Source organism: Terriglobales bacterium (assembly GCA_035543055.1).
GTDB lineage: Bacteria > Acidobacteriota > Terriglobia > Terriglobales > Acidobacteriaceae > JAIQFD01.
In genome coordinates this window covers 1-53,736 of record DATKKJ010000021.1, presented here as the reverse complement: position 1 = coordinate 53,736, position 53,736 = coordinate 1, and the positions used below count along the sequence as shown (strand labels likewise).

At 64.4% G+C, this 53,736-nt stretch carries 47 protein-coding genes; 21 read left to right on the top strand and 26 right to left on the bottom strand.

Going from position 1 to position 53,736, the window contains the following annotated elements; translation table 11 throughout:
* Both VMS96_01535 and VMS96_01530 read left to right on the top strand, forming a co-directional pair.
* Nucleotides 1-244 (top strand): hypothetical protein (locus VMS96_01535; GenBank protein HVP42080.1); only part of this gene is annotated, 244 nt, incomplete at its 5' end.
* A 131-nt stretch (nucleotides 245-375) separates the two neighbouring features.
* On the top strand, nucleotides 376-1,374 hold the full coding sequence (locus tag VMS96_01530; protein HVP42079.1) for a tagatose 1,6-diphosphate aldolase: 999 nt from the start codon (nucleotides 376-378) through the stop codon (nucleotides 1,372-1,374).
* A 775-nt stretch (nucleotides 1,375-2,149) separates the two neighbouring features.
* On the opposite strand, the gene guaA is transcribed toward VMS96_01530, so the two are convergent.
* Both guaA and VMS96_01520 read right to left on the bottom strand, forming a co-directional pair.
* The gene (gene guaA / locus VMS96_01525; GenBank protein ID HVP42078.1) at nucleotides 2,150-3,784 is read right to left on the bottom strand and encodes a glutamine-hydrolyzing GMP synthase; all 1,635 of its coding nucleotides are present in this window, start codon (nucleotides 3,782-3,784) and stop codon (nucleotides 2,150-2,152) included.
* Between the two features lie 48 nt (nucleotides 3,785-3,832).
* The gene (locus VMS96_01520; protein HVP42077.1) at nucleotides 3,833-4,843 is read right to left on the bottom strand and encodes a hypothetical protein; all 1,011 of its coding nucleotides are present in this window, start codon (nucleotides 4,841-4,843) and stop codon (nucleotides 3,833-3,835) included.
* Nucleotides 4,844-4,977: 134 nt separating this feature from the next.
* Between VMS96_01520 and VMS96_01515 the strand changes: the two genes are divergently transcribed.
* Together VMS96_01515 and glpX are read left to right on the top strand one after the other, a co-directional pair.
* Nucleotides 4,978-6,159: an acyl-CoA dehydrogenase family protein gene (locus VMS96_01515; protein HVP42076.1), complete on the top strand. Its 1,182-nt coding sequence runs from the start codon at nucleotides 4,978-4,980 to the stop codon at nucleotides 6,157-6,159.
* Nucleotides 6,160-6,279: 120 nt separating this feature from the next.
* Nucleotides 6,280-7,314 (top strand): class II fructose-bisphosphatase, encoded by a 1,035-nt coding sequence (glpX, locus tag VMS96_01510; protein ID HVP42075.1) that lies wholly within the window; start codon nucleotides 6,280-6,282, stop codon nucleotides 7,312-7,314.
* Nucleotides 7,315-7,409: 95 nt separating this feature from the next.
* On the opposite strand, the gene VMS96_01505 is transcribed toward glpX, so the two are convergent.
* From VMS96_01505 to VMS96_01460, 10 genes are all read right to left on the bottom strand, one after another.
* Nucleotides 7,410-8,636 carry a N(4)-(beta-N-acetylglucosaminyl)-L-asparaginase gene (locus VMS96_01505; GenBank protein ID HVP42074.1) on the bottom strand — a complete coding sequence of 409 codons (1,227 nt, stop codon included), beginning with the start codon at nucleotides 8,634-8,636 and terminating at the stop codon, nucleotides 7,410-7,412.
* Between the two features lie 122 nt (nucleotides 8,637-8,758).
* Nucleotides 8,759-9,922 (bottom strand): hypothetical protein, encoded by a 1,164-nt coding sequence (locus VMS96_01500; protein ID HVP42073.1) that lies wholly within the window; start codon nucleotides 9,920-9,922, stop codon nucleotides 8,759-8,761.
* Nucleotides 9,923-9,944: 22 nt separating this feature from the next.
* Nucleotides 9,945-10,988 (bottom strand): hypothetical protein, encoded by a 1,044-nt coding sequence (locus VMS96_01495; protein HVP42072.1) that lies wholly within the window; start codon nucleotides 10,986-10,988, stop codon nucleotides 9,945-9,947.
* Between the two features lie 205 nt (nucleotides 10,989-11,193).
* Nucleotides 11,194-12,318: an aminofutalosine synthase MqnE gene (gene mqnE / locus VMS96_01490; protein ID HVP42071.1), complete on the bottom strand. Its 1,125-nt coding sequence runs from the start codon at nucleotides 12,316-12,318 to the stop codon at nucleotides 11,194-11,196.
* A 94-nt stretch (nucleotides 12,319-12,412) separates the two neighbouring features.
* Nucleotides 12,413-12,619, bottom strand: a complete 207-nt coding sequence (locus VMS96_01485; protein ID HVP42070.1) for a cold shock domain-containing protein — start codon at nucleotides 12,617-12,619, stop codon at nucleotides 12,413-12,415.
* 207 nt (nucleotides 12,620-12,826) lie between these two features.
* Nucleotides 12,827-13,693, bottom strand: a complete 867-nt coding sequence (locus tag VMS96_01480; protein HVP42069.1) for a UbiA-like polyprenyltransferase — start codon at nucleotides 13,691-13,693, stop codon at nucleotides 12,827-12,829.
* Between the two features lie 28 nt (nucleotides 13,694-13,721).
* Entirely contained in the window at nucleotides 13,722-14,390 is a 669-nt protein-coding gene (locus tag VMS96_01475; protein ID HVP42068.1) for a protein-L-isoaspartate(D-aspartate) O-methyltransferase, read from the bottom strand.
* Nucleotides 14,391-14,392: 2 nt separating this feature from the next.
* The gene (locus VMS96_01470; protein HVP42067.1) at nucleotides 14,393-18,397 is read right to left on the bottom strand and encodes a translocation/assembly module TamB domain-containing protein; all 4,005 of its coding nucleotides are present in this window, start codon (nucleotides 18,395-18,397) and stop codon (nucleotides 14,393-14,395) included.
* Complete coding sequence (locus VMS96_01465) at nucleotides 18,394-19,044, bottom strand: SurA N-terminal domain-containing protein (protein ID HVP42066.1); 651 nt, start codon at nucleotides 19,042-19,044, stop codon at nucleotides 18,394-18,396. Before VMS96_01465 ends, VMS96_01470 begins: the two co-directional genes overlap by 4 nt.
* On the bottom strand, nucleotides 19,044-22,025 hold the full coding sequence (locus VMS96_01460; GenBank protein ID HVP42065.1) for a POTRA domain-containing protein: 2,982 nt from the start codon (nucleotides 22,023-22,025) through the stop codon (nucleotides 19,044-19,046). Before VMS96_01460 ends, VMS96_01465 begins: the two co-directional genes overlap by 1 nt.
* Nucleotides 22,026-22,270: 245 nt before the next feature.
* Here VMS96_01460 and VMS96_01455 point away from each other — a divergent pair, with 245 nt between their 5' ends.
* The 8 genes from VMS96_01455 (at nucleotide 22,271) to VMS96_01420 (ending at nucleotide 29,534) form a co-directional block, all read left to right on the top strand.
* Nucleotides 22,271-23,287: a ThiF family adenylyltransferase gene (locus tag VMS96_01455; protein ID HVP42064.1), complete on the top strand. Its 1,017-nt coding sequence runs from the start codon at nucleotides 22,271-22,273 to the stop codon at nucleotides 23,285-23,287.
* Nucleotides 23,288-23,426: 139 nt separating this feature from the next.
* Entirely contained in the window at nucleotides 23,427-24,761 is a 1,335-nt protein-coding gene (locus tag VMS96_01450) for an MFS transporter (protein HVP42063.1), read from the top strand.
* A 177-nt stretch (nucleotides 24,762-24,938) separates the two neighbouring features.
* Nucleotides 24,939-25,544, top strand: a complete 606-nt coding sequence (locus tag VMS96_01445) for a sigma-70 family RNA polymerase sigma factor (protein HVP42062.1) — start codon at nucleotides 24,939-24,941, stop codon at nucleotides 25,542-25,544.
* A gap of 46 nt (nucleotides 25,545-25,590) precedes the next feature.
* Nucleotides 25,591-26,232, top strand: coding sequence for a hypothetical protein (locus tag VMS96_01440; protein HVP42061.1), 642 nt, complete (start codon nucleotides 25,591-25,593; stop codon nucleotides 26,230-26,232).
* Between the two features lie 58 nt (nucleotides 26,233-26,290).
* On the top strand, nucleotides 26,291-27,145 hold the full coding sequence (locus VMS96_01435) for a DUF4097 family beta strand repeat-containing protein (GenBank protein HVP42060.1): 855 nt from the start codon (nucleotides 26,291-26,293) through the stop codon (nucleotides 27,143-27,145).
* A gap of 57 nt (nucleotides 27,146-27,202) precedes the next feature.
* Nucleotides 27,203-27,730, top strand: coding sequence for a shikimate kinase (locus VMS96_01430; protein HVP42059.1), 528 nt, complete (start codon nucleotides 27,203-27,205; stop codon nucleotides 27,728-27,730).
* 1 nt (nucleotide 27,731) lies between these two features.
* Nucleotides 27,732-28,484 carry a hypothetical protein gene (locus VMS96_01425; protein HVP42058.1) on the top strand — a complete coding sequence of 251 codons (753 nt, stop codon included), beginning with the start codon at nucleotides 27,732-27,734 and terminating at the stop codon, nucleotides 28,482-28,484.
* 24 nt (nucleotides 28,485-28,508) lie between these two features.
* Nucleotides 28,509-29,534 (top strand): AI-2E family transporter, encoded by a 1,026-nt coding sequence (locus VMS96_01420; GenBank protein ID HVP42057.1) that lies wholly within the window; start codon nucleotides 28,509-28,511, stop codon nucleotides 29,532-29,534.
* A gap of 4 nt (nucleotides 29,535-29,538) precedes the next feature.
* Here the strand turns inward: VMS96_01420 and VMS96_01415 are convergent, their stop codons facing one another.
* The gene (locus VMS96_01415) at nucleotides 29,539-30,420 is read right to left on the bottom strand and encodes a glycosyltransferase family 2 protein (protein HVP42056.1); all 882 of its coding nucleotides are present in this window, start codon (nucleotides 30,418-30,420) and stop codon (nucleotides 29,539-29,541) included.
* A 60-nt stretch (nucleotides 30,421-30,480) separates the two neighbouring features.
* Between VMS96_01415 and VMS96_01410 the strand changes: the two genes are divergently transcribed.
* Both VMS96_01410 and VMS96_01405 read left to right on the top strand, forming a co-directional pair.
* Nucleotides 30,481-31,302, top strand: coding sequence for an ABC transporter ATP-binding protein (locus VMS96_01410; GenBank protein HVP42055.1), 822 nt, complete (start codon nucleotides 30,481-30,483; stop codon nucleotides 31,300-31,302).
* Nucleotides 31,299-32,102, top strand: a complete 804-nt coding sequence (locus VMS96_01405) for an ABC transporter permease (GenBank protein HVP42054.1) — start codon at nucleotides 31,299-31,301, stop codon at nucleotides 32,100-32,102. Before VMS96_01410 ends, VMS96_01405 begins: the two co-directional genes overlap by 4 nt.
* A 342-nt stretch (nucleotides 32,103-32,444) precedes the next feature.
* Here the strand turns inward: VMS96_01405 and rho are convergent, their stop codons facing one another.
* The 3 genes from rho to VMS96_01390 form a co-directional block, all read right to left on the bottom strand.
* The gene (gene rho / locus VMS96_01400; protein HVP42053.1) at nucleotides 32,445-33,695 is read right to left on the bottom strand and encodes a transcription termination factor Rho; all 1,251 of its coding nucleotides are present in this window, start codon (nucleotides 33,693-33,695) and stop codon (nucleotides 32,445-32,447) included.
* A 112-nt stretch (nucleotides 33,696-33,807) separates the two neighbouring features.
* Nucleotides 33,808-34,035 carry a hypothetical protein gene (locus VMS96_01395; GenBank protein ID HVP42052.1) on the bottom strand — a complete coding sequence of 76 codons (228 nt, stop codon included), beginning with the start codon at nucleotides 34,033-34,035 and terminating at the stop codon, nucleotides 33,808-33,810.
* A 332-nt stretch (nucleotides 34,036-34,367) separates the two neighbouring features.
* Nucleotides 34,368-35,915, bottom strand: a complete 1,548-nt coding sequence (locus VMS96_01390; GenBank protein HVP42051.1) for a YifB family Mg chelatase-like AAA ATPase — start codon at nucleotides 35,913-35,915, stop codon at nucleotides 34,368-34,370.
* Between the two features lie 76 nt (nucleotides 35,916-35,991).
* Here VMS96_01390 and VMS96_01385 point away from each other — a divergent pair, with 76 nt between their 5' ends.
* The 3 genes from VMS96_01385 to VMS96_01375 are packed head-to-tail and all read left to right on the top strand — an operon-like array spanning nucleotide 35,992 to nucleotide 39,257.
* Entirely contained in the window at nucleotides 35,992-36,303 is a 312-nt protein-coding gene (locus VMS96_01385; protein HVP42050.1) for an acyl carrier protein, read from the top strand.
* A gap of 2 nt (nucleotides 36,304-36,305) precedes the next feature.
* Nucleotides 36,306-37,544 (top strand): beta-ketoacyl-[acyl-carrier-protein] synthase family protein, encoded by a 1,239-nt coding sequence (locus VMS96_01380; GenBank protein ID HVP42049.1) that lies wholly within the window; start codon nucleotides 36,306-36,308, stop codon nucleotides 37,542-37,544.
* Nucleotides 37,545-37,571: 27 nt separating this feature from the next.
* Nucleotides 37,572-39,257, top strand: a complete 1,686-nt coding sequence (locus VMS96_01375; protein HVP42048.1) for a hypothetical protein — start codon at nucleotides 37,572-37,574, stop codon at nucleotides 39,255-39,257.
* Nucleotides 39,258-39,547: 290 nt separating this feature from the next.
* On the opposite strand, the gene VMS96_01370 is transcribed toward VMS96_01375, so the two are convergent.
* The 9 genes from VMS96_01370 to VMS96_01330 all read right to left on the bottom strand — a co-directional run bounded on the left by VMS96_01370 (nucleotide 39,548) and on the right by VMS96_01330 (nucleotide 49,404).
* Entirely contained in the window at nucleotides 39,548-40,672 is a 1,125-nt protein-coding gene (locus tag VMS96_01370; GenBank protein HVP42047.1) for a DNA recombination protein RmuC, read from the bottom strand.
* Nucleotides 40,672-43,653: an ATP-dependent DNA helicase gene (locus VMS96_01365; GenBank protein HVP42046.1), complete on the bottom strand. Its 2,982-nt coding sequence runs from the start codon at nucleotides 43,651-43,653 to the stop codon at nucleotides 40,672-40,674. Before VMS96_01365 ends, VMS96_01370 begins: the two co-directional genes overlap by 1 nt.
* Nucleotides 43,654-43,741: 88 nt before the next feature.
* Nucleotides 43,742-44,458, bottom strand: a complete 717-nt coding sequence (locus VMS96_01360) for an RsmE family RNA methyltransferase (GenBank protein ID HVP42045.1) — start codon at nucleotides 44,456-44,458, stop codon at nucleotides 43,742-43,744.
* A gap of 91 nt (nucleotides 44,459-44,549) precedes the next feature.
* Nucleotides 44,550-45,680, bottom strand: a complete 1,131-nt coding sequence (gene dnaJ, locus VMS96_01355) for a molecular chaperone DnaJ (protein ID HVP42044.1) — start codon at nucleotides 45,678-45,680, stop codon at nucleotides 44,550-44,552.
* A 9-nt stretch (nucleotides 45,681-45,689) separates the two neighbouring features.
* A complete protein-coding gene (gene grpE / locus VMS96_01350) occupies nucleotides 45,690-46,277 on the bottom strand; it encodes a nucleotide exchange factor GrpE (protein ID HVP42043.1) in 588 nt (195 codons plus the stop codon).
* Nucleotides 46,278-46,289: 12 nt separating this feature from the next.
* Entirely contained in the window at nucleotides 46,290-47,339 is a 1,050-nt protein-coding gene (gene hrcA, locus VMS96_01345; protein ID HVP42042.1) for a heat-inducible transcriptional repressor HrcA, read from the bottom strand.
* A 134-nt stretch (nucleotides 47,340-47,473) separates the two neighbouring features.
* On the bottom strand, nucleotides 47,474-48,304 hold the full coding sequence (locus VMS96_01340; GenBank protein ID HVP42041.1) for an Mrp/NBP35 family ATP-binding protein: 831 nt from the start codon (nucleotides 48,302-48,304) through the stop codon (nucleotides 47,474-47,476).
* Between the two features lie 127 nt (nucleotides 48,305-48,431).
* Nucleotides 48,432-48,908 (bottom strand): acyl-CoA thioesterase, encoded by a 477-nt coding sequence (locus VMS96_01335; protein HVP42040.1) that lies wholly within the window; start codon nucleotides 48,906-48,908, stop codon nucleotides 48,432-48,434.
* Between the two features lie 79 nt (nucleotides 48,909-48,987).
* The gene (locus VMS96_01330) at nucleotides 48,988-49,404 is read right to left on the bottom strand and encodes a hypothetical protein (protein HVP42039.1); all 417 of its coding nucleotides are present in this window, start codon (nucleotides 49,402-49,404) and stop codon (nucleotides 48,988-48,990) included.
* A gap of 57 nt (nucleotides 49,405-49,461) precedes the next feature.
* Between VMS96_01330 and VMS96_01325 the strand changes: the two genes are divergently transcribed.
* Both VMS96_01325 and VMS96_01320 read left to right on the top strand, forming a co-directional pair.
* The gene (locus VMS96_01325; protein HVP42038.1) at nucleotides 49,462-49,776 is read left to right on the top strand and encodes a tetratricopeptide repeat protein; all 315 of its coding nucleotides are present in this window, start codon (nucleotides 49,462-49,464) and stop codon (nucleotides 49,774-49,776) included.
* Nucleotides 49,773-50,267, top strand: coding sequence for a DinB family protein (locus VMS96_01320; protein ID HVP42037.1), 495 nt, complete (start codon nucleotides 49,773-49,775; stop codon nucleotides 50,265-50,267). The genes VMS96_01325 and VMS96_01320 overlap by 4 nt, the downstream gene beginning before the upstream one ends.
* Nucleotides 50,268-50,386: 119 nt before the next feature.
* On the opposite strand, the gene VMS96_01315 is transcribed toward VMS96_01320, so the two are convergent.
* On the bottom strand, nucleotides 50,387-51,217 hold the full coding sequence (locus VMS96_01315) for an SDR family NAD(P)-dependent oxidoreductase (GenBank protein ID HVP42036.1): 831 nt from the start codon (nucleotides 51,215-51,217) through the stop codon (nucleotides 50,387-50,389).
* A gap of 101 nt (nucleotides 51,218-51,318) precedes the next feature.
* Between VMS96_01315 and VMS96_01310 the strand changes: the two genes are divergently transcribed.
* Both VMS96_01310 and VMS96_01305 read left to right on the top strand, forming a co-directional pair.
* Nucleotides 51,319-51,927, top strand: coding sequence for an LON peptidase substrate-binding domain-containing protein (locus VMS96_01310; GenBank protein HVP42035.1), 609 nt, complete (start codon nucleotides 51,319-51,321; stop codon nucleotides 51,925-51,927).
* 147 nt (nucleotides 51,928-52,074) lie between these two features.
* Nucleotides 52,075-53,571, top strand: coding sequence for a hypothetical protein (locus tag VMS96_01305; GenBank protein ID HVP42034.1), 1,497 nt, complete (start codon nucleotides 52,075-52,077; stop codon nucleotides 53,569-53,571).
* The last annotated feature ends 165 nt before the right edge of the window (nucleotides 53,572-53,736 follow it).

Genomic DNA, 53,736 nt, shown 5'->3' with positions numbered 1-53,736 from the left:
CGTGGGCATCGTGGACGGCGAGATCATGCTCGACCTCAGCTATGAGGAGGACTCTCGCGCCGAGGTGGACATGAACTTCGTCATGACCGGCGGCAAGAAGTTCGTCGAGATGCAGGCCACCGCCGAGCAGAAGCCCTTCGATGACGCCCAGCTCAAGAAGATGACCGACCTTGCGCGTAAGGGCGTGGAAAACTTGATCGCCAAGCAGCAGGCGGTGCTCAGTTCCCTCCTGTTGAGGCAGTAGTCTTTGTGCCGGCTCTTCCTGAGGGCTGACGGCTGAGGGCTGAGGGCTGTACAATGGTCGCCTGTTATCCCGCGCGCGGCCCATCAGGAGCTCCAGCCAATCATTTCCAGCGCGCTTAGGAGGAATCTCCCGTGAAACTGACCCCTGGAAAGCTTGCCGGTCTCAAGAAAGTATCGAACGAGCGGGGCGTGATCGCCGCCGCCGCCATGGACCAGCGCGGCTCGCTGAAAAAAGCGCTGGGCGCCAATGCCACCGAGAAGCAGCTTGAGGAATTCAAGTCGCTGGTCACCGAAGTGCTGACGCCGCACGCCTCGGCCATCCTGCTCGACCCCGAGTGGGGCCTGCCGGCGTCGAAGCGGCGCGCCAAGAACGCCGGCCTGCTGCTGGCCTACGAGAAGACCGGATACGACAAGACCGGTCCGGGCCGCCTGGGCGACCTTCTCAACCACTGGTCGGCGAAACGGCTGAAGGAAGCCGGGGCCGACGCGGTCAAGATCCTGCTCTACTACACCCCCGACGACCCCAAGGACGTCAACGACCAGAAGCATGCCTGGGTGGAGCGCATCGGCGACGAGTGCCGCGCCAACGATGTCCCCTTCTTCCTGGAGTTCGTTGGCTACGAAGAGGGCGCCGACGAGAAGGGCCTGGAGTACTCCAAGAAAAAGCCCCGCATCGTCACCGAGTCCATGCGCGAGTTCAGCAAGGACCGTTACGGCGTGGATGTGCTCAAGGTCGAAGTGCCCATCAACATGAAGTTCGTCGAGGGCGCCAAGGCCTACAAGGGCGAGAAGGCCTACACCAAGCAGGAAGCCATGAAGCTGTTCCGCGACGCTGCCGCGGTCGCCACCAGGCCCTTCATCTACCTGTCGGCGGGCGTGTCGAACGCCGAGTTCACCGAGTCGCTGGAGCTGGCGGCGGAGTCCGGGGTGAAGTTCAACGGCGTGCTCTGCGGCCGCGCCACTTGGAAAGACGGCATCCCGGTGTACGCCAACCAGGGCCCGCAGGCCTTCCGCCACTGGCTGGAGACCGAGGGCGTGAAGAACATCAACAACGTCAACGAGCGGCTGAAGGCCGCGACCTCGTGGTTCTCCAAGTACGAAGTCCCCGAGCCGGCCATGGCGGGAAGATAGTCCAGAGCACATAGGACATAGCGCATAGAGGCGGGCTTTCGGACCCGCCTTTATTTCTTGACCGCCGAGATCGCCGAGAAAAAGAGGGTGTCATCCCGAACGGCTTCAGCCGTGAGGGACCTGCTGTTCTTGTCACCCCGAGGGAGGGCTTCAGCCCGAGTCGAGGAAGCCCCACCCGGAATCCAGATCTCCACAAAGTAGCCCGCGCGTCCTCGCGCGGGCCGTCGCATCCGTCTAAGTTCAACAAAATACGTTTATCACGGAATCTCGATTTGTATAGCCAACAGCTATTGTCAAGAACTTTATTTTCAGCCCTGCAACTTATTGATTCGACGCCAGAACCGATTCTTCACCGCCAAGTCCACAACTTCCGATTTGCTACTCTGGATGTAGCGGGCCCACCGCTCGCGCCGAATTCGCTCTTTGACATATCCGACATACTTTCACCCCTAAGTCCTTTGGATCGACATATCGAGGGGGAGGGGGGAGGGGTGTGAATCTCGAGGCGCTTGGCGGGCGTGAGCGAAGCGGGAGCCCGACGCCGAGACCCTGAGGCTTCCGAAGGGTCCCTACTGATGCCATTGATATCAGTAGCTAAATCCTTTGTTTGAACTGATGACCCCGAGGGGTAGGGGGCCGGGCCGAGGTGCCTGTAGGCGGCATGCTGCGACCCGGTACCGGTAGGGGTCCTTCACTCGGGCGTTCGCCCTCGCTCAGGATGACAGAAGTGAGATTTCCCGGCGATCTCTGCGTTCTCGGCGGTGACAAGGGGTCTTTACTCCCACTCGATCGTTCCCGGCGGCTTGGAGGTCGTGTCGTACACCACGCGGTTGATGCCCTTCACCTCGTTCACGATGCGGGTGGAGATGCGTTTCAGCACCTCCCAGGGCAGCTCGACCACGTCGGCGGTCATGCCGTCCTCGGAGTGCACGGCGCGGATGGCGCAGGTGTAAGCGTAGGTGCGGGCGTCGCCCATCACCCCCACCGACATCACCGGCAGCAGCACGGCGAACGACTGCCAGATCTTGGTGTAGAGTCCCGCGCCCTTGATCTCGCTGACCACGATATCGTCGGCCTGCTGCAAGAGCGCAATACGCTCCGGCGTGACCTCGCCCAGGATGCGCACCGCCAGCCCCGGCCCTGGGAATGGCTGGCGGGCGAGCAATTCTTCCGGCACCCCCAGGTCGCGGCCGATGCGGCGGACTTCGTCCTTGAACAAGTCCTTGAGCGGCTCGATGAGCTTGAGCTTCATCTTCTTGGGCAGGCCGCCGACGTTGTGGTGGGTCTTGATGGTCTGCGAGGGACCGCGCACGGAGCGGGATTCGATCACGTCGGGGTAGAGAGTGCCTTGGACGAGGAAGTCGATGGTTTCGCGTTTCACGTTTCGCGTTTCACGCTTTCGACGGGCGGGGACGCCCGTCGCTACGTAATTCGCGTCAACCGTGGCGTTATGCGCGATGTCGCCCTTGAGCAGGTGTTTGACCGCGTCGTCGAATACGGCGATGAATTCGTTGCCGATGATCTTGCGCTTCTTCTCCGGCTCGGTGACGCCCTTCAGCTTCTTGAGGAAGCGCTCGCCGGCGTCCACGGCGACGACGTTGAGCCCCAGGCGCTGGCGCAGGTTCTGCTGCACCTTCTCGAACTCGTTGAGGCGCAGCACGCCGTTGTTGACGAACACGCAGGTCAGGCGGTCGCCGATGGCGCGGTGCACCAGCGTGGCGGCCACCGAGGAATCCACCCCGCCGGAGAGAGCGCAGATGGCGTGTCCGTCGCCGACCTGGCGCTTGATCTGCTCAACGGTGTCGTCGATAAAACGCTGCGGGGTCCAGTCCCCGCGCGCGCCACAGATCTTGAAGACGAAGTTCTTCAGGATCTCGGTGCCGAGCGGCGTATGCCGAACTTCAGGATGGAACTGGACGGCGTACATGCGGGTCTGCGGATTCTCGATGGCGGCGACCGCGTTCTCCGACTTGGCCACCAGGTGGAAGCCGGTGGGCAGCTGGGTGGCTTCGTCGCCGTGCGACATCCAGACCGAGATACGCTCGGGTAGCGAATCGAAGAGGGGAGACTTATCGGTGATGGCGATGTCGGCGTGGCCGAACTCGCGCTTCTTGCCGGCGTTGACCCGGCCGCCAAGCTTGTGCGCCATCACCTGGAGACCGTAGCAGATGCCGAGGATGGGCACGCCCAGGGAAAAGACGCGGTCGTCCATGGTGGGCGCGTCCTTGTCGTAGACCGAAGACGGGCCGCCGGAGAAGATGATGCCCGCGGGATTGTAGGCACGCACCTCGTCCACCGAGGCGGTGCAGGGGACCAGGACGGAGAAGACCTTTTGTTCGCGGATGCGGCGCGCGATGAGCTGGCTGTACTGCGCGCCGAAGTCGAGGATGACGATAGATCGGTGTTCCACGGTCGAGTGTGACAGATGTCAGAATAAGTGTAAAGGGGTGACCGAGAACTAGCTACTGGCCTCGAGCGCGGTCGTCGGCTCTCGGTCGTCGGTCGTCGGTCCCGAGGCCATGGGCTGCGGATCGTGGGTCGAGGCCAACACAGATTCCGGCGACGGCCGGGAAGGGGCCGGAACTGTGCTCGCCGGCTCGGGTTCCGGCTCGTCGCGCAGGATGTCGATGTAGGCGGCGAGGCGGGCGACGAACAGGAAGTCTGCGATCAGGAAATAAGCCAGCGTGATGAGGACCAGCAAGATGGCCAGCAGTTTCCAGGCCGAGCCGACTACTGAGACCGGCACCAGGCTGACGATGGTGACGCCGATCAGCAGGAAAAGGCGAATGCCGCCCATGGCAGCGGCGAGGGCAAGGAAGCGCGCACGGCGCCGGCGGTAGGTGTCGAAGGCGGCGGCGATGGCGGAGAAGGCGTCGGAGCCGTCGCGCACTGCCAGGATATTGGCCAGGAACAGGTACCAGCGGAGCCATCCGTGGAAGAACCCGACGACCGCGGCGAGCACAAAGAAAATGAGCAGAAAGAGACCAGGATGGTCTTCGGCGTCGCGGCTGGCGGCAAAGCCGGCGATGAGCAGCGCGCCCAGATATCCGATCCAGGCGGCGAGCCCGCCGGCGGCGCGCAGAAAATGCAGCCCAAGCACGGTGCGGAAGCGTCCGCGAGGTTGTTCGATCAGCGCGCGCAGGCTCGCCCAACGGGCAAACGACGCGGCGACGATCCACATCGCTGCCAGGGCAGGCAGCAGGATGGCGGCAGCGCGCAACAGGCGCGGCCCACTGCCGCTAAGGATGTGGCGCACGGCTTCGGCCATCAGCGGCGGGGCCTTGGTGCGCAGCAGGAGCCAGTCGGCGTCGGTGATGGTCAGGCTCTCGAGGTAAGCAAAGAGGGTGAGGAGCAGAAGGCCCCAGGCCGCAGCTCCGAAGGCCCAGCGCCAGGCGATCTCGCCGAAAAATACCGCCGGCCGGCGGATAGCGGTACGGAAGCCGGCGGCGATGGGAGAGGATTGGGGCACGTTACGGGCCCAGCATACGCGATTTGACCGCGGAGTACGCAGAGATCCGGTTTGACCCTCGGATTTGGCGTCTGGTAGGTTTGTGGGTTCCTTCCTGCGCTGCGCAATCATAAGGAAGACAAGCAAGGAGCCCCATGCCCGCGATCAAGTTCAAGGGAGTGGACTTCATCGAGTTCGACACGCTGCTCTCGGACGATGAGCGCCTGGTGCGCGACAACACGCGCAAGTTCATCGAAGAGAACCTCATCCCCATCATCGAGCCGTGTAACCGCGAAGGCCGCTTTCCCAAGGAACTGGTGAAGCCGATGGCGGAGCTGGGCTTCTTCGGCGCCAGCCTGCAAGGCTATGGCTGTGCGGGAATGTCGAATGTCGAATACGGCCTGATGACGCAGGAACTGGAGCGCGGCGACAGCGGCGTGCGCTCCTTCGTCAGCGTGCAGTCGGGCCTCTGCATGTATCCCATCCACGAGTTCGGCAGCGACGAGCAGAAGCAGAAGTGGCTGCCGGGGATGCAGAAGGGCGAGATCCTCGGCTGCTTCGGGCTGACCGAGCCGGGCTTCGGCTCCAATCCCGGCGGAATGACCACCCATGCGGTGAAGGACGGCAGCGATTACATCCTGAACGGCGAGAAGATGTGGATCACCTCGGGGACGATCGCCAATATCGCCATCATCTGGGCCAAGGTGAAGGACGAGGACAACAAGATCCGCGGGTTCATCGTGGAGACCGACCGCAAGGGCTTCAAGGCCGACGACGTGCACGGCAAGTGGTCGTTGCGGGCCTCGGTGACCAGCGGGCTGTCGCTGCAGGACGTGCGGGTGCCGGCCTCGAGCCTGCTGCCGAAGTCGGGCGGGCTGAAGTCGCCGCTGATGTGCTTGAACCAGGCGCGCTACGGGATCGCGTGGGGCGCGGTGGGTGCGGCCATGTCGTGCTACGACACCGCGCTGCAATACTCGCAGATCCGCAAGCAGTGGCGCGACCAGCCCATAGCCTCGCACCAGCTGGTGCAGGAGAAGCTGGTGTGGATGATCTCCGAGATCACCAAGGCGCAGTTGCTGGTGCTGCAGGTCGGACGGCTGAAGGACGCGCAGAAAGCCAAGCCGTACCACATCTCCATGGCCAAGCGGAACAACGTGTGGATGGCGCTGGAGTGCGCGCGGCTGGCTCGTGACGTGCTGGGCGCCAACGGCATCACCGACGATTACCCCATCATGCGCCACATGATGAACCTGGAATCGGTAAAGACCTACGAGGGCACGCACGACATCCACACCCTGATCATCGGGCAGGCGATCACGGGCGTGGACGCGATCTGAAGCACGTTTCGCGTTTCACGTTGCACGTTTCGCGTTGTTGACCGATGGCGCTGTGCGGGAGCATCATTCTCGTCCCCAAGAAACGCCGAGTGGGCGCGGCGCATGGAGGCAAATTCATCTATGGCGACTAGTCCGGAAGTGAAGGCGCTGGCCAAGAGTTTCGGCAAGAACATGGAGAGCGACCTGGCGCTGGAATTCCTGCGGGTGGTGGAGAACGCGGCTATCGCGGCGGCCAAGACCATGGGCCAGGGCGACCGCAAGTTCGCCGACCACGTGGCGGTGGAGGCCATGCGCAAGACCATGGACACGGTGCCGATGCGCGGGCGCATCGTGATCGGCGAGGGCGAGCGCGACGAGGCGCCCATGCTCTATATCGGCGAGAGGGTCGGCGCCGAGTTCCCCGACGGCACCCAGGTGCCGGAGATCGACATCGCGGTCGATCCGCTGGAGGGCACCAACCTGTGCGCGACTGGGTCGCCGGGCTCAATTACGGTGCTGGCGGCGTCGGAGAGCGGCGGCCTGCTGCACGCGCCGGACTGCTACATGGAGAAGATCGTGGTCGGGCCGTCGTGCAAAGGGGCCGTGGACCTGGATGCACCCGTGGCCCACAACCTGCGCCAGATCGCCAAGGCGCTCTCGCGCGACGTGGAAGACCTGGTGGTGGTGATCCTCGACCGGCCGCGCCATGAGAAATTGATCAACGACATTCGCGCCGCGGGCGCGCGCATCAAGCTGATCACCGACGGCGACCTGTCACCGGGCATCGCCGCGGCCGTCATCGGCACCGGCGTGCACGCGGTCATGGGCACGGGCGGGGCGCCGGAGGGCGTGCTGACCGCGGCCGCGATCCGCTGCCTCAACGGATACATGGTCGGCCGATTGGTGATGACCAAGCCGGGCCAAGAAGAGCGCATGGCGGCCATGGGCATCAAGGACGTCAAGCACATCTACACTGCGGACGACTTGGCGCCGGGCAAGCAGATCATTTTCGCCGCCACCGGCGTGACCGAGGGAGCGTTGCTCAAGCCGGTGCGCTTCTTCGGCGAAGGCATACGAACGTCGTCCATCATCCTGACGCTGCAGACCGGCAAGGTGCGGTTCATCGACAGCATCCACCTGGAGAAGAGGGACGATGTGAAGGTGAGGTTCGCGTAAGCAGTACCAAGTACCCAGTACCAAGTATCAAGCGAGAAGCGACAGAGGCCTCCTGTTGCTGGAGGCCTTTTACTTGGTACTCCTGGTACTTGGTACTACTTCCCCGCTGCAGGCGCGTGCGCCGGCGGCCAGGAGATGGCTTCGCCCTGGAAGAGGCCGACGCAGGGTTCCATGCGGCTGCCGGCACCGTCGTGGACGGCAAAGTTGTAGGGCTTGCCACGGACCTGGCTCCATAGACCGACACCGGCATAGGCGCCGTCCTTGCGCAGGACGAAAAAGAACATGTCCACGAAGCGCAGGCGGGTCATGTCGTTGTTGAAATTGCGTGCGATGCGCTTGAGCGCGTCCATGCCCGCCTCCTGCGGCGACATCCCGTGGCGCATGTTCTCGACGATGGCATGGGCGCCGGCGATGCGGATGTTCTCTTCCCCGCGGCCCACCGCGCCCGCTGAACCGATATCCTGATCGGTGTAGCAGCCGGCGCCGATGATAGGGGAATCGCCGACGCGGCCCGGGAGCTTCCAGGCCAGACCGCTGGTGCTGGTGGAACCCGACATCTCCCCCTTTTCGTTGACTACGGAGACGTGGACCGTCCCCTTGGGCGGATAAAGGCAGTCGTGGATCGCCTTCATGCGGTATTTGGGCTCGATGCCCAGGTCGGACGCGACCTGCTCCATGCGCTTGACCTTCAGCTCCAGCGACTGGGGCGTGCCCTGCGGCGGAGCTGGGACCGGCGCCGGCGGCTTCCATTCCGGAGACGAAAGTCCGGGCCCCCAGTCGTCCTGGTTGGACATGCTCTCCTTCCAGAGGAGCCAGGTCTTGCGGGCGCGCTCGGTGAGCAGGTTCTCGCGCTGAAAACCTTGGGCGACCGCGAAGCGTTCGGCGCCTTCGCCGACGAGGAAGATATGGTCGGTGCGCTCCATCACGACGCGGGCCAGTGCGGAGACGTTCTTGATGTTACGGACACCGCCGACGGCGCCGGCGCGGCGAGTGGGGCCATGCATCACGCAAGCGTCCAGCTCGACGACCCCTTCTTCGTTCGGCAGCCCACCAAGACCAACCGAGGTGTCGTTGGGATCGTCCTCCCTGCCCCTGGTGATGAACAGGCAGGCATCGAGCGTATCGTGGCCGCGCAAGAGCAGCTCATAGGCGCCATCGAGCTGCGCCATGCCGGTATTCTTGCAGACGATGACCGGCTTCTTGGGGGGAGCGAGCTTGCTGATGTCCTGCCCCTGGCCGGCGGGCTTGGTTTCCTGAGCCTGGAGTGCGAGCGAAGCGGCGCCCAAAGCGGCGCCGGCGATGAAATCACGACGAGTGGACATGAGGCCTCCGAAAACGGAGCAGGATAACACGCGGGTCGTGGGTCGTCGGTCGTGGGTCGTCGGCAAAACAAAGGCTGCCGAGGGTCTGGCAGCCAAGAGCTAAGAGCCAAGGACGACCGCGGTCAGACGGCGAGTTTCTTGGGTGTGCTCTGGTCGGCACGGAAGCGAAGTAGCGCGCCGATGTTGCCGGCCTTCTCGAACTCCGGCTCGTCGCGCACGTACACCACGGAGATGCCCTTGCGAATGGCGATGCCGATGAGGGCATCGGCGACATCGTCGATCTCCCGGGTCTTCTGGCCGCAGACGGCGCAGTGGCGGACCATGCGGATATCCATATGCCCGCAATGCTGGCAGCGGCTGGCGGCGGCGGAGAAGCGGTCGCTCAGCAAGAGGCTCTGCACTTCGCCTTTCTCCAGGGACATCAGGACGTGGCGCAGGCCGACTGCGCCGCGCCCGTTGCGATGAGCTTCGCCGAGCACCTCGCGCACCATCCCCTGGCGCTGTGACTGCTCATGCTCCCGGAGGCGCCGGCTGGCGTGCTCCAGCACCTGCTCCTTGGTGGCAAGTCCCGGGTCAACATTGAAGTGCCCGATGAGGCACTGGCGCACATAGGGATGCAAATGCGGTTCGATGTCAGGCCAGGTGTCCTCGCGACACCCGACCAGGAAGGAACCGCAGCCGGCGGACTGATGCAGGCCCTGCAGGCGGTCCGATACGGCTTTGAAGTGCTTCATCGCCTCGTTCTCGACGTGGCGCTCGGCGTGGCCGGCGTCGTAGCCGGCGAAGCCGTCGCTGCGCGCCTTGCGCGGCGTCTGGGTCCGGATCTCGCCCGCCTCCTGGATCTCGCCGGCGCGGATGGTGAAGAAGCGGGCGTGCTCCCGGTCGGTCAGCAGGACGCAGGCACGGGGAAACGCCTCGACCAGCCGCGCCAGCGGCTTGAGATGGAAGCGATCATTGACGACGAGTTGTGACTTCTGGAGGCGGGGTGGGACTTCGTATTCCCGCCAGATGCCGCGGGCGCCGCAGGCGAAGATCACCTTGGCCTTGGAGCCGCCCTTCCACTGCTCCGCCTTCTCCAGGATGCGGTGCAGATCCTTCTTCCTGTCGCCGTGCCCGGGGCTGCGCCCGGCATGGCGGAGCGCGTCGCGGACCATGTCCTTGAGCAGGATGGTCTCCTCGCGGTGCGAACGGTCCTTCGGAGTCTCGGGTTGGAAATAGAAGCTGATAGCGGAATCACCGGTGTTGTCGATCTCTGCCAGATAACGGAGTTCCTCACGCGTGATCATCGCGTTCTCCTGAAAAACGGGTTCAGGCGATCTTGGTGTGTCGCAAAAGCTTTTCGCGCCACAAGCTGGAGGGCGGCATCTTCTGCCGGACGAGCTCGCGGGCAGTGGCGATGGAGGCGTGGACCTGATCGAGCTTGCGGTCGGTGGTGGCCGCAATCTCGTCCAGCGTGAAGCCCTCGATCGCGAAGAGAATGAAAGCTTCACGGTCTTCGCGGGCGGCGCCGCGCAGCGAGCTCTCCACCAGGTTCACCATCTCGACCGAGGAGGCGGCTTGCTCGGGGTCCGAGGTCCGCCGATCGGGGATGACGTCGGAGCGGTGCAGCATCTCGTCGGGCTGATGGAACTGCAGTTCGGGCTCGTCGCTGCCGCGGACGTTCTGCTTGCGGGCGGAATCCTCCAGGGGGACGGCGGTGACGGCCTCGGTGTCGTTGGCGACGATGTGGTGGATGGAGCGAAGCGCCAGGCGATAGAGCCAGCGCTCCAGGGTCAGCAGCTCCGGCTTCTCTTCGTCGCCTAAAGCCGTAGCGATGGCTTCGTTGACGACCTCTTCCCGGGTCACGGCGCCTTCTTCCAGCATGCCGTTGGCTTCGCGGTAGGCAATTTCACGCTCCACAAAGGCGTTCAGGCGGGCGAGGTTGGCGTTGATCCAGGTGGAAATATCGGTGTCGGAGACCTTCGGCGGATGAATGGCGGCGAAGGTCCTCTCAAAGGGGACGGCGTTGCGCAATTCGTCGCGCTGGGTGCGCCGGCGCATCGGGGGCCGTTTGTGGCCGCGAAGCTGCTCTTTGTGTTTCGTAAGCTGGGAAACAAGGTCAGCAAAGGCTGCTTTGACCGCAGAGACGGCGGTGTGGTTGGTTTTCTGTGCCGCCATCTGCCCGGAGGGCAGGCGCAGGTTCAGAGAGACGGCTGTTCCCTCCCGCGGGTGATTCTCCTCGACAATGGCCTTCAAGTGCACCAGGTCGGGGCGGAAGACCGCCAGCCTCCGGCCCAGCTTCTCGATCTGTTGGTGGAATTCCTTTTCGATCTCGGGAGCTCTTGCGGCCTTGTAGGAGATATGGACGTTCATGGCTACCTCGGGACGCGGCTGGAACCCCACTGGCCGTTCCTTGCGGCTGCTGCACTTGCTCCGGAGAGAATTTTACACCTGCCTGTGTAACGCAAGGCAAAAATGAGAAGTTGCACTTGCGGGTCAGGATTGGCGGCAGTTGAGGTGCTAGGGGCGGAAACTGGAGCGATTGCTCGACTCAGGGTGAGAAGCCGCAGTACCGCGGCTACACCGATACGGTGAACGAGGTCTCGTTGCGGGTGACCGGGCGGTAGAGGGTGTCGCGCTCGATGGGCTCCCGGCCTGCTTCCTTGATGAGGCGGATGAGGTCCTGGCGGCGCAGCCCCTGCGGAGTGGTGGCGCCGGCATCGTGGTAGATCTTTTCTTCTACCACGGTGCCGTCGATGTCGTCGGCGCCGAAGCGCAGCGCGATCTGCGCGATCTTGGGCGAGACCATCTGCCAATACGACTTCACGTGGGGAAAGTTGTCGAGCAGCAGGCGGCCGATGGCCACCTCCTTGATATCGCGCAGACCGGTGGTGGTGTGCAGGTGCTGCAAGGGGGTATTGGCCGGGTGAAAGGCCAGCGGGATGTAAGTCTGGAAGCCGCCGGTCTCGTCCTGTAGTGCCCGCAGCTTGAGCAGGTGGTCGATGCGGTCGTCGTCGTTCTCCACGTGGCCGTAGAGCATGGTGGCGTTGGACTTCAGGCCGATCTGGTGGGCCAGGCGGGCGGTCTCCAGCCACTGGTCACCGTCGATCTTGTGGTCGCAGATGATATGGCGGACGCGGTCGGCGAAGATCTCGGCCCCGCCCCCGGGTAGAGAGTCCACCCCCGCTTCCTTCAGTTTCTCCAGGGTCTGGCCGGTGGTCAGCTTGGCCCGCTTGGCGAGGTACGCGATCTCGACCATGGTGAAGGCCTTCAAGTGGACCTGGGGGAAGCGCTGCTTCAGGCCGCGGATGAGATCGAGGAAGTACTCGAAGGGCAGGTCGGGGTGGAGGCCGCCGACGATGTGGAACTCGGTGATGGCCTCGGAGTAGCCGCTGGCCGCGGTCTGCCAGGCTTCTTCCAGGGCCATGGTGTAGGCGCCGGGTGCGTCTTTCTTGCGTCCGAAGGCGCACAGGCGGCAGGCGGCGACGCAGACGTTGGTGGGATTGATGTGACGGTTTACGTTGAAGTAAGCGCGGTTGCCGTGCAGTCGCTCGCGAACGTGGTTGGCCAGCCAGCCGACGGCCAGAACGTCTCCTGACCGGTACAGCGCCCGGGCGTCGTCGGCGTCCAAGCGGGCGCCGGCCAGGACCTTTTCGGCCACCGGACGCAGTGCGGCATCGTCGGTCTGGAAGGCGTGGAGCACTAGCTCGATATTACCCTACGGGCGCGCCGCAGGTCAGCCCGGGCGGCAGGAGCTGAGCGGAAGAGGCGGGCGCCACGGCGCCCGCCTTCGGCGGCTACAAACGGTTCACGTTAGAAGCTTGCAGTCCTTTAGGTCCCTGGGTGACTTCGAATTCTACGGCGTCGCCTTCATTGAGGGTCCGGAACCCCTCCGCCTGGATGGCGGTGTGGTGCACAAAAATGTCTCCACCCTGCTCGCGCTGGATGAACCCATACCCTTTGCTGGCGTTGAACCACTTTACGGTCCCACGTTCTTTGGCCATTGAAACATTCCTTTCGTCCACCGCTGGTTCCTCGTTCTGACCGGTCAGGCGGGTGATGGGGGCGGGTGAAGCGCACAAAAAAGACAAAGGCCTCCACCGGCAGAGCCGGCAGAGACCGCGTCAACTTGGCAAATCACCTTCCACGTCCCAAAACAGGACAAATATATGTCGATATACGAGAGAGTGCCAGAAAAAAGTAACAAAATTTCAGCGGGTGCGGAGCAGAAGGTCACCAGCCACGAAGAGGAAGAACACCACCGAGATCACGCCGTTCATGGTGAAAAAAGCGGCGTTCAGCCGGCTGAGGTCCCCCGAGCGGACCAGGGAATGCTCGTAGGCCAGCAGAATGGCCACCGCCAGCACACCCGCGATCGCGATCCCGCCGAGCTGAAAAACCAGTACCAGCACGACCAGCAGCGCCAGCATCAGCAGGTGAAGGAGGCGGGCGAGCAGGAGAGCGCGAGCGATGCCCAGATAACGGGGCACCGAATGCAGCCCGGCCCGGCGGTCGAACTCATAATCCTGGCAGGCATAGAGGACATCGAAGCCGCCGACCCAGAAGGTGACCGCCGCGGTGAGGATCAGGATGCGGGGATCGAGGGCGCCGCGGACCGCGATCCAGGCGGCGGCCGGAGCCGCTCCCAACGCGAATCCCAGCATCAGGTGAGACCAGCGGGTGAAGCGCTTGGTGTACGAGTACAGCAGCAGGATGGCCAGAGCCACAGGAGACAGATACAGGGCCAGTCGGTTGAGGCGCCAGGCGGCGAACACTAGCACTGCCGCTGAGGTGACCACGAACAGGCCGACGAAGCGTCGGGAGAGCAGGCCGGCGGGCAGGGCACGGGAGGCGGTGCGGGGATTGGCGGCGTCCAAGTCGGCGTCGGCCAGGCGGTTGAAGGCCATGGCAGCGGAGCGCGCCGCAACCATGGCGACAATGATCCAAGCGAGCTGGCTCCAGCGCGGCAGGCCCCGCGCCGCCAGCATGGCCCCGCACAAGGCGAAGGGGAGTGCGAAGACCGAGTGCTCCCACTTGATCATCTCCAGGGTGATGCGGAAGTTGCGGACCAGTCCCACAGCACGATTCTATCGGATGCGCGGCCGGTCACCAGCTTTCGTCGTACCCCTGAGCCCCGATCAAGGGGACAAAACGGACAAGGTCGAGCCCGGTGCTCACCGGCTTGCCCTCTGCCTTGCGCACCAGCCAGAGCTGCTGGCCGGCGTAGGTGCCGATGGGGACGACCATGCGCCCACCCTCGCGCAACTGGTCGAACAGGGCTTGGGGAAGCGCCGGGGCCGCGGCCGTGACCAGGATGGCGTCGAAGGGAGCGGCGCCCGGCAGGCCCTCGCTACCGTCTCCCACGACGACCGAGACGTTCCGGTAGCCGGCGCGCTCCAGGGCTTCCCGGCCCCGGTTGGCCAGTGAGGCGATACGCTCGATGGAGTACACCCGGCTCACCAGCTCGGCCAGCACCGCGGTCTGATACCCCGATCCGGTGCCGATCTCGAGCACGGTGTCTTCCGGTTGAGGCGCCAACGCCTCGGTCATGGCGGCGACCACATACGGCTGCGAGATCGTCTGGCCTTCGCCGATGGGGATGGGGTGGTCTTCGTAGGCGTCGCGCTCATGGCCGCGGGGCACAAACAGATGCCGGGGCACGCGCCGCATGGCATCGAGCACCCGTGGATCGCGGACCCCGCGTTCGCAGATCTGGGTCGCGACCATGCGCAGCCGCATGGGTTCGAAAGCATCGTTCCCGCTTGCCGCCGACATGACTAGCGCTTGCGCTGGCGATAGCGCACGTCGAAGCTTACCACCCCGTTCTGGTCGCGGACAGCGATGACGGTCAGGTTGCGGTTCACCTGGTACTCCACCTGCACGATCTGTTGCGACGATTGCGAGAGGTTGGTGATGAAGGTGAGTGTCACCTTGTCGGAAACCTGCTGCTCGATGGTGGCGCGGGCGTTGGGGTTGCTCTCCGGGCCGCCCGCCTGGGGGTCGATCTTGATCCGGTTCAGGCCGAACAGCTTCTGCGAGCGGCTGCTGACGGTGGCGCTCAGCGCCTCCTCCAGGATGGCGCTGGAGGCGCTCTCGGTGTAGTTCTGGGTGGGCGAGGCGACCAGCACGGACTCTTCCTTGGTGCGTCCGAGCGCGAGCAAGGCGATGATGTCCGCGGTGGGCAGCGGCGGGTCGGAACGGTAGGTGGAAACCAGCCGGCCGGGCGGCGGCTCGCCGTGAACCCCCAGGCTGATGTCGTAATCGCGGATGCGGGCGGTGGCTTCCACATTGATCACGGGCTGGATGTGGGTGGGGTTGGAGAAGGTCACGTCGCCGCGCTCGATATGGTACTTGGTGCCATTGATCGCGACATTGCCTTCCAGCACGTTCACCCGGCCGAGCAGAACCGGACGTGTGGCGGTGCCCCGCAGCCGCAGGTCCATCGTCCCGGAGAGCTTTGCCGACGCGGTCTGCACCTGGACCTCCGGGCTGGAAGTGATGTGCACATCGAGGTGGAGATTGTTGAGCGGCGCGCTCAGTACCGGCATGGCGGGCGCCTGCTTGAACCGCTCCAGGTACTGGGCGAGATCGAAGCGCGAGTTCAGCGAGAACCGCGTGATCTCCACATCGCCGCTCAAGCGTGAGTTCTGCGGCGAGCCGACGTAGCGCAGGTCCACTTTGGCCACCGAGCTCACGCCGGCGGGATAGCGCAGGCGGATGTCGCTGCTCTTGGCGGTGAGATTGAACAGCAGTCCCTTGGCGTAGCTGATGAAGCCGCCGATATCGAGGGTGCCTCCGCCGGTCTGCGCGGTCAGAGAGCGCACCCGCAGCCGGTTTTCGTTGAACACCAGGGTGCCGTTCACGTGGCTGAGACCGTTGGCGAGATCGATGAAGGAGATGCCGGCGTCGTGGATGGTGATTTGGCCGGTCACGTCGGGACGGGAGAGCGAGCCTCCGATGCCGACGGCCAGGTCGGTGGTCCCGTAAGAAGTCAGGTCGGAATCGAACGTCTGCAGCATCCTCATGTTGAGGCGTCCGTCCGCCCGCAGGTTCATCTCGCGCGTCCCGCCCAGGCGGACGGTCCCGGAAGCGGTCAGGTCGGTGCCCTCCGCGACCAGGTGAAAACGTTCGAGCGTGAACACCTCGTTGGCCATGCTGAAGCGGATGGGACCGCTGCTGCCGATGCGCATCTTCGAGATCTCGGCCGAGAACTCGTCGATGGTGCCGTTGATGTTGAGGTCCCGCGGGCGTCGCAGCGGGCCTTTCACGTACACGAAACCGGTCATCGCGGAATGGCCGGTGACCTGCCCCTGAAGGTAGGCCAGGAGCAGGGGATCGATATCGGAGCGCTCGAAGTGCACGCGCAAGTTCGCGGGCCAATCCTCCCTCATGCGCGCGCTGCCCTCGACTGCGAGGTCGGCGTTCGGACTGTGCACGCGGGCATTGATCTGGAGGTCGGCGCCGCGGGTGACGGCGTCGGCGGTGACGTCGCCCACTTGCTCGCCATTCACCACCAGGCGCGTGACCCGCAGCGCACCGTTGAGGACCGGTTCTTCCAGGGTCCCGGACCCCGATATGTCCAAGTCTGCGACGCCGTTCACCTGGTATCTGGCTGACTGGAGCCGCTGCAACTTCGCCAGTTCGAAGGCGTTGCCACGCAAGCCGAAGCGGAATGCATGAGTGGAGGCAGCGTAAGCGACCGCGCCGGTGAACTGGACTCCATCGTGGGCCAGGACCAGGTTATTGAGCTGCGCCTCGCGCCCGGCAAAGCCGAGGTTGGCGCGGAGACTGGAGAACGGCTCCCCGGCGATGGTGAGGTCGGTGGCTTGCAGGTGGCCGCTGCCGCGCAGGTCGTTGACCGTCCCGGTCAGGTTCACATCCACCGACAGCCTGCTGGTGACCGGGTAATGCTGCCGTAAGAGCGCCTGCAGGTCGGAGATCTCCAGGTTGGCCATCCGCGACCGTAGGGTGAAGGGAGTGTTGGCGTCCAGCTTGCCGTTGGCGCTGTTGGCGGTCCCATCGAATTCGATGTTCGCCGGCCCGCGCCGCAGGAGGCCGTGGCGTGCCGCCGACTGGGTCGAGGAATGCAGGATGTCGACGCGCAGCAGGTCCCAATGCATGCGCACCGGCTCTTCCGGCGCTTTGGGGGAGGGCGGGAGCGCCAATCCGGGCGGCAAGCTGGTGACGGAATCAAAGTCCGTCGCCTCCAGGTGGCCGCTTACCACCGGAGCGGCGAGTTTTCCCGCGATCGTGCCGGTGAACGACGCACGCCCGTGGATGTAGGCGGGCAGCGCATCGGACCCGACCAGCGCCAGCACCGGAGCGAGATCAGAAAGGTCGGTAGAGTTCACGGCGACGCGCAGATCGGCAGTGGTCGAGCCCAGGACGCCGGTGGCGTCCACCCGCGTCGTGCGCGTCGCCAGGTTGAGCTGCGGCACATCGATCGTTTGCGTCCCGCGATGATAGGTCGCTTTCACCCGGGCGGTCACGGGAAGCTGATCGGGAGTGGGAGCCGCCGGCGGGACCACGTCGAGATCCATCGCCGTCTGCAGGTTGTACAACGATCCCGTCCACTGAGCGCGGAGCGTGCCCGCGATGCTGCCGGCGGGGGCGACCCTTCGGAGCGTGGCCGACCGCGCCCCCAGGACGTCAACCAACTGGTGTAGCTGGAGGCCGTTCACGCGCAGGTTCAGCACCCCGGATGCGGCCGGCTCCTTGGCCCCGGCACCTGCGGGCCGATTGCCGGAGCTCCAGCCTCGGATCTCGCCGGCGCCGTTCACGGTTCCGCCGAGCGCGGTCGCGAAGATGCTGGAGAGGATGATGCGATCGCGGTTGGCGGTGAATTGCGCGCCCCCATGCACGAAGGCCTGCGCATGGGAGTCTCGCCACTCCCCGTTCTTCACGATCACCTTCCCGACGGAGGAGAGTGCACGCGCTGCGTACGCCGCCTGCCCGCTCACCTCGATGCTGCCGGAACGAAGGCCGGGCACCTGGACGATCGCGGCCGCCTCGCCCGCATCGAGAGAAGCCTTGTAGATGATGTCGGCTTCCGGGTTCGCGAGATTGGCCGCACTTCCGGTGAACTCGAGATGCGAGCGCCCCGACGTGAGCTGGAATGCCTTCACCTCGATCCTGCCCGGCCACATGTTCAAGCGGGCGTCTGCCTGTCCCTTGATCGGCACCCAGCCCGGATGGTCGATCTGCACGCTTCGCGAGTGGAACTCCACGTCGTAGCGCCGGTCCTTGGGGTGGTACCCAAGTTCGGCGGTCACATCCGAGGCGTTCACATCGAGTGGGATCGCCTGGGCATTCAGCAGCAGCTGGCCATCGCTGGTCTGCATGTGCCCGACCGACAGCTCAATGAGCGCCTCCGCTCTGCCTTTTTCGGCAAGAGGGACCGGAGTGTTGGTCGAATCGTCCGGATGGACGATCACGTGGATGACGGGACGCTTCAGCGCGACATGCCGCAGCACGATTCGGCGGCTGACCAAGGAGAGCACCTCGGCTCGGATATCGGCGCGTTCGACGTGCACGAAGGGCGCTTCTCCCGGAGGCTCCAAACCGTGGATCGTCAGATCGTGGATCTCGAAGCTTAGATGGGACAGGCTCCACTGGAACGAGCCCATTTCCACCTTGCCGCCGGTGGCCGCTTCGAGGCTCGCGATCACCTCCGCGCCGACCCTCTCCCGTAACGCGTCGCTGCGCAGATACCAGACGGCGAAGAGCGCCACGACGATAAGGAGCACGATCGTCCCCCACACGAGTTTGCGCGGGCGGCTCATCGCAGTTCCTGCACCTCCTCCTGCCCGCGGAGGCTCTGCAACCAAAGCGTCATCAGGTCGTTGATACGTTGCTCGACCAGGATCTCCTCGATCTTGCCGGAGACCTCGCCCAGCGGCACTTCGTGCGCGCCGTCCCGGTGCAGCTGCGGGATCAGCTGCTCCAGGTAGTAGTTCTCGATGCTGCGCTGGTCGATGTGAATGTTGGGACGGAAGCGGGCGTCCACGTAGCGGATGATGTTCAGCTGCTCGGCCACGAGCTGGGCAATGTCGTTCTCGGTGAGCCCGTACCTGGCCAGCAGCGCGCGCCAACCCTGGTCATCGGAAGCGCCGGGGATCTGGCGCCGCATGGTCGCGATCTGCCGCTCTACGTCCTCCTTCGACGCGCGCACGAGGGTCGCTCTGTCGATCTGCGCCTCGATCAGCGCCTGGTCCACGAGCTGGTCGATGGCCCGCTTGCGCTCCTCCGCGCTGAAGCGCGCCGGATCGCGTCCCGCGGCCATGGCCTGGTAGCGCAAGGAGTCCTCCACCTCGCTTTCCAGGATGACGCGGCGATTCACCCGCGCAACGATGCGGTCCACCATCTCTCCGGCCGCGGCCAGCGGGGCCAGCACGGCAAGCAGGAACGCGAGTTGTCGCCAGATCCTCATCAGAAGGTCTGCCCGATGCTGAAGAAGAAATTGAACCGCCGGAGTTGCTGCACCGAGTTCTCCCGGCCCACCAGGAAGGTCGGCGGATTCAGGTTATAGCCGAAGTCCAGGCGCACCGGTCCGATAGGAGTGTTATAGCGGACGCCGCCGCCGATCGCATGCGACATGAAGCTGAAATCGCAGAATGGCTTGAAATCGGGCGGATCGGTGGGCTTGATCGGGCGGCATTCCTGCAGATTGTTCTGCCCCGTTTTGAGGAAGCTGTGGAACATGTCGCTGGGAGAGGCGAAGACATTGCCCATGTCGTAGAACAACACGGGACTGACCTTGTTCTCGAGCCAGGGCAGCCACGGAGGCGGCAGCCGCAGCTCGAGATTGTTGACGAACAAGGCCTGGCCTCCCAGGGGGAAGCCGGTATCAAGGTCGCGCGGCCCCGCTTGGTTGATGGAGAAGCCGCGATGCGAGTTCCCGCCGCCCGCGAACAGCAGTTCAGGCAGGGGGATCACCCCTTCCGGCAAGGTGGAGGAGGCGGTTGGGTGTTCGATGCCTAGCCGGGTAGAGCGCGCCAGGATGATGCGTCCCTTGTTGAAGGAATGATAGGTCGAGTTCTGGCCCAGAAACCGCACGAAACCCGCCTGCGAACCGAAGACGCGGCTGGAGATGCCCATGTCCAGTGTCGTGTACAGGCCCCGCCGGGAGTCGAGGGGGTTGTCGCGGGTGTCGCGGATGAAGGTGAAGCTGGGCATCCCGATCCGGACCGGCTTGGAGTACAGCGGTACCAGGTCGGGATCGATGACCAGGTTGGTGGCCTTCACCTCGCGGTAGCTGAAGCGGTAGAGGAAGGTCGTCGCCCGGCTCCAGCGATGCTCCAACTGCAAGGCTCCCTCCAGGCGCTGGGAGGTGAAGGTGCGGATATCGTTGGTGTTGTCGTAGAAACTGATGAAGCTGAAGGTAAGGTTCTTGTGGTCGAACCAGCGTGGGGCCTGGTAGGTAAAGAGCGCACGCTGTTCCAGGCGTCCGACGTGGCTCTTGAATAACAGGGTGTGATTGCGCCCGCGGAAATTGATCCGCGTCAGGTCGAAGGAGACGCGCGGGCTGACCCCGGTGCGCCCCTGCGGCAGGTTGCTGTTGGGCTCGCTCCCTGTCTGCACCTCGAGGCCGAGGCCGTAGTTGAAAGTCCAGCGCCGCGCTTCCTTGATGTCGAAGAGCATGTTCTTGCGCGTATCATCGCCCTCCGGGTTCTGGACGGCGACGTCCACCTCGTTGAAGATACCCAGGTCGTAGAGGTTGCGCTGGCTGTCGAACATGGCGCTCTGGTTCAAGGGATCGCCGGGCTTCACCGTGATCTCGCGGTCCACCACGAACGGGTGCGTAGCCTGCAGTCCGGTGACCAGCACCTGACTCACGAATACCTGCCTGCCCTCCGATACCTTGAAGGTAACCTCCATGCGGGTAGAATCGTCGGAAATCGGCGCGGATGTCGCTTCGAGTTCTACGTCCGGGAAGCCATGATTGAAGTAGTGGTTCATGATCGCTTCCCGGTCGCCGGCGATGTTGGTCTCGGACCAGGGTTGTCCCTCCAGCGTGCTGATGAGCCCCCTGATCTCCTCGGCAGAGATGTGCTCGTTGCCGGTCAGGGTGAGGGACGCCACGCGGGTCTGCGGACCTTCGGCGATGTGCACCACGATCCGCATCCGCCCGGGGTCTCCTTGGTAGTCGTCCTGCACGTCCGCGGTGACTTTCACCTGAAGGAACCCGTTGGACTTGTAAAGGTACTCGATGGCTTGCTGGTCGCGAGCCAGCAACGACTGGCTGAACAGCCCTTGGGAGAGCACGCGTCCTGCCGGCTGCACCAGCATGCGCTCGCGGATCACGTCCGTCTTGAAGTAGGGTTCGCCGTGGGGCCGGGTGACGACATCGCTCCAGTCCACATCCACCTTGACCAGTTTGTGACGCATCCCGCGGTTCACGTCATAGACCACCAGGCGGCGGTCCGCCTCGTCCTTCTCGGTGTAGTCGATCTTCACATCAAAGTATCCACGACTCTGGAAGTAGTCGCGTAGATTACGGCGGCCCTCGTTCAAGAGGTCATCGTCAACCGCGTTTTCCTCGTACACCGGGATGTACTTCTTGAGCGCGCCGCGGGGGATGCTGGCTCCTTCAACGCGGATGTCCACTTCCGGCCCGGGCCGGAGGACGAAACCGTAGTCCAAGGTGTTGTTCTCCGGGTGGTAAGTGCGGTCGGTGAGCGCGACCTGCGCCTCCAGATGTTCCTGCTTCTGAAAGTGCTTGCGCAGGCGCTGCAGCGCGCTGTCGGAGCGGCTTGACGACGCGTCGTCCCCAGGGTGGAGATGCGCGATCTGCATCACCTGCTCGACCGTCACTCCCGGCGCTGCGTCGATGGTGATCTTGCCTACCTTCGCCTGCTCTCCCGGGTTTACCCGGAAGTGGACATCGATCTGCCGGGTCTCCGGATGTTTCGTGTACTCGGGCACGATGGTCGCCTGGTAGAAACCGTTGTTCTTCAGGGCGCGCAGCATCCCCTCCAGACCACGCTGCACCTTCTCCCGCGTGTAAAGCTCTCCCAGCACCAGCTTGCTGCTGTTCAGCAGTTGATGGCCGTTGGGGCCCTTGCGGGGCGCCCCGATCACCAGCATGCGCCCGAAGAACAGATTTTCTTCCGCAATGAACACCAGCGTGAGTTCATTCTGCGGTGTGCGGTCGGCCTCGACCTGGAGATCGGCGAACCGGCCGGTGGCATAGAGGCTCTGGATGCTGCGGCGGAGCTTCTGCTTGTCGAGCGGCTCGTCGGTCTTCTGGGCGAGCAACTCCAGCAGGTGGGCGTTCTCCTGGGGAGTGGTGCCGCGAAACTCGATGGCGCGCACCCGCAACCCGGCCAGGCGGTTCAGATTCGAGCTTTGAGTGAGAGCAGGATCCGGCGCGGCGGCTTCCGCCGGCGCCGGACGGCGGGCATTTGCCACCCCGGCCCCCGTCTGCGCGGCACCCGCCACCGCCAGGGCACACCACACCCCTGCTATCAGCCATGCCTGTAGCGCTGACCGAAATCCCAAAAAGACAGCTCTCCTCAAGTGCCCGGCCCGATCGCCGGCAATGCTGATCAGCTATCAGATGAGCAGCCGCTGAACTTTCGTTGCACGCGCAACCAGCAGCGCCCGGGGTTAATTCACGGGTATCGCGGCACTTATAATAACGGTTAGGACCCCGAATGCCGATTGAAGATCGTTACTCCCGCCAGGTGCTGTTCTCCGGCATCGGCGCGGAAGGTCAGCGCCGCCTGCGCTCGTCTCGGGTCGCGGTGGTCGGCTGCGGCGCCACGGGATCGGCCGTCGCCGCGCTGCTCGCCCGCGCCGGCGTCGGGCGCCTGACCATCCTCGACCGCGATTACGTCGAGCCCAGCAACCTGCAACGCCAGTCGCTGTTCGACGAGGCCGATGCCGCCGAATCCCTGCCCAAGGCCATCGCGGCCCAGCGCCGGATCGCTACCTTCAATTCCGAACTCGAGGTTCGGGGAGAAGTTGCGGACCTGCGTCCGGAGAATGTCGAGGAACTTCTCGGCACAGAGCAGCTCGTGGCGGACGGCACCGACAACTTCGAGACCCGCTACCTGGTGAACGACTTCTGCGTGAAGAATTCCCTGCCCTGGATCTACGCCGCCGCGGTCGGCAGTTATGGGGTCACGATGAACATCCTGCCCGGAGAGACGGCATGCCTGTCGTGTATCTTCCCAGCCGCTCCCCAGGGAACCGTCGAAACCTGCGATACTTCCGGCATCCTGAACTCGGTGGTGAACCAGGTCGCATCCATCGAAGCCACCGAAGCCATCAAGCTGCTGGTCGGCGCCCGCGACAGGGTGCGGCGTACCCTGCTCTCCTTCGATGCCTGGGCGAATGAGCACTCGGAGATCTCCACGGCTCGGCCGCGCAGCGATTGCCACACCTGCAGCGCCCGCCAGTTCCCGTACCTGTCCGGGGAGGGCCGCCCGCACGTCACGCTGTGCGGGCGCAACTCGGTGCAGATCCACGAGCGCCACCGGCCCATCGATTTCCGCGAGATGAACAACCGCCTGGCCCCTCACGGCACCGTCAAGCACAACCAATTCGTGCTCAAGTTCTGGCACGAGCCTTACGAGATGACGCTGTTCCCGGACGGCCGCGCCATCATCAAGGGGACCACCGACACCGCGGTGGCGCGCAGCCTGTACGCCCGCTACATCGGGAGCTAGCAGGCCCAGCACCGTGCGGTGGCCCGGCTGGGAAGGTTGTTCTTGAGTCGTCTCACGACAGTCGGGCCGACTTCTGTTATCTTAGTTGGTCGTCCTCTATTGTCGTGTTGACTAGAAGACGCCCCCGACCGATCCCTTCATGAACGACCCCAAGACCCCGAGCGACAACCGTCCCAGCCCTGATCTGCCCCGCAGCGGCGGCCCCAAGCCCCAGCCGCCGAAGGCGTACCGCTGGTTGGTGCTGATCTTCGTCAGCCTGACTATGTTCGGCAATTACTACATCTTCGACAGCATCAATCCACTGGTCGATATTTTCAGGAGCCAGCTCGGTTTCTCCGCCTCCGTCATCGGCTACCTGAACAGCGCTTACAACGGCGCCGCGATCCTGGCCCTCGCGGTGGGTGGGATCATCGTCGACCGCTTCGGAACGAAGAGATCCATCACGTTCTTCTCCATCCTGTGCTTGATCGCGTCCGCATGGATGGTCATCAGCGGCCACGCATGGTCGATGCTGGCGGCCCGTTTTGTGCTCGGCCTGGGGGCCGAGCCGCTGATCGTCGCCGTGACCACGGCGATCGCCAAGTGGTTCAAAGGCAAGGAACTGAGCTTCGCCTTCGGGGTCAATCTGCTGATCGCTCGGGCCGCCTCGTGGCTGGCTGACAACTCACCGACGTGGGCATCGTGGGCGTTCGACGGCACCTGGTATCGGCCGCTGCATATCGGCATTGCAGCGGGATTGATCTGCGTGGTGGCTGCACTCATCTACTGGGTCCTGGAGGCGCGCGGCGAAAGGCTGTACACGGTCGGAGAAGCCGCAGCCACCGACAAACTCAGGGTGCGGGACGCGTTCCTCTTCGGGCGGACCTTCTGGTACATCGTCGCCCTGTGTGTCACCTTCTACGCAGTGGTGTTCTCGTTCCGTCTGTTCGGCATCGACTACTTCATCAGCGCGCACGGCCGGTCGCGGGAAGCGGCCGGCCGCTTGAACGGTTTCCTCCCGCTGATGGCGATGTGGGCCACTCCGGTGTTCGGCCTGATCGCCGACCGGGTCGGCAAGCGGGCCACCTTCATGTTGATCGGGTCGGGAGCGATGCCGCTGGTGTTCCTGCTGATGGGCTATTCCCAGGCTTCCCTCTGGCTGCCCGTGGGAATGCTGGGGGTAGCCTTCTCTTTGATCCCCGCGATCATGTGGCCCTCGGTCGCCTACCTGGTGGAGCAGCGGCGGTTGGGCAGTGCCTATGCCCTGATGACGCTCTGCCAGCAGGTCGGCTGGCTTATCATGAACCAGGCCATTGGCTACAGCCAGGACCGGTTCCGGGCGACGCCAGCGCATCCGGCGGGCTATCTGCCTATGCTTTGGATCCTGACTGGAGTCAGCCTGTTGGGGATCGTCTTCGCCTTCCTCCTATGGCGAGCCGGGCAGGGGCCGGAGGCCCATGCGCTCGAGACGATCACGACAAAAACAGGTGTCTGATCGGACTGTTCAGGTAGCCAAACGGTAACCAAACGAGTCATTTGGAGGAGCCGCCCGGTTAGCGGGCGGCATCGGTTTCGGCCCCTTCCACAGCGGCCCTAGTTTCCCAGGCGTTCGGCAACACGTACAACGGGCAGGTACTTAGCCGCATCTTACAAGTGCGGCCTGAAGAAGGCATTGACCCAAGCTAAGAAAATCATAGCTCCCGGGCTCTCAGAGGCAGAGGCGATTGACCGAGCCAAGCGGGGAGACGCGGAATCGTTCGAGGCCCTGTATGGTCTCCACAAACGCCGTGTCTATTCGCTGTGTCTCCGCATGACCGGCAACACGGCCGAGGCCGAAGACCTGACCCAGGAGGCGTTCCTGCAGCTGTACCGCAAGATCGCGACGTTCCGGGGTGAGTCCGCCTTCTCCACCTGGTTGCACCGGCTGGCCGTGAACGTGGTGCTGATGCACCTGCGCAAGAAGGGCCTGCCTGAGGTTTCGCTGGAAGCGACCTTGGAGCCTCAGCAGGATGACGGGCCGAAGAGGGATATCGGGACGCGGGACACCGTGCTGGCCGGCTCCATCGACCGGATCAATCTGGAGCGGGCCATCGAGAGCCTGCCTCCCGGCTATCGCATCATCTTCGTGCTGCACGATATCGAAGGCTACGAGCACAACGAGATCGCCGAGATGCTGGGGTGCTCGATCGGCAACAGCAAATCGCAGCTCCACAAGGCGAGAATGAAGCTGCGCGACCTCCTCAAGTTGAGCAGAGCCGAAAAGGCCCCACGCCGATGAGAGGAGCCATGACACGGGCGAGTTTTCTCGGGGAGAGGATGTAGTCATGACATGCGCCGAATTCCAGAAGGTGCTTCCCTTCATCATCGAGAGCGGCGGTAACGCCGAGGAGCAAGCTCATCAGGAGAGCTGTCCTGTCTGTTCCGACCTGGTGGCGGACCTCAAATACATCGCCGAGCAGGCCAAACTGTTGGTGCCGATGGTGGACCCCAGCCCCAAGGTGTGGACCGGCATCCAGGCTGCGCTCGAGCGGGAAGGGCTGGTGCGTCCCGCTGGGACGGGCCGATTTCCGTCCCCAGTCGCAGTGATACCGGCCCGCTGGGCCCCCGGCAAGAGTCTGGTCGCGGTGGCCGCGGTGGTTCTCATCGCGTTTGCGGTTGTCACTTACAACGTGCGCCGCAACCAGCCTGGAAGCGAAGTCGCTTTACAGCCGGTTGCCGCTCCCGAGGTCTCGCTTGCGGCCGTCGATGCCGAAGACGCTCAGTTGCTCCAGCTGGTTTCCCAGCTGGTTCCCGCCGAGCGGACAACGTACGAAGACAGCCTGAAGAGCGTGAATTCCTACATCGCGGATGCCGAGAAGAGGCTGGCGGAACATCCGGAGAGCCAGGAGGCTCGAGACCATCTGATGTACGCCTATGACCAGAAAGCCATGCTCTATCAGATGGCCGTATCGAGTTCATTGCACTAAGCCGGAGACCGGCGCGCCCCAAGGGGTAGAATGCCGGAACGGGGCAGGAGAGAGTGGCATGAGTAGGACATCAACCTGTTTGAAGCATCTGGGCTGGGCCGCCGCCCTGGCTGCCTGCGCCGCGTTCGCTGCCGACGCGCACAAGGAATTCCGCTATACCGTGGGCTCGGGTGCGACCCTGAACGTGGTGAACGAGTCGGGCTCGGTCACCATCCGTCCCTCCGGCTCGCGCCAAGTCCTCATCAGCACCACCGCGCATTCCGACAAGGTCGAAATCGATTCCAGCCAGACCGGCAACCGCATCGAAGCCGAGACCCGACTCCTCGGAAAGGCCGCCGGGGACGAAGCCCGGGTGGACTACGACATCCAGGTCCCCGCCGACGTCATGCTCTCGGTGCGCGCCGATGGCGGTCCCATCCGCGTCGAAAAGGTGCGCAGCGACATGACCCTGGAGGGTAGCGCCGCTGCCATCACCGTCCAGGATTGCAACAATTCCCATGTCCACATCCACGCCATCAAAGGTCCGGTCACCGTCAGCAACGTGAGCAATGGACACGTGGAGATCACCAGTGTCAAAGGCGATGTTCAGCTGAATTCAGTCACCGGCCCGAAGGTTTCCATCAACACTACTAAGGGGGCCATTCGCTACGCGGGCAACTTTAGCGGAGGCGGAGATTATTTTCTTAGCAGCCACTCGGGTGACATTGACGTGGTCCTGCCGACGACCGCGTCAGTTGACTTGACTGCCCGCTCGGTCTCCGGCAGCGTCGAGCAGGACTTCCCCCTGCAGCAGAAGTCCCGCCTCGGATTTCAACCGACTCCGGGACGTTCCTTCGCAGGCACCTCGAATACGGGGGCGTCGTCGGTCCAGCTCCGCAGCTTCAGTGGTAAAATCCGCGTCAAGAAGCAGTAGCTCTCATTGAAAATTCTTGTAGAGACGCCTTCACAGGCGTCTCTAGCGAACGGTCCTATGGCCAGCCATCGCGCGGTGTTCCTCGTCGGCTTCATGGGCGCCGGCAAGACCACTGTCGGGCGGGAGCTTGCGGCCCGCCTGGGATGGCGGTTCGTGGACTTGGATGACCGCGTCGAGGCCCGGGAGAGGCGGTCGGTGGCCGAGATCTTCCGCGACTCCGGCGAGGCGGCGTTCCGAAAGGCAGAAACCGTGGCTTTGCGCGAACTGCTCGACGAACTCGATCACGAGCGGCCCACTGTGGCCGCCCTCGGGGGCGGGGCATTCGTGCAGGACGAGAACGCCTGGTTGCTGGCGGAGGCGGGCGACCCCATGGTCTTCCTCGATGCCCCTTACGAAGTGCTCCACCAGCGCTGCGGTCCCCAGGGAACCTCGCGTCCGCTCTTCCAGGACGAGGCGCGGTTCCGTGAGCTCTACGAGACCCGCCGGCCCCACTATCTGCGCGCCCAGGTGCGCGTCGACACAACCCAACACACGGTCGCGCAAGTCGCGGCCGAGATCATCGAGCGCTTGCAGCTCGGGAGGTAATGTGAAGCGGTCCGCTACGGTCGTGGTTCTCGTCCTGCTGTTCAGCCTTCAGCTCTGCGCCGACAAGCCCAAGAAGAACGAAGCCAAGAAGGGTGAATCGAGCCAGGTCGTGGATTCCGGTTCTTTCGGCGTCTTCGTGAACGGGCAGCGGGTCGCCACCGAGAGCTTCCAGATCCAGCAGAAGACCGGATACAGCGTCACCACGTCGGAGCTGAAGATGGAGGACGGCTCGAAGGCGGCGCAGCAGGCGGAGCTGGAGTTGATGTCGAACGGCGATCTCCGCAAGTACGAATGGCGGGAGCTGAACCCGGGAAAGGCGCGGGCCACCCTGCAGCCGTCCGACACTTTCCTCATCGAGAAGGTCACGCCCCAGCCGGGAGAGAAGACCTCGGAGCTGGCTTTCATCCTCCCGCCCTCGACCCTGGTGGTGGACGATTACTTTTTCAGTCACCGGGAGATCCTGCTGTGGCGCTACATCGCCACTGCCTGCGGCCAGCCTGCGGAGAATAACCGCTGCCGCATGGACAAGCTGCAGTTCGGTATCTTCGTTCCGCGGCAGCACGCCCCCGCGAACGTCTCGTTGGAATACAAAGGCCGGGAGAAGGTGCTCATCCGCGGCACCGAACGCGAACTCGAGCGTTTCGACATGACCGCCGAGGGATTGCAGTGGTCCTTCTGGGTGGACTGGGCGGATAGCTACAAGCTGCAGCGCATCCTGGTCAGCAGCGAGAAGACCGAGATCCTCCGCGACTAGACTGCCGGTACGGCCGCGCACCCTATGGCAGAGTCCCATCATCGCTCCGACATCCTCTTTGCCTTCGGCGTCGCTCTCCTGCTGTGCTTCGCTTACCTGGAACGAGACGTCTTGCTGCTCACCTACGTGAGCGCCCTCTTTGCGGTCGTGCTCTCGCCCATGATCGAAGGCATCCGCAGGATCCGTATCGGCGGCTGGCACCCGGGACGCGGGCTGGCCATCTTCATCCTCCTCATCGGCGTGCTGGCCCTGCTCGCACTGGCCTTCGCCTTCATGCTGCCGCCCATCGTGCGCGACGCTCGGTCCCTCATCGCCGAGTGGCCCACCCGTGCGGCTCAGATCACCGAGAGGATCCAGCGACTGCCGCTGGCTGGGCACCTTGACGTGCAGACCCTGCAGCAGACCCTGGCGGGCGCGGTGGGGGGCGTGCTCGGCTTGTTCAAGAAGGTCACCGGCGGCCTGCTTACGTTCTTCAGCGGGGTGATCCTGACCGCATACTTCATCCTGGATGGCGAGCGCGCCTTCCACTGGGTGATGTCGCTGTTTCCGGCCGGTCGCCGCGCTCGCCTGCAATCGACCCTGATCCGGGCCCAGGGGCGGGTCCGGCATTGGCTCGTGGGACAGGCGGCGTTGATGCTGATCCTGGGCGTTCTCAGCACCATCACCTTCGCGGCGCTACAGATCAAGTATTCCTCGGCCCTCGGATTCCTGGCTGGGTTGCTGAACATCGTTCCCATCGTAGGTCCGCTGGTGTCGGTGGTCCTGGCGGCGCTGGTGGCAGGACTCGATTCCTGGCCGAAGCTGCTTGGCGTGCTCGTGTTCTACGCCGTGTACCAGCAGATCGAGAATGCCTACCTGACGCCCCGCATCATGCGCGCCAGTGTGGATCTGCCGGCGCTGGCGGTCATCATCGCCTTGAGCGTCGGCGGAGCGCTGGCCGGGATCCTGGGGGCGCTGGTGGCGGTCCCGACCGCCGCCTGGGTCGCAGTGCTGGTGGAGGAATACATTGTGGACCGGAACGCGGGCAACCCTGCGCCGTCGCAGCAATAGCCCTTTAGCGGCCCGTCAGCGGAAGCTCTGTGGCGCGGATGCGCTCGAGAGCTTGGTGAAAGACGGCGGCCTCGGCGTCGGTGACTGGTTCTCCCCTTCTCCGTACCAGTCTCTGCTCCAAGCCAATGACATGTGCCAAGCCGTAGACGCCGATCCGCACCCAGTGTGCCGTGGCCGCCGCAGCCGCATTCAATGTACCTAGCTCTGCACGATCGCTCCACAACAAGGCGGCAAGTTCAGCCTTGTCGCGTGCGTACCCGCCGAAGGAGAACGCCTGCTCCTCGCGGTAGAAGTAGAGCGGGTCGGCAAGATTGGCAAAGCGGCTGTCACCCCGGCTGCCGAACCACAGTTCCCAATCCTCGCAGCCGCGATTGCGCTCGTTATACGGATGCTCTCTCCACCAGTCGGTCCGGCCGACGGTCGAGGCGTGGGCGATGCGGAACCCGGTGAGGGGATCAGCGATGATTTCGGCGTGACCGGCCGGCAGGCGGCGCGCACTGGTCGGCCGGCAGTGCGCGTCGAAGCTGATCAGCCCGCACCCGGCGACGTCCACCTCGGGATGGTCATCCAGGAACGCGAACTGGCGGACCAGGCGCTCGGGGTGCATCATGTCGTCCGCGTCCATGCGGGCGATGTACCGGCCCGCCGCCTGTAAGACGATCTGATTCAGACGCGCCCCCAGCCCGCGGTGCTCGCCATCCACCAGCACCCGCACTCGTGGATCTTTCAGCTGGCGCAACACCTCGACGCTGCCGTCTCGCGAGCCATCATCTACGGCAATCAATTCCCAATCAGAGAAGGTCTGCGCAAAGATGCTTCGCAACGCATCTTCTAGGAATGGCCCCGCGTTATAGACGGGCAAGCCGATGGTGAACAGGGGAGTCACGGAGTACTGAGTACTACCACAGGCGCCGGTTTGGCGCAGCAATCGGCTGGCGAAGAATGTATGCTGTCGGCAACCGCGGTTCTCTCTTCCATGGACACAGTCACCCTGGAATCCGTGAGCAAGTTCTTCCGCCACCGGCCTGCCTTGTGGAACTGGTTGGGCGCGGAGCGGCGCGGCGTGACCCGCGCCTTGTCACGGATCTCCCTGCGCGCGGCCGAAGGCGACGTGCTGGTGATCCTGGGGCCGAATGGCAGCGGCAAGACCACACTGCTCAAGCTGGTCTCCACCATGCTGCTGCCCGACGAAGGGCGCGTCCTGGTCTGCGATGCCGACACCGCAGACGACGCCCGCCGCGCCCGCCGCTCCGTGGGCTTCGCCGTGGCCTCCGAGCGCTCCTTCTTTCCCCGGCTGACCGCCCGCGAGAATCTCGATTTCTTCGCCGCGCTGGAGCAGGTCTCGCGCGAAGAGCGCCCGGCGACCATCCAGCAAGCCCTCGAGGCCTCCCTGCTCGCCGAGGTCGGCGACACCCTGGTGATGAAATTCTCCAGCGGCATGTACCAGCGCTTGGGGATCGCGCGCGCTCTCCTGAAGCGGCCCGCGGTGCTCCTGCTCGACGAGCCGACGCGCAGCCTCGACCCCGGCGGCACCTGGCGCCTGTGGCAGCTCCTGCGCCGCACCTCTGAGCTCGGCACCACCATCCTGCTCGCCACCCACAATTTCGAGGAAGCAGCGACCATCGGACAGCACGTCGTCGTGCTGCGCCACGGGGAAGTGGCCGCCGAGCGTCGCGTCGGCCACCAGACCTCGATCGAGGACTTGCGTTCGTTCTATTTCCGCGAGATCGAGCCCGAGGGCGCCGAAGTCCCGGGGGAGGTTGGATGAGCGGGCTCCTCGACAGACTTTCCGTCATCCTCCGCCGCGACATCCTGACCGCGCTGCGCTACCGCGCCGCTTCCGGAACGTACGTTGCCGGCATGCTGGCGGAACTCGCGGCCTTCTACTATCTGGCCCGCGCCGTCGGCCCCGGCTTCCGGCCGGACGGCGTGGACTATTTCCCCTTCCTGCTGCTGGGGACCGGCCTTTACGGATTCTTCGTGGCCGGGGTCGCCTCCTTCGTCAACAGCATCCATGAAGCCCAGCTGACCGGGACGATGGAAGTCCTGATGACCACCTCCACGCCGGAGCCGGAACTGGTGTTCCTGACCGCCGCATCGGCCTTCTTTACCCGCACCTTGCACCTGGCGTTCTACCTGGTGGTCGGGGTGGTCGTATTTCGCGTGGAACTGGCCCACCCGAACATCGCGGGCGCGTTGGCCGTCTTCGTCCTCTCGATGGCCATCGCCGTAGCGGCCGGCATCGCCATTGCGGCTGTACAAGTCGCCCTCCAGCGAGGCGCCGGAATGGTGTGGCTGCTCGGCTCGCTGCTCTGGTTGCTCACGGGGGCCACCTTCCCGGTCTCGGCGCTGCCCTCACCCCTGCGCCAGGTGGGGGAACTCATCCCCATCACTCATTCCCTCGACGGCCTGCGCCTGGCGCTCCTCCACGATGCTGATTGGGGGACACTAGCCCGGCCCCTGGCCGTCCTGGCGGTCTACACCCTCGTCCTTTTGCCGCTTAGCGTCTGGCTGTTCGGACGTGCCCTGCGCTATGCCCGTCGCGAGGGCAGTCTTTCCTATTACTAACGGTTGTTGGAGTCGCCGTCGCTTTCGGGTTATGATGTGGCGTCTCGGCAAGCAGGGCTCAGCTACCGCGGTCGTGCTTTGCCGCTCATCCACATGAGTAACGAGAAATCAGCGCACACCAAGCCGCCGAAATCGGGCAAGAAGCCTTACCGCAAGCCTTCCTTCAAGCACGAGAAGGTCTTCGAGACTATGGCCTTGGCCTGCGGGAAGACCGGCCCCACCTCGTCCGGGTGCCAACACGTGAAGAAAACTTCCTAAGCCTGTTCCGAAAGAGAGCTCGTCCCAAAACAGAAAGCCCGGCATCAGCCGGGCTCTTTGTTGCTATGCACTTTGGACTATGCGCTACAAGGAACTCATGTTGCTGAGAAACTCGCCGTTGGTTTTGGTCTTGCTCAGCTTGTCGATGAGCAGCTCCATGGCCTCGACGGGGGAGAGCGGGGTCAGCACCTTGCGCAGCACCCAGATGCGCGCCAGGTCGTCCTTGGGGATGATGAGCTCTTCTTTGCGGGTGCCCGAGCGCTGGATGTCGATGGCCGGGAACACGCGCTTGTCGCTCAGCTTCCGGTCCAGGATCACCTCCGAGTTGCCGGTCCCCTTGAATTCTTCGAAGATCACGTCGTCCATGCGGCTGCCGGTCTCGATCAGGGCGGTGGCGATGATGCTCAGCGAACCCCCTTCCTCGATGTTGCGGGCCGCGCCGAAGAAGCGCTTCGGGCGCTGCAGGGCGTTGGAATCCACGCCGCCCGACAGCACCTTGCCCGACGGCGGCACGATGGTGTTGTAGGCGCGTGCCAGGCGCGTGATCGAATCCAGCAGGATCACCACGTCGCGCTTGTGCTCTACCAGGCGCTTGGCCTTCTCGATCACCATCTCCGCCACCTGCACGTGACGCGCTGCGGGCTCGTCGAAGGTCGAACTGATGACCTCGCCCTTGACCGAGCGCTGCATGTCGGTGACTTCTTCCGGGCGCTCGTCGATCAGCAGCACGATGAGCACGACCTCAGGGTGGTTGGTGGTGATGGAGTTGGCGATGTTCTGCAGGATCATCGTCTTGCCGGCGCGCGGCGGGCTGACGATCAGGGCGCGCTGCCCCTTGCCCAGCGGCGTCAGCAGGTCCATGACCCGGGCGCCGATGTTCTCCTTCAGGGTCTCCAGCTTGATGCGCTCCTGCGGGTAGAGCGGCGTCAGGTTGTCGAACAGGATCTTGTTGCGCGCTTCGTCGGGTGATTCGAAGTTCACCGCCTCGATCTTCACCAGCGCGAAATATTTCTCTCCCTCGTGCGGCGGGCGCACCTGGCCGCTGACCGTGTCGCCGGTCTTGAGGTCGAACTTGCGGATCTGCGAGGGCGAAACGTAGATGTCGTCCGGACCGGGCAGGTAGTTGTAGTCGGGAGAGCGCAGGAAGCCGTATCCGTCGGGGAGGATCTCCAGCACGCCTTCGGCGAAGATGTGCCCTTCCTTTTCCGATTGCGCCTGGAGGATCTTGAAGATCAGGTCCTGCTTGCGGAGGCCGCTGGCGCCAGGCAGGTCGAGGGTGCGCGCGATGCGGGTCAGCTCCGTGATGTTCTTTTCTTTCAGTTCGGCTATGGTCATAACCACCTACTGGGATTGTCCGGATTGAGGGGGGTCGGAAACGACCGGGTCGATCAAACGGAAATTGAAATTTGAAAACCAGTTCGCGGCGCGGGCGCGCCGCGAAGTCCTATTATGCAGCGCGTCGGCGGCTTTCGGCAACCCCTGCGCCGGTCGACACTACTCGAGAAGCATCGCCCGATGCCTCACCGAACTTCTCCAGGATCTCGTTCATCGTGTCCTGGATGCGGGTGTTCGGCTTGTGAAACTTGCGCGTCGCCTTCGACGCCAGCTGGCACAGCGTGTAACGGTTGCTGACGGTGCGCAACGCTTCGTGGATCAGATCAGAACGCATTTCCATGTTTTTCTCCTACCGAGGTTCGGATCGCCCAGTCCCCGGAGCCCCTTGGACTCCAACTCCGGCGATGGCTTGAAGGCCGTCCTTTGGAACCCGCCGACATCCGGCAAGTTGCGCCTGGACACGGCTAAGTTGTTGCTGCTGTTGGGCTTCCGAAGAATCGGGCACGGGACAATCTCATAGATGCCGGAGCCCTATCCTAAGTTGCTCTTTTTGAGGGGATTTTCTCTCTTCGGAAACAACGGCCACTACCAAACCTCCTTTACCTTAGTGATTGCTCACCCACAGGTCAAGAAGAATCGTACAACTGACAATATTTTCAAAGACTTAGAGGCCTAGGCCCAATAGGTGCGGTCGAGCGTCCGATACTGGATGGCTTCGGCGATGTGCTTGGGATCAATGGCCGGCGTGCCCTCCAGATCCGCGACGGTGCGCGCCACCTTCAAAATGCGGTCGTGGGCGCGGGCGCTCAGCCCCTGCTGCTGCATCGCCCGCTCCAGCAGGCGCTCGCAGTCCGCTGATAACTCGCAAAAAGTACGGATCTGGCGTGACTGCATCTGGGCGTTGCAGTAGATCCGCTCCCCGGCTCCGGCGAAGCGTTGCAACTGCACCTGGCGGGCACCGATGACCCGCTCGCGGATGTGGTCCGAGCCTTCGGGCGCCGCTCCGCTGCGCAGCTCCTTGTACTTCACTGCCGGGACGTCGATGTGGATGTCGATGCGGTCCATCAGCGGTCCCGAGATCTTCGACAGGTAGCGCTGGATCATCGGTGGCGTGCAATGGCACTCGCGGGTCAAATCATTGTGGAAGCCACAGGCGCACGGGTTCATCGCCGCCGCCAGCATGAAGCGCGCCGGGAAGGTCAGCGACATGGAGGCGCGCGCGATACAGACCGTCCCATCTTCCAAAGGTTGCCGCATTACCTCAAGCACGTTGCGCGGGAACTCCGGCAATTCGTCGAGGAAGAGCACGCCGTTGTGCGCCAGGGAGACTTCCCCCGGCCGCGGGATGACGCCGCCGCCGATCAGCCCGGCGTCGGAGATGGTGTGATGGGGCGCGCGGAACGGCCGCACTGCCACCAGCCCCGTGCCGCTGTCGAGTACCCCGGCGACGGAGTGGATCTTGGTGGTCTCCAGGGCCTCATCGAAGGTCAGGGGCGGCAGGATGGTGGGCACGCGCTTGGCGAGCATGGTCTTGCCCGAGCCCGGCGGGCCGATCATCAGGATGTTGTGGCCGCCGGCGCAGGCGACCTCCAGGGCGCGCTTCGCGGTCTGTTGCCCGCGCACGTCGCGGAAGTCGACCAGGAAGCGCCGCGACTCGTTCAGCACCGCCTGTGGGTCCACTTTCACCGGCTGGATCCCATTCCGCCCGTTGAGCAGGTTGACCACGTCGATCAGCGAGCGCACGGGATAGACGTCGACGTCGCTGACCACCGCGGCTTCGCGGGCATTGGCCTCGGGAACGATGAGACCGCGGATCTTGCGGGCGCGGGCCGCGACCGCGACCGGCAGCGCGCCCCGGATGGCGCGCACCCCGCCATCGAGCGAAAGCTCCCCGACGAAGACGTGGTCGGGGATCTCCTTGCGGGTGAGCGCGCCGTACGCTCCCAGGATGCCGAGTGCCATGGGCAGGTCGAAGCCCGAGCCTTCTTTCTTGATGTCGGCGGGCGCCAGGTTCACCGTGATCCGCGTGGGTGGGACTTCGTATCCGCAATTGCGCAGCGCCGAGCGGACGCGCTCCCGGCTCTCGCGGACAGCGGCGTCAGGCAGGCCGACGGTGGTGAAATTGTCCTGCATCGCCGCCATCGCCGACACGTCCACCTCGACATCGATGATGTGCGCATCGATGCCATAGACCGCGGCGCTCAGGGTCTTGAAGAGCATCCGAACAGCAGACTCTAGACCCGCGGCGGAACCGCTATCTATGACCGCGCTCACACCTACGTGTGAGCGCCGCGGTATGCGATACTTTCAGGCCTTCTGCGCCATCTATTCGACTATGAGCGCCATGCCCGAACCGCTCCCCGATCCGGTCACCGAGCAAGTCCTTGCCCTGGTGGCCGCCATCAAGCGTCTGCCGCGTGAGCAGGTGCGGGCCGACAGCTCCTTCGAGGAACTGGGCATCGACTCCCTTGACGCCACTACCCTGTTGTTCGAAGTCGAAGGGGCGTTCGACATCTCCGTCCCCGACGAGCAGGCGCGCTCCATCCGCAGCGTGCGCCAGATGATCGAAGGGGTGAAGGCGCTGCTGGCCGCCGCTGGACCTCGCTGACTATGCGGCGCGTCGCGGTCACTGGCATGGGCATGATCTGCGCCCTCGGCAACGACGTTTCCGAGTGCTGGAGCGCGTTGCGCGACGGACGGAGCGCCATCCAGCGCATGGAATTGGTGGACGCTTCCCTCCTCCGCTTCCAGAATGCCGCCGAGGTGCGCGGCTTCCTGCCCACACAGCATTTTGCCGAGGACAAGTGCGTGCAGCTCGACCGCTTCACCCAGTTCGCGCTGGTCGCGGCGCGCGAGGCGATTCGCGACGCCGGGCTTGGAGACGCCCTGACGGGCGTCTCTACCCGAAGGCTTGATCCGGCGCTGGCTGAGCAAACCGCGATCATCACCGGCTCCTGCACCGGCGGACAAACGTCGGAGGACCAGCAATTCGTCGAACTGTACGGCAAGAAGAGCGGACGCGTGCATCCGCTCACCATCCCGCGCACCATGGCCAACGCCGCCGCCAGCCACATCTCGATGGAATTCGGCATCACTGGCCCGGCGTTCACCATCTCAACCGCCTGCTCGTCGGCTAACCATGCCATCGGCGAAGCCTTCTGCATGGTGCGCGACGGCCGCGCCGAGATGGCGATCGCCGGCGGTAGCGAAGCACCCTTCAGCCTGGGCATGTTGAAAGCGTGGGAGGCGATGCGGGTGGTCGCGCCCGACACCTGCCGGCCGTTCTCCAAGGACCGCCAGGGGATGATCCTCGGCGAAGGCGCCGCCATGCTGGCGCTGGAACCGCTGGAGGCGGCGAAAGCCCGCGGCGCGAAGGTGCATGGGGAGATCGTCGGATTCGGCATGTCGTCCGATGCCTTCCACCTCACGCGGCCTTCCGCCGAAGGCGCGGCCCGGGCGATGAGAGCGGCGCTGGAGGATGCGGGCATCGACCCAGCTGCCATCGGATACATCAATGCCCACGGCACCGGCACGCCGCAGAACGATGCTACAGAAAGCGAGGCCACCCACCAGGTCTTCGGCCGCGCGGGCCATCTCGCGGTGAGTTCCACAAAGTCCATGCACGGACACGCGCTGGGCGCTGCGGGAGCGCTGGAAGCGGTGGCGACGTTGCTTGCCCTCCGCGAAGGCTTCCTGCCTCCCACGGCGAACTACAACACGCCCGACCCGCAGTGCGACCTCGACGTCGTCCCCAACCACGGCCGGTCCGTGCCGCTCGAATACGCGCTGTCGAATTCGTTCGCCTTCGGCGGACTGAACGCCGTCCTCGCATTCCGCCGGTCGAGCTAATACACTTGCGCGAACATCCGAGACACTATGGCAACGATGCTGGCCCGCCTGGAACAGGCACGCAGCCGCTACGTCCGCGGCGAGCGGGTCGCGTTCGAGCCGCTGCTGCGTTCCCTACGCCGCGCACGGCTCGACGATCCCGCAACCCTCATCAGGGTCCACGATGTGCTCCTGTTCCTGCGCGCGTTCCCGCCGAGCGCGCGCGTTCTGTCGTTGAGTGACGAACTCCTGGCGACGATCGGTGACCGCGTCCAGCGGCTGCGCCAGTCAGGCGCCGACATGACAACCTTCGACCCGGAGGATGTCTCGGGCATCGCTGGTACCGTTCTCTCCGACACATTCACCTATGAAGTCGCGCGCTGGCTCTGGAGGAAGTACGGCGAGCAAGTCACGGCCGAGTGGGACACAGAGGAGCAGTCGTCGCGCATGGCGGCGACCCTGCCGCGCTTTCTCCCCCTTCTCGAAGACGATTCGCTGGTCGAAGCCGATGTCCCGTATTTGGAATGGCTACATTCCGCCAATCGAGGGAACGATTTTCCCTGGCTGATGGAGCGCTTCGAGCGATTGCAGCTCCCCATCGCCCACAAGACCGAGATCTACGACGCGCTGGGCGTCACGCTGAACTGGGATTTGGGTGATGCGCCGGCCTCGCGGACCAATTTTCGCTGGCCGGTGAAGAGGCATTTCTTCCATCGCGCCGGATTCATCCAACGCCGCCAGGTGTCGATCGAGGAGGAGCTCGCTTCACCGGACATTCCCGTCCGCCGGCTCTCCCGCGCCGAAGGCGAGAAGGTTCTGGACATGGAGCAGACCGCGGTCACCATCCGCTACCGCGAGCTGTGGGGCACCACGCGCGGCGATCCTACCCAGGTGGTCGAGGCGCGGCCCGGCCGCGGCATCAGCATCTTCCTCTGGGGGCTGCCGCCTGGCCGGCGCCTGCCGTTGCGCGCCTACCACGCCGGACTGACAGTGAAGAACGGCGTTCCCATCGGCTACATCGAGGACATCGGGCTGTTCGAATGGGTGGAGATCGGCTTCAACACCTTTTACGCCTACCGCGACGGCGAGAGCGCCTGGATCTACTCCAAGATCCTCCACCTGTTCCGCCAGTTGTATGGATACACCTGCTTCTCGGTCTATCCGTACCAGCTCGGCGCCGGCAACGAGGAGGCGATCAAGTCGGGCGCGTTCTGGTTCTATCGCAAACTGGGCTTCCGGCCCGGACGCCCTGCCTTGCTCGCGCTCGCGCAACGTGAGGAGCGCAAGATCGCAGCCGATCCCAGCCACCGCACATCAGCGAGGACGCTGCGAAAGCTCGCCGCCGGGCACGTGTTCTACGAGATGCGCGGGACCGTGCGCGGCTTGTGGGACCGCTTCTCCACTCGGTCGCTCGGGATCGCCGTGCAGCGGCACATGGCGAAGAGGTTCGGCGGCGATCCGGAAGCGATGCGCCGCGAGACGCGCAAAGACCTTTCGCGCACGCTCGGCGTCAACGTCGCGGGCTGGACCGAACTCGAACGGAAAGCGCTCGACGATTGGACGGCGGCGCTGTCGCTGGTCCCCGACATCGCTCGCTGGAGCGAGGACGAGAAGATATCGCTGGCGAATATCATCCGCTCGAAAGCCGCGGATGAGGAGACCGCATATCTGCGCGGGCTGCAAAGTCACGAGCGATTGAAGCGAGCCATCCTGGAGATGGGGTCTGCGCGCTAGCGATCGAGCACGACGCGCGCGGAAGAATTTCTTCGTCGGAACATCGTGAAGCACGCGAAGTGCGTTCCTTGAAGTAACTACCTTGATTCGATTTTTCGCTTGACATCAAAATTCATTGACTCTATACATTCATCAGTCGCAACAGTAGTCAGGTTGCACATCCATGAAGAATGGAAGGGAGAATAGGAACCATGGCAACGAAGAAAAAGAAAGCAAAGAAGAAGAAACACTAAGCTAGTTGCCGAAAGGCAAAGTTGGGGACGCGACGAGCGTCCCCAGAGTTTTTGCGCTCAATTCCCGCCCGCGCCGAGCGCGTGCTTCCCTTCCAGCGGCAGCTCCGGCTGTTCGGCGCCGGCTCCGGCCAGGCGATCGAGTCGGTCCTGTACCTTGTCGAGCGCGCGCTGGCTGTCGTCGTAGCTCTTTTCTGCATTCCTCAGATGCGTGCCCAGGACTCCGTACGTCCGGGTGAACTTGACGAGCTCGAGGTGCAGCGACTCGATCTCGTGCAGGATGGTTTCCGCGCGCTGGCTCACCGACAGGCTCTTCATCCCGACGACAATGGTCTGCAGGTACGCGTACAAGGAATTGGGCGACACCGGCATCACCCGTTTCTGCGTGCAGTAGTTGTAAAGATCGTTGCCTTCCTCGTCGCGAATGATCGCTTCGTAATAGACGTTCTCCGCCGGCACGTACATGAGCGCGAAGGGCAGCGTGCCGTCGGCGGGGCGGATGTACTTGGTCGCGATCTCGTCGATCCGCTTCTTGGTGTCCTTCAGGAACTCACGGCGTGCGCTCTTCCGATCGCCGTCGTTGTTCGCTTCTGCCATGCGCCGGAAATTCTCCAGCGGGAACTTGGAATCGATGGCGACCATGCCCTGGGGGAACCTGATCACGGCGTCGGCGACCTCTCCGGCTCCCTCGAAGCGGTACTGCACCTCGAAGTGCTCGCGGGGGAAGACCATGGCGAGCAGGTTCTCGAGCTGGGCCTCGCCGAAGCCGCCGCGTAGTTTCGGCGCGCTCAGGATGTGTTCGAGTGATGAGATCGACTTCGAGATCTCGGCCAGGCTGCGGGCCTGCTCGGTCATCTCGCCGACCTGCTTCTGCAGCGCGCCGAAGGTGGCCTGCACATTGGCGATGCGGTCGTTCACCGCCCTGGTGGTGTCGGACATCGAGCGCGAGACATCTGAGTTTACGGCCGCCAGCGCGGTCTGCACGTTGGAGCCGATCCCCTGCAACTGCTGCGCGAAGACGTCGGTGATCTGCTTGATGGAGCGGTCGGTGGTCTCGCGCAGCAGGCTGAGGTCGTTGCGGACCGCCTGCAGCGTCTGGTCGTCGGCGGGCGGCCGGCGCGACGCCATGTAGAGCGCGGCCCCGGCAACGACGATCGCGACCACGGCCAGCACGATGTCGAGCATCAGTTCACTCCTGCGGGCTTGGCAAGTTCCTGGAGCTCGAACAGCCGCTCCTCGGTGGCCGGACAAACCTCGCGGTAGGTGCAGCGCTTGCAGACGTGCACCTTGGGATCCGGCGCAAAGTCTCCAGCGGCGATACGCCCGGCGACTTCGCGGACCCTTTGCTCCGCTTTCAGCAGTTCGGCCTCTGTGCGCCGCGTCTCCACCGCCTGATTGGTCTCCAGGTTGTAGAGCACCAGCCGTTCCGGAGCAAGTTTCAGGCCACGCTCCGCCGCGATCGCGTAGATCGATAGCTGAAGGCTTTCATCGGCGGCCTCCTGGTCCTTCGGTCGCCCACTCTTGTAGTCGATGATGGCGACGCGGCCGCCGGCAAGCCGGTCGATGCGGTCCATTCGGCCGACGACTTTTGCCCCGCCGAGCTCGATCTGGAACGACTTCTCCGTCGCCAGGACGTCCACCGCCGGCTCTGCGCGCCGCAACGCCAGGAACTCGCGCAGTTCGCGGATACCCTGCATCTCGTAAAGCTCGCGCTGATCCCGGTCCGCGATCTTCGCCTGCTCGAGCAGCGTACAAAACACTGCAATGACCTCGTCGTCGCTTTGTGGGCGTCCGGTACGTTGCGCCTCGTAATGGTTGCGCAGGACGCTGTGCATCACCGAGCCGAACTGCATGGTGGCGACCGGTTCCTCCGGCAGTCGCCAGTCGCGCTGGATCTTGAACTTCAGCGGACAGGTGTTGTAAGTCTCGATGGCCGACGCGCTCAACGCTTCCTGCAACAGCTCGGGACGCGGTTCCAGCTGCATCCACGAAGCTGCCGACGAGGCCGCCACCGCCGCCGCACCGGCCGCCAGAGTGAGCCGATAGGGGCGCGCCTGCCGGGTGACCAGCACATCTTTGATCGAACGGTCCGACATCAACTCGCGGACGAAGACGCCGGGCGGCTCCCCCTTCGAGGTCGGCCGGGCACAGATGGTCAGGTTGTCCTGGGCGCGCGTCATGGCCACGTAGAAAAGGCGCCGCTCCTCCTCGTTGTGCAACTGCTTAGGGTCGGCGTCGCCGCTCACCCGCACGTCCCGGAGCCCTGCGGGAAATTCGAACAGCGGCTCGCGGTGATTGAGTGGGAACGAGCCGGAGTTCGCGCGGATGATGAACACATTGCGGAACTCCAGACCCTTGGCGGTGTGCGCGGTCATCAATTGCACCGCATTCTCTCCCTCGGACATCGGCAGCGGTACCGATCCGCGCGCCTCGACGAAGTAATCCAGGTATTGGATGAAGCCGGCGATCGTCGGCTCTTTGGTGATCGGCTTCTCGGTCCACTTGTGGGCGAATTGCATCAGCGCCGACATGGCCTGCGATGTCTTCCGCAACCGGAACTGGCGGATCAGCGGCGAGAGCGCGTCCAGCAGCTTCCATTTCTTCGCTGCTGCGGTGGTGCGCGCCTGGTCGAGCGCAGCCAGGACTTCCACACCGCCGGGGACGCTGCGCAAGACCTCGGTCATCGAGCCATCCCGTCCGGTAGCGAGAAGACAGCGCCGCAGCTCGTAAGGGTCGATGCGGAACTGCGACAGTGCCGACACGCGCAGCACGCTGATGCTGTCGCCCGGGTTCACCGCGGCGCGCAGGATGGCGAGCAGGTCGCGCACCTGCGGAACATCCAACACGTCCAAGCTGCGCACGATGAACGGGATGTCGCGAGCGGCCAGTTCCTCCGCCAGGTCGTCGCGGTGGGTGTTGATGCGGTACAGCACCGCGAAATCAGACCAAGGCGCGCCGCTGGCATCGTGGAGGTCGGCGATGCACGAAGCCACTTCCGCCGCCTGCACCTGCGAGGTCTCGATGTTCCGCCCGCGCTCCTGCGCCTGCGGCGGCGCGTACACGACGTGAATGGTCTCGGGAAGGATCGGCTCACCGTCGTCGCGAGCGCGCTCCTCGCGGGCCGAGCGGAGCGGATGCCGTTCGAACTCGGCGGCGATGGCTCCACCCGGGCGCGTGATCTTCGGGTTCTTCGAGATCACGGTGAAAGCGCCACGGAGGATCCCGGAGGTGGAGCGCTGGTTCTCTTCCAGGGTCACGCCCTTGGTTGCGGAAAAGCGCGCCAGGAACTGCTCGAACGCCCCGGCGGTAGCGCCGCGGAAGCGGTAGATGGCCTGATCGGGATCTCCCACCGCGAACACGTTGGCGCTTTCGCCTCCCAGCAGGTGTACCAGCTCGATCTGCGCCAGGTTGGCGTCCTGGAATTCGTCGATCAGGATGAAGCGGGCGCGCGCCCGCTCCTCTTGCAGGCGCTGCGGATCGCTGCGCAGCAATCGGACCGCGCCGGTGATCATGTGGTCGAAGGTGCCGAAATTGTCGGCCGCCAGCATGCGCTCCACCTTTTCGTACACGCTCGCGATCTCGCGGCAGCGGGCGATCATCTCCTCGCGTGGCGTCTGCTCCAGGACCTTCGAACGCACCACCCGCGGCAGCGGGCGGTTCTCTGCGATCGCCGATTCGATGTAGCGGCGAAAATCTTCCGTCGTCTTCAGCTCGTCGTGGCAGCGGCTGAAGAACTGCAGCAGGTCGCCGAGGAACTCTCCGACATTCGCCGCCTTGATGAAATGCTTCAGGCCGAGTTCCGAAACGCGACGCCGCAGGTAGATCCAGAGGTCCTGCTCGTCGAGGACTTCGAATTCCTTGCGCGCACGCTTCAGCAACCCGAAGCAGTAGCCATGGAAGGTGTGGGCCTGGAGGTCGGCGGAATCGATGCCGAGTTTGGCGGCTACGCGCTCGCGCATCTCCCGAGCCGCCTCGTCCCCGTATGTGACCGCCAGGATCTCATCGGCACGGGCGTGCCGCTGCGCGATAAGGCGCGCGATGCGCTCGGTGAGCACGGTCGTCTTGCCGGTACCCGCACCGGCCACCACCAGCATGGGGCCGTGCACGTGCTCCACAGCTCGTCGCTGTGCGTCGTTGAGCTCGACGTTTTTGCGGGATACGGACACTGCGCGCGGAACGCCTGGGAGCAGGCCATTATGTGAGACTCAGGCCCCCACAGCAATGAGGAAAACAACCGGAATGTGGAAAAAGGCTCTAGTCGCCCGCCATGAGTTCCGCCAGGGCGACAGCGAGCGCCGCGATGGCGGCCGTCTCGGCCCGCAGGATGGTCGTGCCCAGCGAGGCGGCGACCCATCCGTGCTCAACGAATCGCTTCGATTCGTCGTCGGTCCAGCCACCTTCCGGGCCGATGGCCAATGTCACAGGCTCGGTCGTCGAAGCAAGCGCCTGCTTGAGCGTGACGCCCGTCTCGGACTCGGCCAGGACGATGCGCGTGCCGCCGGCGACGCTCAGGACACTCGCCAGCTTCACGGGATCAGCCACTTCCGGCGGCAACGCCCGGCGCGACTGCTCCGCCGCTTCGCGGGCGATGCGCTTCCAGCGCTCCACTCGCTTGCCGGCCGACGCCGCCAGATGGGCGTCGGTCCTGCGGGCGATCACAGGCGTGACCCGCGCCACCCCCAGCTCGGTCGCCTTCTCGATGGCCCATTCGAAGCGGTCGAACTTGAAGATGGCGAGCACAAGATGGATCTTTGGCAGATCAGAAGCAGGGACGTCTTCCGCCAGCTCGAAGTCAACGCGCTCAGGGCTGATGCTGATGATCCGCCCGCGGCGCACGCGCCCGCCCCCCGCGATGTCGAACTCCTGGCCCACCCGGGCGCGCAGCACGCGCGCCAGATGCTCGGCGTGTTCGCCCAACAGCGTGGCGCGGTCGCCGGAGACTTCGTCCGCGATCCATCGGCGGCGGGTCATGAGAAGAGTTGTCAGTCCTCGGTCCTCGGTCGTTGGTCATGAGGGCTAAGGAGGAACGCTACAGGACTCTGACGGCCGACGACCGACGACGCTACTGAAAGATGTCCTTCACTTTGCTGAAGAGCGTCCGTTGTTCCGGTTTGTTATCCACCCGGCGCAAGGAATCGAGCTCTTGCAGGAGCTCCTTCTCGCGCTTGCTGAGCTTGCTCGGGGTCTGCACTCGGACTTCGACGAACAGGTCGCCTTTTCCGCGGCCGTTCAGCAGCGGGACGCCCTTCCCTTTCAACCGAAAGACGGTGCCGCTCTGGGTGCCGTCCGGCACCTTCAGCGCGTGCTCGCCGTCCAGGGTGGGCACCTTCAGCTCCGTCCCTAGGGCGGCCTGGGGGTAGGAGATCGGCAGCACGCAATGCAGGTCGTTGCCCTCGCGGGCGAAGAATGGGTGCTCCTTCACGTGCAGGACAACATAGAGGTCGCCCTGCGGGCCGCCGTGCGTGCCGGCCTCTCCGGCATCGGCCAGCCGGACGCGCATGCCGTCCTCGACACCGGCGGGAATCTCGATCTCCTTCGTGCGCTGCTTCTGGACCCGCCCCTGCCCCTTGCAGCTCTTGCAGGGATCGGTGATCACGCTGCCCACGCCGCCGCAGGCCGGGCAGGTACGCGACACGCTGAAGAACCCCTGCTGGTAGCGGACCTGGCCGCGCCCGCCGCACTGCTGGCAGGTGGTCGGGGCCTTTCCGGGCGCCGCGCCCGAACCGTGGCATTGCTCGCAGATCTCGTGGCGGCGGTAGGTGATCTCCTTCTTGACCCCGAACACCGCCTCTTCGAATTCGAGGGTGATGTCCTCCCGCAGGTCGGCGCCGCGCTGGGCACGGCTGCGGCGGCGGCCTCCGCCGCCGAACAGATCGCCGAACCCAAAGAAGTCCGACCCCCCGAACAGGTCGCTCAGGATGTCGTTGAAGATCGATGGATCGAACTGCACCGCGCCGCCATTCACCCCGGCATGACCGAACTGGTCGTACTGGGCGCGCTTGTTGGCGTCGGAGAGCACGGCATAGGCTTCGCTGCACTCCTTGAAGCGTTCCTCCGCCTCCGGGTTTCCCGGGTTGCGGTCTGGGTGATACTGCATGGCGAGCTTGCGGTAAGCGCTCTTGATCTCCTGGTCGCCCGCACTGCGGCCTACACCCAGGACCTCGTAATAGTCGCGTTTTGCTTGCGTGGCCAGATGTCCGCCTTATGGCTTCTTCGGGTTGCGCGCGACCCGGACCATGGCCGGGCGCAGCAACCGGTCCTTCAGTTTGTATCCCCGTTGCAGCTCTTCCAGGACGTGGTGGTCCGGCACCTCGTCGGTGTCCACGATCTGGACCGCCTGGTGGAGGTGGGGGTCGAACGGCTCGCCTTGCGCCGGGATGGGCCGCACCCCGAGCTTGGCCAGGGCATCGTGCAACTGGCGGTTGATGAGCTCGACGCCGGAGCGAAAGTCTTTGTCTTCGCCGCCTTCGTGCTTGATCGCCCGATCGAAGCTGTCCACGATGGGCAACAGCTCCTTGATCGCGTCCGCCAGAGCGTACTCCTTGTAATCGGCCTGCTCCTTGGCCAGGCGCTTGCGCTGGTTCTCGAAGTCGGCCTGCAGCCGTGCCAGGCGGTCGTACAGCATGTCACGCTCGACCTTCAACTGGCGCAGCTCGTCCTGCGGGCCGGCCTCAGCGGCCGGAGGTTGCGCCTGGGACGCGCCTGCTTTCGGCGCAGTTTCGTCTTCGTTCTCAGCTGGAGGCAGCTCGTGCTCCAGATCCAGGTCCGGTTTTCCGTTCCCTTTTGCCATACAGGATCAGACTCAACGATTCTCGTTCAGGATGCTGTCGAACATTTTCGCGATGTACGAAACCGCGGTGATGGTGTGCTGGTAGTCCATGCGCGTGGGACCGATCACCGCCAGCGAGCCCACCACCTCTTCCCCCACCCGGGCGGGAGCGCCGATGAGCACCAGGTTGCGCATCTGCGGCATCGCTTCCTCCAGCCCGATCACCACCCGCACCGCCTCCTGCCGCGTGCTCAAGTAGGCGCTGAGCAGCTCGACGATGCGCTCCTTCTCCTCCAGCGCCCGCAGCAGCTCCTTCAGCCGTTCCTTGTCGGCCTCGCTGACCACCAGGTTGGCGACGCCTTCCACGAAGACGCTCTGCGGCGCCGGCAAGGCCTCGCCCAGCGCGCCCCCGCGGTAAAGCTCCTCCAGCGAGGCCCGCAGACGGTCGTACTCGCTGCGCATCTGCTCCAGGCGGCGGGCGATCTCGCCCTTCATCTCCTCGATGGTCCAGCCGCGGAAATTTTCGTTGATGTAACGGGCCGCGGTGTCCAGGTCCTGCTGCGGCAGATCGCGCGTCACCCGCAGCACGCGGTCGCGCACCACGCCTGAGCGCGTCACTACGACGGCCAGAACCTTCCTCTCGGCCAGGCGCGAGAAATAAACGTGATCGAGAGCGTTGTGCGAGCCGGTGGTGGCGATGGTCACTCCCACGCAGCTCGAGATCAACGAGAGCACGTGCGAGGTCCGCTCCAGGAATTCCTGCGGGTCGCTGATCCCCGACAGCGATTGCCGGATCAGCCCCTCGTCCGCCGGCGACAGGTGCGTCTGTCCGGTGATGTGCTCGACGAAATAACGGTACGCCTTAGCGGTCGGGATCCGGCCGGCCGAGGTGTGCGGCTGTTCCAGGTAGCCGGCGTCGGACAGATCGGCCATGACGTTGCGGATGGTCGCCGGGCTCAGCCCGTCGACATTGCTGCGCGACAGCGTGCGCGATCCGACCGGCTCCCCCGTGGCGATGTAGGTCTCCACGATGGCCGTCAGAATCTCCCGCTCACGCGTACCGATCTGGCCTGACGAACCCATATTTGTCCAGATAAAGGCTTTAGATGCAAAAACTTACGCCAACGATTCGGCCTGCCGTCTGATTGAATTCTAGGGCTGCAGCGGCGGACAGTCAAGGTTTGGCACTCCTGGACTCAGAGTGCCAAACTTCGCCATCATTGGATCCTGAGGAAGTCTTGGGGGGCGGCGGCGTTTTGCTCTTCCACCCGGGCCGCCACCGCCTTGGCCAGCGCGAAGAACGACTTGGCGTGCTCGCCTTTTTCCCCGGCTAGCACCACGGGATGACCTGTGTCCCCGCCGCGGCGGATGTCGGGATCGAGCTCCACCTTGCCCAGGAAGGGCACCCCGAACTGTTTGGCGGTGCGCTCGCCCCCGCCGGTGGAGAAGATGTCGATCTCGTGATGGCAATGCGGACAGACGAAGTGGCTCATGTTCTCCACGATCCCCAAGATATCCACCTTCACCTGGCGGAACATCTCGATGGCCTTGCGCGCGTCCTGCAAAGAGACATCGGACGGCGTCGAGACCACGATGGCGCCGGTCAGCGGCACCGTCTGCATGAGCGAGATGGCCACGTCGCCGGTGCCCGGAGGCAGGTCGATGACCAGGTAATCGAGTTCGCCCCACTCCACCTGCTGCAGAAATTGGCGGATGAGCGAGTGCAGCATGGGCCCGCGCCAGATCAGCGGCTTGTCCCCGGGGTTGAGGAACCCGACCGACAACACCTTCACGCCGAAGGCCTCCAGCGGCTCGATGCGGTTCTCGCCCACCAGCTTGGGCTGGGCGCTGGTGCCCATCATCAGCGGGACATTGGGCCCGTAGACGTCGCCGTCGAGCAATCCCACCTTGTGACCGAGCTTGCCCAGCGCCACCGCCAGGTTCACAGAGATGGTGGTCTTCCCGACTCCGCCCTTGCCGGAACCGATGGCGACGATGTTCTTGACACCGGGCAGGGCCTGCGGCCCCGCTTGTGCCGGCATGTGCATGTGACTCACGAATCGACCTCACAACGGAGTGTCAAACTTCCGATTATACGCGTGGACTCAGGAGGCAGGGCGCGGGAGGCAGGAAGCAGGAACCCGCAGCCTGCGTCCTCCGTCCTGCCTCCTGCCTCTAGACTTTCTGGCGGTTGCGCTCCTGTTCGCGGATCTGGCGGCGGCGCAGGGCGTCTTCGTAGCGGCGCTTCTCCTCGTCCGTCTCCGGGATCAATGGAGGCACCGGGATAGGATGCCCCTGGCGGTCCACCGCCACGAAGGTCAGGAAGGCGGTAGCGATGTGGCGCGTCGTGCCCGCGATGTAGTTCTCCACAAAGCATTTCACGCCCACCTCCATCGAAGTGCGGAAGGCGCGGTTCACCGAGGACCTCAAGATCAAAAGGTCGCCGACGTGGACGGGCGCAAGGAAATCGATGTGGTCCATCGAGGCGGTGACCACGTAGCTGCGGGCGTGGCGATGGGCGGCCATGGCGCCGGCGATGTCGATGAAGTGCATTAACCGCCCGCCCAACAAGGAGCCGAGCGGGTTGGCGTCGTTGGGCAGGACAACCTCCGCCATCTCCGACTGCGACTCACGCACTGTTCTGCCGGTCATGCTCTTGTCTTCCATGCTCTTACCGTAGAGACGCCCGTCAGGGCGTCTGCGACGCAATGTGTGGACGGCCTGGCCGCCTCTACCCGGCACTGCTTCGGGAAAGATAGGACTGCAGATAACACTCGGCCATGCGCTGGACGCGCGGGTCCGGGTGCGGCGCCAGCCAGCGCTGCTGCGCACGGTCGAACATCAGCGGCCCATGCTCGTGCGGAGCATGGTCGCGCTCCGAGGTGAAGTAAAGCCCGACCTGCTGATCGCGGTCCTCAGTGATGATGAAGCGGACCGCATCAGCGTGCCGCTCCCGCGGCAGCCGCTGGCAAGCCTTCGCGTATCCCAGGTTGCAGAAATCCTTCAACTCGTCGTCGGTGAGCGCCGCTTGGTCCTGGCCCGGAGCCGTGCATACGCCGCGATAGCCATCCCCCAGTGGCAGGCGCCCGCGATGCGGCCACAGGTCCGATTCCAGACGTTCACTGGGAAGGAAAAAGGGGCACGCCATGGGTGGGCATTCTATCGCACCCTCGGGCGCACCAGGCCTGTGGTAAATTCGCTATCCGTGGTCGACCGCAAGGCAATGCTGGAGGAGTTCCTCAAGGACAACCCGAACGACGCCTTCGCGCGCTACGGCCTGGCGCTGGAGCATGTGAAGGACGGCGACATCGAAGCCGGGCTCCGCGAATTCAAGACGCTGCTGGAAAAGAACCCCGATTACACCGCGGGGTATCAAATGGCGGGACAGACGCTGGCGAGCGCCGGCCGTACCGAGGAGGCCATCAAGATGCTCTCCGACGGCATCGCCTGCGCGCGCCGCACCGGCAACAACCATGCCATGTCGGAGATGGAATCGCTGTTACAGGAGCTGAAGCCATGACCGCCACGCATCCTTATGCGCAATTCCTCGGCGACCGCGATCCGCTCGCGGTCCTTGCCGAGACTCAGGAGAAGATTCCCGCTATCGCCCAGAAGCTTGGCGCCGAAGGCTTGCAGCGCAGCTATGGCCCGGGTAAATGGACAGGAGCGCAGGTGCTGGCGCACCTCGCCGATTGCGAGATCGCCTTCGGCCATCGTGTGCGGCAGATCGTCGCCGAGCCGGCGCTGCCGATCCAACCCTTCGACGAGAATCTGTGGGCGAAGCACTACGACCGGGTCGACGGCGCCCAGGCGGCCCAGACCTTTAAGGCAGTGCGCGGCTGGAACCTTGCTCTCTTCCGGAGGCTGACCAGGGAGGAGCTGGAGCGGGCGTCGCAACATCCGGTGCGCGGGCCGGAAAAGGCGGCCACGGTCATCCGTATCCTCGCCGGACATACCCTGAACCACCTGGGGCAGTTGGAGAAGATCGTCGCGGGCTCCGCGGCCGCGTAGAAGGCATTCCACGTCGGCGTCATCCTGAGGGCCTTTAGGCCCGAAGGATCTTGCGCCCTGGATCCGCGAATCCTGCACGCGAGATGCTTCGCGGCTGAAGCCGCTCAGCATGACGCCACTTAATTCTTCTTCGAGCGTGCGGCCATCTCCGCGATCACTTCCTGCGCCGGGCGCAGGTTGCGCCCCACCACCCACTCGATCAGTGTGGGGAAAAGCTGGTACATCTTCACGTTGAGGCGGTGTTTGGCGGGCACGATCACGTCGCGCTTCCGTTTCAGGTATCCCTCCAGCGTGGCGCGGGCCACGTCCTCGGCCGTGGCATCGGCCTTGCGCGCCCCCGCGAACTTCAGGGCCTCCTTCCCCAGGACGATGCTCTCCTGGAAGTGGGTGGGGATGTAGCCGGGGCACACGTTCATCACGTGAATGCCGTCCTTTTGCAGCTCCACCCGGGCCGCGTGGCTGATGGCATTGATGGCGTGCTTGGAGGCGCTGTACGCCCCCTGGTAGGGCAGCGCGATGTACCCGACCACGCTGGAGATGTTGATGATGCTGCCCGAGCCCTCCTGCCGCATCAAGGGTGCCACCGCCTGCATGCACTCGATGGCCCCGAAAAGATTGGTTTCGAACAGGTCGCGGCAGGCCTTCATGCTCATGGCTGTGGTCGAGTCCTGCATCCCGTACCCGGCGTTGTTCACCCAGATATCGATGCGGCCATAGCGGTCGAGCGCGGCCAGGACCAGCGAGTCGATGTCGCTGCGCTTGCGGACGTCGCAAGCCACGGCGCGGGTCTGGTCGGTGTGGCCGATACGCTCGCGGGCGGCTTCGGCCCGGCCGAGGTCCCGCGATGAGAGCACGACGTTGGCGCCTTCTTCGGCAAACAGCTTGGCGATCGCCTCGCCGATCCCCATCGAGGCCCCGGTGATGACGGCAACTTTCCCCTGGAGTCGCATAGAAGACAATTCTACCCGCACTGATGCACCGCTGCCGCGCGCAGAGGCGTCCCGCCGCCGCGAGACGCCATCGGTACAACCATGTATCCTTGTGGACTCGCATGCCTGACCTGCTGCCCATCTTCCCGCTGGAGCTGGTGCTCTTTCCCGGCACGCCCCTGCCGCTGCATGTCTTCGAAGAGCGCTACAAGGAGATGATCGGTGAGTGCCTGGAGCGCAAGCGCCCGTTCGGGGTGGTGCGGGCCATGGCCCAGGCCGTAGCCGAAGTCGGTTGCACCGCCGAGATCATCGAAGTCGCCAAGAAGTACGAGGACGGCCGCATCGACATCGTCTGCGAGGGGCGGCAGCGCTTCGAGGTCGTGCGGCTCGACGAGGAGCGCAGCTTCCTGCGCGCCGAAGTCAATTTCATCGAGGACGAGCCCGAGGCTTCCCTGGCCGAGCACACCAGCAAAGCCATCGAGTCCTACAACGAACTGATGGCGCTAGTGGAGACCGAGGCCGAGACGCCGGAGCCCGACGATCCCCAGCTCTCCTTCCACCTGGTGGCGCCCCTGCCCGTGGACCTCGACTTCAAGCAGACGCTGCTGGCTTCGCGCTCCGAGGCCAAGCGCATCGCCATGACCGCTGAATACCTGACTGCCGTCCTTCCCCGCATGAAACGCGCCCTCAAAGCGCGGGAGAAGGCCGGCGGCAACGGCCACGGCTTGTAGGTTTCCCGAAACGGAACTGACCCCTCCAGCATCTTACCTGCAGAGCAGCCGATCGCCCGCATCGAAAACCTGCGTCCACGCTGCGATTTCCCCGGTTGCAGCGCGGCGTATAATCGGCTCAATGGATGGTTGGGGGCGTCCCACGCAATGAATCTTCCCCGTTCCCTGGGCGAACTACGCCGGAGTGATTTCACTGAAGAACGTCTGCACGCGCGCCGCGTCAAAGACGAGCTGCGCGAGAACCTGATCTGCCGGCTGCGGCGCAAGGAAGCGATCTTCCCCGGCATCGTCGGCTACGACGACACGGTCGTGCCGCAGATCGTGAACGCGGTGCTCTCGCGGCACAATTTCATCCTGCTCGGGTTGCGCGGGCAGGCCAAGAGCCGCATCCTGCGCGCCTTGACCTCGCTGCTCGACCCGCAGCTGCCGTACGTCGCCGGCTGCGAGATCCACGACGACCCGTATGCCCCCATCTGCAAGCGCTGCCGCGAGCTGGTGGCGCGCGAGGGCGACCGGACGCCCATCGCCTACCTGACGCCCGACGAGCGCTACGTCGAGAAACTGGCCACCCCCGACGTCACCATCGCCGACCTCATCGGCGACATCGACCCCATCAAGGCGGCCAAGGGCGGGCACGAGCTCTCCAGCGAGCTGACCGTGCATTACGGACTGCTGCCGCGCGCCAATCGCGGCATCTTCGCCATCAACGAGCTGCCGGACCTGGCCGGCAAGATCCAGGTCGGCTTGTTCAACATCATGCAGGAAGGGGACGTGCAGATTAAAGGCTACCCCGTCCGCCTGCCGCTCGACGTGGCCCTGGTCTTCAGCGCCAATCCCGAGGACTACACCGCCCGCGGCAAGATCATCACCCCGCTCAAGGACCGCATTGGCTCCGAGGTCCGCACCCACTACCCGGTGACCGTCGAGGAAGGTATCGCCATCACCACGCAGGAGGCCTGGGCGGACCGCAACGGTCACAAGCTGGTGGTGCCCAAGTACGTGCAAGAGATCATCGAGCGCATCGCCTTCGCCGCGCGCGAGGACAAGCGCATCGACAAGCGCTCCGGCGTGAGCCAGCGGCTGCCCATCACCTGCATGGAAAACGTGATATCCAACGCCGAGCGGCGCGCCATCCGCCACAATGAGCAGATGGTGGTGCCGCGGGTCGGCGATATCTACTCCGCCATGCCGGCCATCACCGGCAAGCTCGAGCTGGAGTACGAGGGCGAGATGAAGGGCGCCGACAATGTCGCCCGCGAGCTCATCCGCGCCGCGGTGGCCAAGACCTTCGACGCCTACTTCGCCAACGGCGACCTCACCCAGGTGGTGCAGTGGTTCGACCTGGGCGGCGACATCAAGATGAGTGACTCCGTGCCCGCCGAGGAAGCGCTCGCCAACCTGCGAAAGATTCAAGGCGTCGTCGATCGGCTGGAACCGCTCGGGGTCAAAGCGAAAGACCGCCCGGAGGTGCTAGTGTCGGCCGCCGAGTTCCTGCTGGAAGGGCTCTACGCCCACAAGCGCATCGGACGCAGCGAAGAACGCGTGTTCAGTGCCGGCGAGAGACACGCGAACCGCGCCGAATCGCGGCCGGTCCGAGAGCGCGACGAAGAAAAGCCGTTTAGAAATCGGCGTCCATACAATTAGCGACTCTCGGCATTTGATCGGCCGTCGACGGTCGACGGTCGACGGTCGACCAAGATGAAGTTCGTCAAATACAGCAAGTACGTCGGCGACCCCGCCTCCGAGATGAGCATGGAGGACCTGCTCAACGCTCTCTCCGACTACCTGCTGAACAGCGGTTTCCAGAAC

Bases quoted from the DNA above. Each gene is read 5' to 3' on its own strand.
- VMS96_01435 (HVP42060.1), top strand. From the start codon at position 26,291: ATGAGTAGGACATCAACCTGTTTGAAGCATCTGGGCTGGGCCGCCGCC.
- VMS96_01430 (HVP42059.1), top strand. From the start codon at position 27,203: ATGGCCAGCCATCGCGCGGTGTTCCTCGTCGGCTTCATGGGCGCCGGC.
- VMS96_01505 (HVP42074.1), bottom strand. From the start codon at position 8,636: ATGTCCACTCGTCGTGATTTCATCGCCGGCGCCGCTTTGGGCGCCGCT.
- VMS96_01420 (HVP42057.1), top strand. From the start codon at position 28,509: ATGGCAGAGTCCCATCATCGCTCCGACATCCTCTTTGCCTTCGGCGTC.
- VMS96_01390 (HVP42051.1), bottom strand. From the start codon at position 35,915: ATGCTCTTCAAGACCCTGAGCGCCGCGGTCTATGGCATCGATGCGCAC.
- VMS96_01475 (HVP42068.1), bottom strand. From the start codon at position 14,390: ATGTCGGCGGCAAGCGGGAACGATGCTTTCGAACCCATGCGGCTGCGC.
- hrcA (HVP42042.1), bottom strand. From the start codon at position 47,339: ATGGGTTCGTCAGGCCAGATCGGTACGCGTGAGCGGGAGATTCTGACG.
- VMS96_01335 (HVP42040.1), bottom strand. From the start codon at position 48,908: ATGACCGGCAGAACAGTGCGTGAGTCGCAGTCGGAGATGGCGGAGGTT.
- VMS96_01370 (HVP42047.1), bottom strand. From the start codon at position 40,672: ATGCTCGACATCGTGCTGGCCGTGGTCGCGATCGTCGTTGCCGGGGCC.
- VMS96_01500 (HVP42073.1), bottom strand. From the start codon at position 9,922: ATGATCACGCGTGAGGAACTCCGTTATCTGGCAGAGATCGACAACACC.
- VMS96_01515 (HVP42076.1), top strand. From the start codon at position 4,978: ATGCCCGCGATCAAGTTCAAGGGAGTGGACTTCATCGAGTTCGACACG.
- VMS96_01340 (HVP42041.1), bottom strand. From the start codon at position 48,304: ATGCACATGCCGGCACAAGCGGGGCCGCAGGCCCTGCCCGGTGTCAAG.
- VMS96_01410 (HVP42055.1), top strand. From the start codon at position 30,481: ATGCTGTCGGCAACCGCGGTTCTCTCTTCCATGGACACAGTCACCCTG.
- VMS96_01405 (HVP42054.1), top strand. From the start codon at position 31,299: ATGAGCGGGCTCCTCGACAGACTTTCCGTCATCCTCCGCCGCGACATC.
- VMS96_01360 (HVP42045.1), bottom strand. From the start codon at position 44,458: ATGACCCGCCGCCGATGGATCGCGGACGAAGTCTCCGGCGACCGCGCC.
- VMS96_01305 (HVP42034.1), top strand. From the start codon at position 52,075: ATGAATCTTCCCCGTTCCCTGGGCGAACTACGCCGGAGTGATTTCACT.
- rho (HVP42053.1), bottom strand. From the start codon at position 33,695: ATGACCATAGCCGAACTGAAAGAAAAGAACATCACGGAGCTGACCCGC.
- VMS96_01315 (HVP42036.1), bottom strand. From the start codon at position 51,217: ATGCGACTCCAGGGGAAAGTTGCCGTCATCACCGGGGCCTCGATGGGG.
- glpX (HVP42075.1), top strand. From the start codon at position 6,280: ATGGCGACTAGTCCGGAAGTGAAGGCGCTGGCCAAGAGTTTCGGCAAG.
- VMS96_01450 (HVP42063.1), top strand. From the start codon at position 23,427: ATGAACGACCCCAAGACCCCGAGCGACAACCGTCCCAGCCCTGATCTG.
- VMS96_01485 (HVP42070.1), bottom strand. From the start codon at position 12,619: ATGGCCAAAGAACGTGGGACCGTAAAGTGGTTCAACGCCAGCAAAGGG.
- grpE (HVP42043.1), bottom strand. From the start codon at position 46,277: ATGGCAAAAGGGAACGGAAAACCGGACCTGGATCTGGAGCACGAGCTG.
- VMS96_01440 (HVP42061.1), top strand. From the start codon at position 25,591: ATGACATGCGCCGAATTCCAGAAGGTGCTTCCCTTCATCATCGAGAGC.
- VMS96_01330 (HVP42039.1), bottom strand. From the start codon at position 49,404: ATGGCGTGCCCCTTTTTCCTTCCCAGTGAACGTCTGGAATCGGACCTG.
- VMS96_01470 (HVP42067.1), bottom strand. From the start codon at position 18,397: ATGAGCCGCCCGCGCAAACTCGTGTGGGGGACGATCGTGCTCCTTATC.
- VMS96_01455 (HVP42064.1), top strand. From the start codon at position 22,271: ATGCCGATTGAAGATCGTTACTCCCGCCAGGTGCTGTTCTCCGGCATC.
- VMS96_01385 (HVP42050.1), top strand. From the start codon at position 35,992: ATGCGATACTTTCAGGCCTTCTGCGCCATCTATTCGACTATGAGCGCC.
- VMS96_01380 (HVP42049.1), top strand. From the start codon at position 36,306: ATGCGGCGCGTCGCGGTCACTGGCATGGGCATGATCTGCGCCCTCGGC.
- VMS96_01310 (HVP42035.1), top strand. From the start codon at position 51,319: ATGCCTGACCTGCTGCCCATCTTCCCGCTGGAGCTGGTGCTCTTTCCC.
- VMS96_01320 (HVP42037.1), top strand. From the start codon at position 49,773: ATGACCGCCACGCATCCTTATGCGCAATTCCTCGGCGACCGCGATCCG.
- VMS96_01495 (HVP42072.1), bottom strand. From the start codon at position 10,988: ATGAACGTCCATATCTCCTACAAGGCCGCAAGAGCTCCCGAGATCGAA.
- VMS96_01375 (HVP42048.1), top strand. From the start codon at position 37,572: ATGGCAACGATGCTGGCCCGCCTGGAACAGGCACGCAGCCGCTACGTC.
- VMS96_01465 (HVP42066.1), bottom strand. From the start codon at position 19,044: ATGAGGATCTGGCGACAACTCGCGTTCCTGCTTGCCGTGCTGGCCCCG.
- VMS96_01395 (HVP42052.1), bottom strand. From the start codon at position 34,035: ATGGAAATGCGTTCTGATCTGATCCACGAAGCGTTGCGCACCGTCAGC.